Here is a 57,671-nt window from a genome sequence, read left to right as displayed (position 1 = left end):
GTCAGGGGGGCGATCACCTCCATCGAACGCGGTCAGAACGAAGCGGCGCGCTCGCTGGGCATGTCCGGCGTACAGGCGATGTACAAAATCATTCTGCCGCAGGCGCTGGTGCGCATGATCCCGCCGCTGGGCAATGAATTTATCGCGCTGATCAAAAACTCCGCGCTGGTTTCCCTGATCACCATTCAGGATGTGATGCAGGCCGGCACGACGGTTATCAGCAACTCTTACCGCGATCTGGAAACCTATCTGGTGGTGGCCGGCGTGTACTTTGTCCTGACCGGCATTTCCGTTGTGGCGCTGCGTTATTTTGAGAAACGTCATCATATGAAGGGGGTGCAGTAATGACCGACCGTCAATCTATAGAGGCGTCCGCGCTGATCACCATCCGTCGTCTCGGCAAACGTTTTGGCGACAATACGGTGCTGCGCGGCATTGATTTCGACGTGTTCCCCGGCGAAGTCGTGGTGATTATCGGCCCCAGCGGCTCGGGGAAAAGCACGTTCCTGCGCTGCTGCAACGGTCTTGAACACCCGGAAGAGGGCGACGTCACGCTGTGCGGGCGGCCGCTGATCAGCGGAGGAAAGATGCTGGCCGAACCGCAGCTCAACCAACTGCGCAAAGAGGTCGGCATGGTATTCCAGTCCTTCAACCTGTTTCCGCATTTGTCGGTGCTGGAGAACATCTGCGTGGCGCCGCTGATGCTGCGCGATATGAGCAAAGCCGCCGTTCGTCAGCAGGCGATGCAACTGCTGGAGAAAGTCGGTCTGGCCGCCAAGGCGCAGGCGATGCCCGGCAGCCTGTCGGGCGGACAGAAACAGCGGGTGGCGATTGCCCGCGCGCTGGCGATGTCGCCGACGGTGATGCTGTTCGATGAGCCGACCTCGGCGCTCGATCCTGAATTGGTGGGCGAAGTGCTCCAGGTGATGAAATTGCTGGCGCAGGAAGGCATGACCATGATTGTCGTCACCCATGAAATGGGGTTTGCGCGCGAAGTCGCCGATCGGGTGGTGGTGATGGACGGCGGCGGCATTATTGAGTCCGGGACGCCGGCGCAGATTTTCGGCGCGCCGCGCTGCGAGCGCACCCAGCGATTTCTTCAGTCGGTCTTGTCCCAGCACTAAGGCGCCGGACCGAACTCTTTTCTTCACCAGGCAACCAATCATCATGATAACGAATCAACTTTTTGCCCAACACGCGTTGCTGAATGACGGCTGGCAGCGCGACGTATTGATCGCGTGGGACGAGCAGGGCGTGATCAGCCGGGTTGTCCCGGATTGCCGCCGTCCGCCCGACGTTGAACAGGCCGGCTGGCTGCTGCCGGGCATGGTCAACCTGCACTCGCACGCTTTCCAGCGCGCTTTCGGCGGACTGACGGAGTATCGGCGACAGCAACAGGACAGCTTCTGGAGCTGGCGTAATTTGATGTATGACTTTGCGGCGAAGATTTCACCGGAGCAGCTGGAGATCGTCGCCACCTGGTTGTACAGCGAAATGCTGGAGGCGGGCTACACCTCGGTATGCGAGTTTCACTATGTGCATCATCAGCCCGACGGCAGACCCTATGCCGATCCGACGACGCTGTGCCGCAGCCTGATCAACGCGGCGGCGCGCACCGGCATCGGATTGACGCTGCTGCCGGTGTGCTACCAGAACAGCGGTTTCGGCGCTCAGCCGCCGGAGGCGAAGCAGCGGCGTTTTATCAACGACACCGAACAGTTTCTTACGCTATGGCAACAACTGATGCCGCTGACGCGCGACGCTCAGGTGCGGCTGGGCGTCGCGCCGCATTCGCTGCGCGCCATCTCCGCACAGGCGCTGACGCGACTGCTGAGCGGTATCGACCAGATGGATGCGCGCGCGCCGATCCATATCCATGTCGCCGAACAGCGCAAAGAGGTGGATGACTGCGTTGCCTGGAGCGGTCTGCGGCCCGTCGAGTGGTTGCTGGAACACCAGCCGGTCGACCGCCGCTGGTGCTTGATCCATGCCACCCATATGACGGCGCAGGAGTATCGACGCGCCGCCGGCAGCGGCGCGGTGGTCGGACTGTGCCCCACCACCGAAGCCAATCTGGGCGACGGGATGTTTGATTTTCCTCAGTGGCGTCAGCATGACGGCCGCTGGGGCATCGGTTCCGACAGCAATGTCGCCGTCAGCGCCGCGGAAGAGCTGCTGATGCTGGAATATTCTCAACGTTTGCAGTTCCGTCAGCGCAATGTCTGCGCCGACCAACGGCAGAGCGATGTCGCCGCCAGCCTGTATCTGGGCGCGCTGCGCGGCGGCGCGCAGGCCAGCGGGCGCAACGTCGCCGGGCTTGCCGCCGGTCAGCGCGCCGATCTGGTGGAACTGGACGCGCAGCACGCCGCGCTGGCGCTGCTGCCCGCGGACAACATTCTGGCCGGCCATCTGTTCGGCAGTTCGCGCAGCTCGGCGGTACAGCGGGTATGGACCGGCGGTCGGCGGCGGGTGGATCGTCAGCACCTGCTGCATCCGTCGGCGCTGGCTGCGTTCGTCGATGTACGTCGGCAGTTATTGCAACAAATTTGACCGGGAGATTGACACTATGACTAGCGTAGCGCCGTTCATTTTCCATCAGGGCAGCGAACCCTTATTGATCACCATGCCCCATACCGGCGTCTGGCTGCCCGACGAGCTGGCCGGCGACCTGACGCCTGAAGCGCGGGCGGTGCCTGACACCGACTGGCACATCGAGTTGCTTTATGCTTTCGCCAGAGAAATGGGGGCGTCGTGGCTACAGGCCACCTGTTCCCGCTATGTGGTCGATCTCAACCGGCCGCCGGACGGCGCCAGCCTTTATCCGGGGCAGGCCACCACCGGGCTGTGTCCGGAGACGCGGTTCGACGGCGGGCCGGTGTATCTGCCGGGCGCCGCGCCGTCTCCCGAAGAGGTGCAGGCGCGTCGCCGCCGTTACTGGCAGCCCTGGCACGATAAGCTGGAGGAGGAACTGACGCGCCTGAAAGCCCGTTTTCCCCGCGTCGTGCTGTGGGACGCGCATTCCATTCGTTCCGTGTTGCCGCAGTTTTTCGACGGACGCCTGCCCGATTTCAATATCGGCACCAATAAAGGCGCGAGCTGCGCGCCCGCATTGCAGCAGCGTATCGCGGCGGTCGCGCGCGCCGCCTCGCCGTTCACGCAGGTGGAAAACGGACGCTATACCGGCGGCTATATCACCCGCCACTATGGTCAGCCGCATCAGGGCGTACACGCAGTGCAGATGGAGCTGGCGCAGAGCAGCTATATGGATGAAACGCCGCCCTGGCGCTGGCAACCGCAAAAGGCCCGCGCGCTGCAAACCCATCTTCAGACCATGCTACAGTCGGCGCTGGCGTTTGCCCGCGAAGGCCGGTAACGACGCGCTGAGGGACATTCGCCTCGGCCGCTTGGCATAATTATCGGGACGACGGCGTCGTCCCCGCACCCAACAGGGCGGAATCCATGATCGAATTTTATGATACCGAAAGCCTGCCGGTGACGCGCTGGCGTAATGGCGGCGGCGAAACGCGGGAGATCGTCAGCTTTCCGCCCCGCGCGGCGTCATTCGCCTGGCGCGCCAGTATCGCCAGCATCGCCGCCAGCGGCGCTTTCTCTTTTTTTCCGGGGGTCGACCGTGTGATTACCCTATTGCAAGGCGAGGGCGTGGCGCTGGCGTCGCCGGGGGCGTTTGACCAGCCGCTGGCGCTGTACCAGCCTTTCGTCTTTGCCGGCGAAGCGGCGGTGAACGCCCGCTTGTCCGGCCCGGAAAGTCTGGATTTCAACGTTATGACGCGCCGCGGGGTATGTCGGGCGACGGTGATCGCCACCCGACGGCCGCAGCAGGCCGTCGCCGGGGTTTGCTGGGTGATAGCCGGACGCTGGCGCATAGGGGATGCCACCTGCGCGCGCGGACAGGGCGCATGGTGGCACGACTGCGCCGTCGACGTCCGGCCCGACTCCGCGGACGCGCATCTGCTTTTCGCCGCGATTACCTATGAATGAGGCGTTTGCCTTGCAACCTCGCCGGCGCGCGGCGTGAATATCATTATTGCTTACATTTTCCTGCGCGGGGCCGATCGACCGCAGGCTTACGCTTGATAAGGCGCGCCTGCCCGGCGGGGGAAAACGGCGGGTGAACCGATGATAAATATCCGTCCGGCAAAGGGTTATTTTTAATATTTGGCGTAACCTGTAAAGGAGTAACTTTAAATTTCTGTAAGGTTAATGTTATGCAACGTAAAGCCGGGCTATCGCGGATACTGATAACCCTCACCGTTTTGTTCTCCGCCCTGACCGGCCTCTACCTGCTCATCGGCGGTATCTGGTTGGTCAAACTTCATGGTTCATGGTATTACCTGATCGCCGGGCTGATTATGCTGGCGACCGCCTGGCTGTTGCATCGCCGCCGCGTCGTCGCGCTGCTGCTGTATGCGGTTTTCCTGCTTGGCACCACGCTCTGGTCGCTTTGGGAAGTCGGGCCTGATTTCTGGGCGCTGACGCCGCGTCTGGACGTCACCTTCTTTTTCGGCCTGTGGATTGCGCTGCCCTTTATCTACCGCGGCCTGACCGGTCAAGGGCCGCTGGCGCGCGGCGCGCTGGGCGTCTCGTTGGCGATCGCCGTCATTGTGCTGGCGTATGCGATATTCAACGATCCGCAGGAGATTAACGGCTCGCTGAGCGCGGATCAAAGCGCCGCCGCCGACCGCCCGGTCGGCGGGATACCCGACGACGACTGGCCCGCTTACGGCCGCACGCAAGCCGGCACCCGCTATTCGCCGCTGACGCAGATTAACGATAAAAACGTCGGTCAATTGCAGGAAGTCTGGCGGTTTCGCACCGGCGATTTGAAAAGGGTCGGCGATCCGGAAGAAATCACCGATGAAGTTACGCCGATCAAGATCGACGATACCCTTTATCTATGTACGCCGCACCAAAGGCTGTTCGCGCTGGATGCGGTGACCGGCAAAGAAAAATGGCATTTTGATCCGCAACTGGCGACTAATCCCTCATTTCAGCACGTTACCTGCCGCGGCGTGTCTTATCACCAAACGCCGGCGCAGGTCAATGCGACGGACGCCAAACCCGCGCTCTGCTCGCGCCGCATCCTGCTGCCGGTCAACGACGGCAACCTGTACGCGCTGGACGCGCAAAGCGGCGAACTGTGTCCCGACTTTGCGGAGCACGGCAAGCTGAATCTGCAAAGCAATATGCCATATGCCCGCGCCGGCGCCTATGAGCCGACGTCGCCGCCGATTGTGACCGACAGCGTGGTGATTATCGCCGGCGCGGTCACCGATAACTACTCTACGCGCGAACCTTCCGGCGTGATCCGGGGTTTCGATGTGAATAGCGGCAAGCTGCTGTGGGTATTCGATACCGGCAGCAAAGATCCGAACAAGATCCCGCAAGGGGAGCAGGTTTATACGCCGAATTCGCCGAACTCCTGGGCGCCGGCCGCTTATGACGCCGCGCTGGATTTGGTTTATCTGCCGATCGGCGTGGCGACGCCGGATATCTGGGGCGGTCATCGTTCGCCGGAAATGGAGCGTTTCGCCAGCGGCCTGCTGGCGCTGAATGCGACGACCGGCAAACTGGCGTGGTTCTATCAGACGGTTCACCACGATTTGTGGGATATGGACGTACCGGCGCAGCCAAGTCTGGCGGACATTACCGATAAGAACGGTAATACCGTGCCGGTGGTGTATGTTCCGGCCAAGACCGGCAACATTTTCGTGCTGGATCGCCGTACCGGCGCAACCGTGTCGCCCGCGCCGGAAACCCCGGTGCCGCAAGGCCCGGCCAAAGGCGATCGTCTTTCTCCCACCCAGCCTTATTCCGCGCTGACCTTCCGTCCTCAGCAGCCGTTGACCGGCAAGGATATGTGGGGGGCGACCCTTTACGATCAGTTGGTCTGCCGCGTGATGTTCCACCGCTTGCGTTATGAAGGGCCGTTTACGCCGCCATCCGAGCAGGGGACGCTGGTTTTCCCCGGCAATCTGGGCATGTTCGAATGGGGCGGCATTTCGGTTGATACCGACCGTCAGATTGCCGTCGCCAACCCGATGGCGCTGCCGTTCGTTTCTCAACTGATTCCCCGCGGCCCGAATAATCCGGCGCAACCGGGCGTCGGCGAGCAAGGCGGTTCCGGTTCGGAAGCGGGGATTCAGCCGCAGTACGGCGTGCCGTTCGGCGTCAAGCTGAACGCTTTTCTGTCGCCTCTGGGGATCCCCTGCAAACAGCCCTCCTGGGGTTATATCTCGGCCATTGACCTGAAAACCAACGATATCGTGTGGAAAAAGCGCATCGGCACCGTGCGCGACAGCTCGCCATTGCCGCTGCCGTTTAAGGTCGGCATGCCGATGCTGGGCGCGCCGGTCTCGACCGCCGGCAATGTCTTCTTTATCGCGGCGACGGCCGATAACTATCTGCGCGCTTTCAACGTGACGAATGGCGAACAGCTATGGGAAGCGCGTCTGCCGGCCGGCGGCCAGGCCACGCCGATGACCTATGCGGTTAACGGCAAGCAGTATGTGGTCATCGCCGCGGGCGGGCATGGCTCGTTCGGCACCAAACTCGGCGATTATATTATCGCCTATGCGTTGCCTGACGGAAAATAACAGGGCGTCAAGCGATGGCGGTTTACGGTTGCAGAGGCTGATCCCCGCCTACTGCCGCGGGGATGACGTGGGGGACGACGGGATACTTTTTTCGTCATTCTCGCGCAGGCGGGAATCGGTCAATGGCGGTTTACGGTTGCAGAAGCTGATCCCCGCCCACTGCCGCGGGGATGACTCGGGGATGGCTCGGGGTTGACGTGGGGGACGACGGGGTACTTTTTCGTCATTCTCGCGCAGGCGGGAATCAGTCAATGGTCGTTTACGGTTGCAGAAGCTGATCCCCGCCTACTGCTGCGGGGATGACGTTGGGATGACTCGGGGATGAAGCGGGGATGAAGCGGGGACGACGTGGGGGACGACGGGGTACTTTTCTCGTCATTCTCGCGCAGGCGGGAATCGGTCAATGGCGGTTTACGGTTGCAGAAGCTGATCCCCGCCTACTACCGCGGGGATGACTTGGGGATGACTTGGGGATGACGAGGGGATGACGCGGGGATGACGCGGGGACGACGGGATACTTTTCTCGTCATTCTCGCGCAGGCGGGAATCGGTTAATGGCGGTTTACGGTTGCAGAAGCTGCTCCCCGCCTACTGCCGCGGGGATGACATGGGGATGACTCGGGGATGACGCGGGGGACGACGGGATACTGTTCTCGTCATTCTCGCGCAGGCGGGAATCGGTCAATGGCGGTTTACGGTTGCAGAAGCTGATCCCCGCCTACTGCCGCGGGGATGACTTGGGGATGACGGGATACTTTTTTCGTCATTCTCGCGCAGGCGGGAATCGGTCAATAGCGGTTTACGGTTGCAGAGGCTGCTCCCCGCCTACTGCCGCGGGGATGACGTGGGGGATGACGCGGGGGAGGAATGAGGAATCGCGCGTACCCTGCGCCTCCGCAGCCATGTCATAAATGTCCGGCTGTCCATCGGCCGGGCGTACAGGTAGCCCTGTAAATATTTGACGCCGTTCTGCTTCAGGTAGCGGTATTCGTGCCGGGTATTCACCCCTTCCGCCACCATATCCAGATCCAGCCTGCGGCTCAGGCCGATAATCGCGTCGAGCACCGGCGTATCGCTATGGGCCGAGTCGATGGTTCCGACGAAGGCCTTATCGATCTTCAGGTAATCCAGCGGAAACATTTGCAGGTAGGACAAGGAACAGTGACCGGTGCCAAAATCGTCAATGGCGATAATGAACCCCTCCCGCCGCAGTAGCGTCAGCTTTTCCACCACATCCTGCGTATTGGTGATGAGGCTGCGTTCGGTGATTTCCAGCGTGATGCGCATCTTATGCGGCGACAGCATCTCCGCGAGACGGCGAATGTCGTCCACAAAATCCGCATGTTGCATATGCTCGGCCGCGATATTCACGTCCAGATGAAATCCTTCAGGCACTTGCCAGTGTTTTACGTCGGCGGCCAGCAGTCTGAACATATGGTGCGTCAGCGGAATGATTAAGCCCTCGGCCTCGGCGGAAGGAATAAAGACATCCGGACTGATGCTTCTGCCGCCGGGCCGATACCAGCGCATCAGCGCTTCCACGCCGATACAGCTTCGGGTCGTCATATCGTAGATCGGCTGATAATGCACGGCGAACTCGTCGTTGAGCATGCCCTTGCGCAGTTCGTCGCGCAGCGACATTTTGCGTTTCTGCCATGAACGGATAATGGCGGTAAAGATCACAGACAAAATCAGCGCCAGCGGCAGAAAGGCGATAAAGGCGCGCCGCCATGACTTGACCAACTCCGAGGCCGGCAACGCCGCGCTGACCTTAATCGGATAACGGGGTGAGACGGCGGCGGCGGACATTGGCGCGATCAGCGGATTATCATCCACAATGGCGTGTCCTTCCTGAATTTTATAGCCGTCGCCGAAGCGGATGCTCAGCAGATATTGCCGGGTATTGCCCATGGCGTTCATAAAGTCGATCAAATACTGCGAATCAACCAGAGCGAAGGCGCCGAACGAGTCGGAAAGCTGTCGGGCGAAAATCACCGCCGGCCGTTTCTGGACGCGCCTTGTCTCCGGCAGCGAAATATTCCAGCGCTCGGGCATCGGGGTCGGCAGCGGATGCTGGATAATGTTGTTTAACGGGATAAGGCTGTCGCCGGAAACGGAGGAACAGTACATATTCTCTCCCTGCAACAGTCCCACCGAACGAAAGTAGGCGGAGAGCGTACCCTGGTATATCAGTTCGGGAAAAATGCGCTCGCAGGGTTGCCCCTCGTAAACCATCAGGCTATCCACCATGCTCCAGGCCTGCCGACTAATGGCTTCCGCCTGATGCATGATCACCAGATTGGTTATTTTCAGATCCTGTTTTACATCCTGCTTTGCAATGATATAGCTGAAGACCATGCCCAGTAAGATGGGGAGTAACCAGGCGACGATTAACAGATACACGTATCCAGGGGCGGGGCTATGATTGTTTTTTTCCATTACGTCTCTATTCTTTCATTTCCCTGATATTGTCGGATTTGTTTGACTGACAGTACACGAAGAGGGTCTGAAACCATTCCAAGTAGAAACCACACTGATTTTGTAGAAAAGTGTAGCACGCATCAATGTTCCTCGTTCAATAACCAATATGGCGCGGCATCATTAATTTCCCCGCGGTTCAATCAGCGCGCCGGGAGAAGGCCTGATGGGCGAGGAAGCGAAAATGGCCGGATGACGGCGCCGCAGCAGCCGTCATCCGGCCGCGGTTTAACGCGGGGCCTGGAAGGGGCGTCCCATCGGCATTAACCGCAGACCGTCAGGCAGATGCCGCCAGGGCAAGGTCGTCAGATCCACGGGCATGAACCCCGGCGCCGCCGCCACGATAATCTCCGCGGCGATGGCGGAAAAATCCGCGCGGAAATGTACCGCGCTTTTGACCACCAGAATATCCTGTTCGGTGGTTTCAATTCCGGCAAAGCGAAACATGGCTTGATCGGCCATTTGCGCCTTGTGGGTGGAGACCACCACGCGGACGTTGCCGATCTTCAGACAGGCGCTGGGGCCGAGATCCATATCGAAGCCGCCGAAATAGGGGCCGGTGGCCTTGAAGCGGCCGGACATGATTCGTTCGATAAAAAAAGTGGCGCTAAACGGTTCGTCGTCGCTCAGACCGGCGTGTCCGCCCAACGCAAGGGTGACGCTATTGCCTGCGCCGGCGGCCTCGATGTCTTTCATCGCGGCGGGATCCACCATCAGGCCGATGGCGGCGCGGTTCGCCTGATTGCGCACCAGCGCGCGCAGCATTCCCGTGGTATCGGAGTTACTGCCCGCGCCGGGGTTGTCCTGGGCGTCGGCTATCACGATCGGCCGCGTGCCTTGCGCCGCCCGACGCATGGCGTATCGCACCGCTTCATCCGGCGTATAGGTTTTGTCGCTAAAGCGGGATTCGGCGGCGCATACCGCGTGATACAGCGTATCGGCCAGCCGATCGGCCTGCGCCTGATCCGGCGCATAGGCCCAGATCGCCGGCGTGCATTCGGCAAAATCCGCCGCCGGGAATCCCATGGTAAAGGACAGATGCGTCTGCTCTGTTTCCAGCGCCGCCAACTGTTGATAAAGCTCGCTGGCGGGCGCCAGATCGGTACATTGCCAACTGATGGGAATCAGAAACGGGATGCGCCGTACGGCTTTGGCCGGCTTGTCGCCCGTCGCCCGATGCCGCATCAGCAAATTCCAGGCGCGTACCCCGGTATCGGCCATATCCACATGGGGATAGGTGCGGAAGGCCACCAGGTAATCCGCGTTATCCAACATCGCCCGACTGACGTTGGCATGCAGATCCAAACTTGCCACCACCGGAATGGCCGCCCCGACCAGCGCCCGCACGCGTCGCAGCAATTCGCCTTCGCCATCGTCGAGGTGTTCGGCCGCCATCGCGCCGTGCAGATCCAGATAGACTGCGTCAACGGGCAGCGCCGAGCGGATACCCTCAAGGATCAGCGCCGAAATACGCTCGAACGCATCGCGGGTGACCGGGCCGGAAGGGCTGGCCGCCGCCCATACCGTCGGGATCGCCTCATCGCCGTGCGCCAGCGCCTGGGCGACGAAGCCGGCGGCGGGAATATTCTTGCCGCGGATGCTCGGCCATACCGCCTCGCCCTGCGTCATGCCCGGCCAGCCGCCGCCCTGTTCGAACATCCGCCAGTCGGCGGGGCTGGGGGCAAAGGTGTTGGTTTCATGCTCAAAACCGCCATATACGATACGCAATGTCTTCTCCTCGCTGTATTGGGTTCAATACCGGCCTGATGTATCCGGCGCGGTTGCACTGTGCCGGTGCGCAACGGCGAAATCAGGTGAACAAAATTGCACCAGTAACGCGCAAATGATCGGCTTATCTCGGGTTTGCAAGCTGGAACGATAATTGCTTCTGTCTATATCGTCGATTGTCGACAATATCCCGTCAGAGGATAACGCCATTTCCATCAAACGATCCAGGAGCTTTACATGACCAGTTCGAGATTACCGCTACGGCGTTATGCCCGTTACGCGTTAATGGCTGCATCGCTAGGGTTCGCTTCAACCGTCGCTCAGGCGGCCACCGTTAACGCCGTGATGCATGCCAGCCTGCGCGCGTTGGATCCCAACATCACGACGGCCTATATCGTGCGTGACTATGCCTACATGGTTTATGACACGCTGCTGGCGCTTGATGCCGACAATAACATCCAGCCGCAGATGGCGGAAAAATGGGACGTGTCGCCAGACGGCAAAACCTATACTTTCGCGCTGCGCGACGGCCTGAAATGGCATGACGGGCAACCGGTGGTCGCCGCGGACTGCGTGGCATCCATCCAGCGCTGGGCGCAGTTGGATAAGCTGGGGCAGGTGATGAACGGCCTGCTGGAAAATATTCAGGTGATCGATGACAAAAGCTTCTCGATGACGTTCAAACAGCCGACGGCCATCGCGCTACAGGCATTGGCCAAATCCAGCGGCGTGGCGCCGTTTATGCTGCCAAAACGGCTGGCCGATCAGCCGCCGGGCGAACCGATCAAAGAAGCGGTCGGCTCCGGCCCGTTCCGCTTCGTCGCCGGCGAATACCGTCCCGGCGTACAGGCGGTATTTGAGAAATTCGCCGACTATGTGCCGCGTAAAGAGCCGGCCAGCGGGCTGGCGGGCGGCAAGGTGGTGAAGGTCGATCGGGTCAAATGGATCTCCATGCCGGATACCATGACGTCGGTGAATGCGCTGCTTTCCGGCGAGGTGGATTTCATCGAGGATTTACCGATGGATCTGTTGCCGATGCTGGAGAACAACGACGAGGTCACGCTGACCGAATATAAGCTGCAAGGCTCGCAGAATGTGGCCCGGCTCAATTTCCTTCAGCCGCCGTTCGATAACAAGCTGATCCGTCAGGCCGCCCTGGTCGCGATGGATCAGGAGGCGGTATTGCAGGCGCAAAGCGGCAATCCCAAATATTATCACACCTGTCCGGCTTACTTTGGCTGCGACACGCCGTATGCCGGTTCGGTCGGGGCGGACCTTCTGGTGAAAGGCAATCCGGCCAAAGCCGCCGAGCTGCTGAAACAGGCCAACTATGACGGCACGCCGGTCGTTATTCTGCACGCCACGGACGTCCAGTCGCTGGCGGCGATGCCGCCGGTATTCGCCCAGTCGCTGCGTCAGGCCGGTTTTAACGTGCAGTTGCAGGCGATGGACTGGCAGACCGTGACGGTGCGCCGCGCCTCGAAAGAGAAACCCGCCAATGGCGGCTGGAATATCTTCAGCACTTACAACACCATCGCCGATATCTCCGATCCGGTCGGCTCGATCACCGCCGCGGCCAACGGGCCGCAGGCCTGGTTCGGCTGGCCCGATATTCCCGCCGCGGAAGCATTGCGACTGAAAATTGCGTTGAGCACCAGCGACAGCGACAAAAAACAGTACGCCGAAGCATTGCAGAAAACGCTGCTGGAGGAAGTAGCGGCCATTCCGCTGGGCGAGCGCTCGGTGGTGACCGCCCGGCGAGCGAATGTGAAAGATCAGGTGAATACCACCGTCCCGGTGTTCTGGAATATGACCAAAACCGGTAACTAAATCCGCGAAGCCCGGCGTTGCCGCCGGGCGCCTTATTCCCAACACGACAGGTAATCGCTATGCCTCGATTTATTTTACAACGACTGGCGGCCACGCTGCCGGTATTGTGCATCGTCGCGGTCATCGTCTTTCTGCTGTTGCGGCTGACTTCCGGCGATCCGGCGCTGATTCTGGCCGGAGACAGCGCGACGCCGGAGCAGCTGGCGAATATCCGTACCGCCATGGGGTTGGATAAACCGGTGCTGCAACAGTTCCTTATCTGGGTGGGCGGACTATTGCGCGGCGACCTGGGCGTCTCGCTGATTTCCGGCACGCCGGTGTCCGCCATGATCGCCGATCGTTTCGCTCCGTCGCTGGCTCTGTGCCTTTCCACCATCGTGGTGGCCATCGTGGTGGCGATCCCGCTGGGCATTATGGCGGCCTGGCAACAGGGCAAACCGCTGGATCGCCTGATCATGGCCGGTTCGGTTATCGGCTTCTCCGTACCGGTGTTCATCTTCGGTTATACCTTGATTCTGGTGTTTGCGCGCTGGCTGGGCTGGCTGCCGGTGCAGGGTTATCGGCCGCTGAGCGAAGGCATTTGGCCGTTTCTGGAGCGGCTGATCCTGCCGACGCTGGCGCTGAGCACGGCCTATATCGCATTGATTGCCCGCATCGTACGCACCAGCGTGATTGAAGTGATGGGGGAGGATTTTATCCGCACCGCGCGGGCGAAAGGGCTGAATGAGCGCGGGGTGCTGATTCATCACGCGCTGCGCAATGCGGCGGTGCCGATCGTCACCATCATCGGCGTCAGTATCGCCATGCTGATCGGCGGCGTGGTGGTCACCGAGTCGGTATTCAATATTCCGGGACTCGGACGACTGGTGCTGGAGTCGGTGCAGGCGCGCGACTATCCCATCATTCAGGCGCTGATCCTGATCTTCTCCACGCTGTACATCGTCATCAATCTGGTTATCGACCTGCTCTATGCCCTGATTGATCCGCGTATCCGTTATTAAGCCGAACAGGAGAATGGCAATGAGTTCAGAAACCTCGGTGGTTCCGACCGCGTCGACGGGCGGGATATCGGCCCAGCTTCGCGCCGGTTTGCTGACCTGGCCGGTGATGCTGGGCGCCGCCGTGCTGCTGATCGTGGTGGCGCTGGCGCTGCTCGCGCCCTGGATAAGCCACTACAACCCGATTGATATCGATCCGTCGCAACGACTTAAAACGCCGTCTGCGCTGCACTGGCTGGGTACCGACGCGCTGGGCCGCGATATTTTCGCCCGCGTGGTGTTCGGCGCCCGGCAATCATTAGTGGTCGGGCTGGGGGCGGTGTGCATCAGCGTGGTCATCGGATTGGCGATCGGCGTGGTCGCCGGCTATTTCCGGCTGGTCGACGCCATTGTGATGCGCATTATGGATGGGCTGATGGCCATTCCCGGCATTCTGCTGGCCATCGCGCTGGTTTCCCTGTCGGGCGCCAGCCTGTTTACCGTGCTGGTGGCGATTTCCATTCCTGAAATTCCGCGCGTGGTGCGGATGGTGCGCAGCGTCATCATGGGCGTTCGCAACGAATCCTACGTCGAGGCGGCGATTATTCTGGGGACGCCGGTGCCGGTCATTATGTGGCGGCACATGATGCCGTCTACGGTGGCGCCGCTGATCGTTCAGGGAACCTACATTTTCGCCTCCGCGATCCTGACCGAAGCCATCCTGAGCTTCCTCGGCGCGGGCATTCCGCCGGAGATCCCTTCCTGGGGCAACATCATGGCCGACGGCCGGGTCTACTTTATGATGCTGCCGGGCATGATCCTCTATCCGGGGATCCTGGTATCGCTGACGGTATTGAGCGTGAATGTGCTGGGGGACGCGGTGCGCGACGCGCTCGATCCCCGCATGGCGAAACGGTTATAGCAATGCGTTGCTTCCTGGTTTGACGTCCTTTGTTTGTCAAAGCGGGTTGAACGACAAGCCTCACAAGAACAGGAGTATCCATGGAGCCAATTCAATCCTCTGATGCGTCTCAGAGTACAGATCCGGTGCTGGACGTGCAGTCGGTTACCGTAAGAACCGGTAAGGCCGGCGAAGGTCGGGCGGTAGTGGAGAAGGTGTCCTATCAGGTGTTCGCCGGCGAGACGGTCTGCATTGTCGGCGAATCCGGCTCGGGAAAATCGGTGACGTCGCTGGCGATTATGGGGCTGCTGCCGGTCGGGGCGTTGACCGTGACGGCGGGCCGCATTCTGGTGGACGGCGAGGATGTGGTGCAGGCCAGTCCGTCGCGCCTGAGGGCGCTGCGCGCTTCCACTGTCGGCATGGTGTTTCAGGAACCGATGACCGCGCTGAATCCGGTGCAGAAAGTCGGTAAGCAGATCGATGAGGTACTGCGTATTCACACCCCACTGCCCGCCCAGGCGCGCAAACAGCAGATTATGGCGATGTTGGCGGCGGTTCACCTGCCGGATATCGAGCGCATTTACCACAGCTACCCGCATCAACTGTCGGGAGGACAGCGTCAGCGTATCGTGATCGCCATGGCGCTGATCCTCAAACCGCGGGTGCTGATCTGCGATGAGCCGACCACCGCGCTGGATGTGACCACGCAAAAGCAGATCCTGACGTTGATTAAGGAGTTGCAGCACAGCCAGCAAACGGCGGTGGTATTCATTACGCATGATTTCGGCGTGGTATCGGAAATTGCCGATCGCATTGTGGTGATGAATCGCGGAGAGCGGGTGGAAAGCGGCAGCCGTGACGACATTCTTATTCGTCCCGCCCAGGCGTACACCCGGATGTTGGTTTCTTCCGTTCCCAGCCTGTTGCCCCGGCATGCTTCCCGACCGATGACGCCGGACGCCATCGAAGTCATCGGGTTGGACAAGATTTACGAAGAGAAAAAATTCATGGGCGCGACCCGGCGAGTGGTGGCCGCCAACAACGTCAGCTTCCGCATTCGCCGCGGCGAGGTGCTGGGCGTGGTGGGCGAGTCCGGCTCGGGAAAATCGTCGGTGGCGCGTTGTCTGGTGCGGTTACAGGAGCCGAGCGGCGGCAGCATTATGCTGGGGAACACCGATCTGGTGAAAACCCGAGCCGCGGAGATGCGTGGGTTGCGGCGCAAGATACAGTTTATCTTCCAGGACCCTTATCGCTCGCTCAATCCGCGCCGCACGGTGGGCGATTCGCTGATTGAAGGGCTGATCAATTTCGGCACGCCGCGCCGGCAGGCGCTGGATATCGCCGGCAAGGCGTTGGAAATGGTGGGTCTATCGGCAGAGGTGATGTCGCGCTATCCGCATCAATTTTCCGGCGGGCAACGCCAGCGCTTATGCATTGCGCGCGCGGTGGTGATGGAGCCTGACGTGCTGGTGGCGGACGAAGCGGTGTCGGCGCTGGATGTCTCCGTGCAGGCGCAGGTATTGGATCTGCTGGAGGAAATACGCCGACGCACCGGCGTCGCCATCCTGTTCATCACTCACGACCTGCGGGTGGCGGCGCAAATCTGTCATTCCATCGTGGTGATGAAAAAGGGGGAGATCGTGGAAGCCGGCGACGCCGTTACGGTACTGAGCCGACCCAGTCATAGCTATACGCGTTCGCTGATTGAGGCGGCGCCGGGGCGGAATTGGGATTTCCAGAATTTTTGTCCGGCAGGCGCGTAGACCGCCGTCTGCCGATCTTACCGCCTTTATCCGATGCTTTCTCTGATGAAACAAGGAAACCAGCATGAAAACGACATCCGAACTGTGGCAACTCTCGGCCAGCGAAATCGCCAGTCTGATTCAATTGCGCGATATCAGCGCCCGGGAGGTGGCGCTCGCCAGCCTGCAACGGCTGGAGGCGGTGAATCCCGCCATTAATGCGGTGGTGGATTACCGCCCGGAAGATACGCTGGCGCAGGCGCGGGCGGTAGACAAAAAGCTGGCGACCGGCGAACCGGTCGGGCCGCTGGCCGGGGTGCCGGTTACCATCAAGGTGAATGTGGACCAAACGGGCTATGTCAATACCAACGGCTTGAAAGCGCAGAAAAACCTGATCGCCACGCGCGATAGCCCGGTGGTCACCAGCCTGTTGTCGGCCGGGGCGCTGAGCATCGGGCGCACCAATACGCCGGCGTTCAGCTACCGTTGGTTCACCGATAATCAGCTGCACGGCGCCACCCTTAATCCGCGTAATGCCGCGCTGACGCCGGGCGGTTCGTCCGGCGGCGCGGCGGCGTCGGTGGCGGCGGGGATCGCCGCCATCGGTCATGGTACGGATATCGCCGGTTCGATCCGCTATCCGGCCTATGCCTGCGGGGTTCACGGTCTGCGTCCGTCGTTTGGCCGCATCGCCGCTTACAACGCGTCCGGCGCCGAACGCACCATCGGCGGCCAGATTATGGCGGTCTCCGGGCCGATCGCCCGCAGCGTGGCGGATCTGTCGCTGGCGCTGCGGGCGATGTCGGTCGGCAGCGTCGACGATCCCTGGTGGGTGCCTGCGCCGCTGCATGGCCCCGATGCGCCGCGCCGCGCCGCGGTATGTCTGCGCCCCGACGGTATCGACACCGCGCCGGAAATCTGTCGGTCGCTGCTTGAGTCGGCGGACAAGCTGAGAGACGCGGGGTGGATCGTCGATGAGGTGGATGAACTGGTGTCGCTGGAAGAAGCGGTGGCGATCCAGATTACGCTGTGGATGGGCGATGGCTATGCCGGTATGGTTGCCGCGGCGGAGCGGGAAGGCGATCCCGGCGCCATCGCCGCGCTGGCCGGACAGAAAGCGATAGCCGAGAATATCGGCATCACGGAATTTTCACAGGCGTTGTCGCGTCGGCTGGGCATCGCCCGCGAATGGGGCGTTTTTCTGCAACAATACCCGGTTGTGCTGCTGCCGGTCAGCGCTTCGCTGCCGTTTGCCAATAATCTGGATTTGCAGGGCGAGGCCGCCTATCAGCACGTATGGCGTTCGCAGTTGCCGATGATCGGGCTGCCCGTCACCGGCCTGCCCGCGCTAAGCCTGTGTACCGGCTATCTGCCCGATAAGACGCCGTTGGGGATTCAGATCGTGTCGGGGCGTTTTCGCGAAGATCTGTGTCTGGCGGCGGGGGCGGATATCGAAGCACGCAGTCCGCGTTTGCCGCTGGCCGGCATACCTGACTGAGCCGACGCGGCGGGGCGTCAACGGATGGCGGCGTCCTGCCCGTTTTGCTGTTTCAGCCAGTCCGACAGTTTTTTCCCTTCGGTTTCGTTATGCCGCCAGGCTTCCTGCGACGCGCGCGGCCCGTCGCCGGCCAGCAGCGCTTCGACCATCGGCGTGTGTTGAGAAAAGATGTCGGCGGGACCGTCGGAGGTATAGACATTGCTGGTCATAATGTACAAGCGCACCTGCTGCTCCACCAGCGTGTACTGGTGAGCCAGCCGTTGGTGATTGGCGGCGTTGACGATGGTGTGGTGCAAATGCATGTCGCTTTCGCTGATGTCTTTCATATCGCCCGCCGCACAGTCGTCTTCCAGACGCCGGTATGCGCGTTCGATGGCCTGGCGTTGCGCCGGGTCGGTGTGTTCGGCCGCCAGACGCGCCGCCAGTCCTTCCAGACTGCCGCGCAGCGTCCACAGCTCCCACACGTCGTTGATCGACAGCGAGGAGACTTCCCAGCCGGTATAGGGGATCTGCACCAGAATGCCTTCTCCCGACAGGCGCTGAAATGCGCTTCTGACGGTGGCGCGCCCTACGCCGAGCTGTTCGGCCAGCGAGGTTTCGGTAAGGCGATCGCCCGGTTTAACCGAACCGGAAAGGATGTAGCTGCGCAGACTGTCGGTGGTCTGGGTTTCGATGGAGTTTTTCGTCAGCGGTTTTAAGCGGGAACGTTTTATCATAGGCGGACATGGCGCTCAGGAATCAGTGATGTCCGGATTATATAGGCGACGGTTGGCGATTGTCGACGCTATGCTTGCTTTATACGGCACGATTGTCGACAATCGACAATATCGCAATCAATTGGGATAAACAGTATATGGCGATAGATTCAGACGACATTGATATCGCGGCGGACGACAGCGGTCTGACGACCGGATTTATCAGCATGAGCGATGATGAGGCATTACAGCTTGCCCGCGCGCATTTCGGCATCGAGGGGCGGGTCAGGCGTCTGGCCACCGAAAAGGATGATACGTTTCGGCTAACCGATACCCACGGTCGGCAATATATTCTCAAAGTCGCCAATCCCGCCGAGCCGGCGGATGAGATACAGTTGCAAACAGCGCTGCTGAATTTTTTGCGGCAGACGGACGACCGGCTGCCGGTACCCGCGCCGATAGCCGATGTTCAGGACAATATGATGGTGCGGATAACCGATGCCGCGGGTCAGCGGCGCTATGCGCGCTTGCTGACGTATCTGGCCGGGACGCCGCTGGACAGCGTCGAGGCTTCGCCCCGGCAGCGGGAAAAAGTGGGGGAAGCGCTGGCCCGCTTGCGGCTGGCGATGGCCCGGTTCGAGCATCCCGCCGCGCACCGCACGTTGCTGTGGGATGTGAAAAATCTGGCCAATCTGCGACCGCTGCTGGCGTCGGTGGAAAATAAGCAACAACAACAGCTGCTTGAGCGCGGAATGGCACGTTTTCTGCATCTGTCGGAACGTATTCGGTCGCTGCCTTGCCAGGTGCTGCATAATGATTTCAGCCAGTCGAATATTATCGTCGATGCCGGCCGGCCCGATTTCGTTACCGGCATCATTGATTTCGGCGATACGGTATACACCGCCGTCGCCATTGATGTCGCCACCGCGTTGCTGAATCAACTGCCGCGGGACGCCGCCGCCAACCCGCCGGACGACCTGTTCGCCGACGGGCGCGATCTGCTGCGCGGTTATCTGAGACTGGCGCCGCTTAGCCGCGAAGAACTGGCGTTATTGCCTCATCTGGTGATGGGGCGCGCGATCGCCCGGGCGCTGATTACGCAGTGGCGCGCGCGGCGTTTCCCGGATAACGCCCGCTATGTTTTGCGTAATACCGAACCGGGCTGGGGACAACTGGCCTGGCTGCTGGCCCGCTCCAGCGATGAGCTTTCAACAACGTTTATGTCGATGATTCCGTTTTCAGGAGAACACCATGACTGATTCCCATGCCGGCCGCGGTAAAATGGTCAATGCCTTTAATCCCGATAATCTTGACCATCTCGATCCGGCTGACCGCGCCGCCATTGAGCGGCGCACTCGCCTGCTGGGGCCGGCCTACCGCCTTTTCTATCAGCAGCCGGTGGATGTGAGCCGGGGCCGGGGCGTGCGGCTGTATGACCGCAACGGCAATGAATATCTGGACGCCTACAATAACGTGGTTTCGGTCGGACATGCGCATCCCAGGGTCGCCGACGCCGTCAATAACCAGATGCGGACACTCTGCACTCATACCCGCTATATTCAGGACGGGATTCTGGATTACGCCGAACAACTGCTGTCTACGTTCGGCGGACGGATATTGGAGCAGGGTCACATGATGTTTACCTGCACCGGCTCGGAAGCCAACGATCTGGCGCTGCGCATCGCCCGCCATTACACCGGCCGGCAGGGTGTGATCATCACTGCCGAAGCCTACCACGGCAACTCGTTCCTGACGGCCGGTATTTCGCCGTCGCTGGGCGGGCATTCGCCGCTCGGCCAGTGGGTGCGCCGCGTGCCGGCGCCGGATTCCTATCGCCTTTCCCGCGCGGAAATGGGGCGGCGGATGGCGGAAGAGGTGGCTGCGCAGATTGCCGAATTACAGCGGTATGGCGAAGGGTTGGCGGCCTTTATTGCCGACTCGGTGTTTTCGTCCGACGGTATTTATACCGACCCCGCCGATCTGCTGGCGCCGGTCGCGGAAGTGGTGCGCGCGGCGGGCGGGTTGTTTATCGCCGACGAAGTGCAGTCCGGTTTCGCCCGCACCGGCGATAAGCTGTGGGGATTTCAGCGCCACGGTCTCGATCCGGACATCATTACCCTGGGAAAACCGATGGGCAATGGCTATCCGGTGGCGGCGGTGGCCGTCACCCATGAGGCCGTCGAGCGTTTCGGCCGCGACCAGCGTTACTTCAACACCTTTGGCGGCAATTCGGTGGCGATCGCCGCCGCGCAGGCGACGTTTGATGTGATCCGCGACGAGCGGTTGCAGGAAAACGCCAGCCGGGTCGGCACGTTCCTGCGCGCCGGCTTCCGCGAACTTGCCCGACGTTATCCGCAGATTGGCGATGTTCGCGGCGCCGGGCTCTATATCGGCGTGGAAATGGTCGGCGATCCTGAGCGGAAAACCCCGGATGCGCCGTTGGCGGCGGCGATTGTCAACGGGCTGCGCGAGCGGCGGGTGTTGATCTCGGCCACCGGCTACTCGGCCAACATACTGAAAATTCGTCCGCCGCTGGTTTTTTCACAGGCCGACGGCGAGCAACTGCTCGGCGAGACGGAAGCCGTGCTGGCGCAATTGACGTCGCGAGGATAATTCCGCGCCGGCGAACGGTGATGATTTGTCAGCGGGCGATCGCCGATCGCCCCTCCCGGCGCGCTTTTACGGCCGCGTTCGAGCGTAAAATCCCGCTATTTAAGTGATCCACTTCAATCTTTCATTCCCCTTGCCGAAATTTGTTATTTCCTTTGGCGAATTGTTGACAGAATCGATGTCAGGTCAATGAGGAGACGCAATGGCAATGGAACGCTTTCCGCCATGTCCCTCCAGGAGGCCGGTTGCGCCTGATGTTCCTCATTGCCTTCCCGGACGATGCGCGATAAGCCGTTCTCCGTCAGGAATAAGCGGTATTTGGACGGCACGCGGTCGGTGCGACGTCGTCATTGAACGCCGTGACTGAATTCACCTCCGTACTTTTCGCCGTCCACGGTTGGAAGAAACGGCATAACAGCATAATGAAGAGGAAAAGTGAGTATGGAACAGCTAACGACTGAAAAGGTAATGAATATACCGCAAGCCGGCGTGTTCGACTCGCTGGACGATGCGGTATACGCCGCGACGATGGCGCAGAAAATGCTGAACAGCATGGCGCTGCGTCAACGGGTTATCGACGCGATGCGCCACGCGGGCGAACGCTACGCGCAGGTGCTGGCGGAAATGGCCGTCGCCGAAACCGGTATGGGCCGGGTGATTGATAAATATACCAAGAATGTGTCCCAGGCGCGCGGCACGCCGGGTCTGGAATGCCTGGCGGCGGAAGTGTTGACGGGCGACAACGGCCTGACCCTGATTGAGAATGCGCCCTGGGGCGTGGTCGCCTCGGTCACGCCGTCCACCAACCCGGCCGCGACGATCATCAATAACGCGATCAGTATGATTTCAGCCGGCAACAGCGTGGTTTTCGCGCCGCATCCGTCGGCGAAAAAGGTTTCCCTGCATGCCATCAGCCTGCTGAACAAAGCGATCGTGGCGGCGGGCGGGCCGGCCAATCTGCTGGTCAGCGTGGCGAATCCCGACATCGAAACCGCGCAGCGGCTGTTTAAGTACCCCGGCATCGGCCTGCTGGTGGTGACCGGCGGCGAAGCGGTGGTGGAAGCGGCGCGTAAACATACCGACAAGCGACTGATCGCCGCGGGCGCGGGCAATCCGCCGGTGGTGGTGGATGAGACGGCGGATCTCGCCCGGGCGGCGCGTTCTATCGTTCGCGGCGCGTCTTTCGATAACAACATCATCTGCGCCGACGAAAAAGTGCTGATTGTGGTTGAAAGCGTCGCGGATGCGCTGTTGGCGGAATTGCAGCGTTATCAGGCTGTATTGCTGAGCGACGACGAAGTCGGGCAGTTGCTGCCGCAGCTATTGTCGAACATCGGCGAGAATGGCAAAGGGGTGGTCAATCGTGAATGGGTTGGCCGCGACGCGGCGAAAATCGCGGCCGGCATCGGCCTGGAAGTCGGCGAGCAAACGCGTCTGTTGCTGGCGGAAACCGACGCCGCGCATCCGTTTGCCGTCACCGAAATGATGATGCCGGTATTGCCGGTGGTGCGGGCCAGAAACGTGAAAGAAGCGATTGAGCTGGCGGTGAAGCTGGAAGGCGGCTGTCAGCATACCGCCGCGATACATTCCACCAATGTGAATAATATGCACCACATGGCCAGCATCATGAATACCAGCATCTTTGTGAAAAACGGCCCCTGTATCGCCGGTCTGGGACTGGGCGGCGAAGGCTGTACCTCGATGACCATCTCCACGCCGACCGGCGAAGGCGTGACCTCGGCCAGCACCTTTGTCCGCCGGCGTCGCTGTGTGATGGTGGATATGTTCCGCATCGTCTGATGCGGCCGCGTCGCCATCCCGTGGCCGTCATGGCGATAATGAGGCGACGGCCGCGGTGAAAAGGGCGTAATGAAAGAAGAGTGCATCGGGCGAATGTCCGGCGGCGCCGAGGATATCAGGGTATCGTCGACGTCACGGTAATTCGCCCGAACATGACATAAAGTATCGTCATCCGTGCCGGATTGTGGTGGTCGGCGCATGTTGTGGATACCGTTACGGTAATTGTCGAGGAGCGTACAATGACGAACAAACGCCCCAACTTGCATTCTCTGGATGCCATGCGTTATCCCTCAGCGGTGAAACCGGCATCGCAAGCTGAAGATGAATACGTACATCAACATTATACGCAGGATGTCTACGCGCAATCCTGCACCATTACGGCGTGGCAGCAGCTTTACGATCAGCTTCATCCCGGGCATTTTCGCGGCGAACTGACGGAACTGCTGTTCGACGGCGTTCAATTCTGCCACGAATACACCAATCTGGCGTTACGGCAGTCCTGCATGGTGTGGCCGGATGCATTCTGGCTGGGGATCCCGCTCGCCTGCGGCGAGACCGGCGCTATCGGATCGCAGACCATCGACGAAGGCAGCATCGCGCTGAGTCCGGGCGGCAAAGAGTTTGAGCTGAATACGCCGAACGAATACGCGATCCTGGGCGTGGTGATCTCCTATGACGTGCTGTTAAAACACACCGGTATGCTGGCGGAGCAGGCGCAGTTCTTTCAACTGTTGCAAGAACCCTCGGCGCTGAGGGTGGATACTGACAAGAAAAAAGCTTTATGGGCGTACATCCATCAGGCGCTGCGCCACGGCAGCCGGGATCCGCAAGGGATGCAGAGCGTCAGCAAAGTCCTTAACGATAATCTGCTGACGGCGGTGATCGCGCTGTTGGAAAGCGCCTGTCCGCCGCCTGCCAGCACGACCGACCGGCGAACGGGCTACCGGCGTCTGGTTTCCCGCGCGCGTGAATATGCGCTGAGCCGGATGTCGGAACCGGTGACGGTTCCCGATCTGTGCCGGGAACTGTTCGTCAGCCGCCGCACCTTGCAGAACGCCTTTTGCGAAACCCTGGGCGTTGGTCCGAATGCCTGGCTGAAAATGCTGCGGCTCAATGCGGTGCGGCGTGAATTAATCAGTCCCTTTTCGCGCTGCGACACGGTTAAGGACGCGGCGATGCAGTGGGGATTCTGGCACTTAAGTCAGTTCGCCAACGATTATCAGCGCTTATTTAATGAGAAACCGTCGGCGACGCTGCGGGCGCGATTGCGGGATTAGATGCGATTCGCCGGGCGATGAGCTGTATGTCAGCGCTCGGCGGGGCGGGGGACGCCGCTGCCGAGCGGGGGCGCCTCTCGTTCTGGTCGCCGCGATAGGGTCAGCGGGCGGTGGAACCGCGGATCACCAGCGTACCGGGGAAGGTTTTTTCCACGATGGGGTCGTTGTTGCCGCGAATGCGCGACAGCAACTGCTCAAGCGCGGCCCGGCCTATCTGGTAGGTCGGTTGTTTGAGCGTGGTGATGCCTGCGACTTCCGCCCACTCCATGTCATCAAAGCCCAGAAAGCCGATATCATTTCCCCAGTTCAGGCGCAGCCGACGCATTGCGCGCGCAATTTGCAGGGTCAAAGCGCCATTCGCTGAAATCACCGCCTTACGCATTCCGCGGTGGTCGTGACAAAACTCATGCAGGATGGCATCCAGTCGTTCCTGGTCGCTTAGCGCCACGTCGTTGTGGCAAGCCACTAATGACGGGTTATCCCGCATGGTCTGCTGAAAAGCCGTCAAACGCTCCTGGCGGGTGTTGACCAGCCCCAGGGGTTCGCTGAGGAATAAAAACGCTTCAAATCCCTGTTCGATCAAATGGCGGGTGGCTTCGACGGTCGCCGCCGGATTATCCAGCCCGACCATGTCGCATGATAAGCCGGGAATTTTGCGGTCAACCAGTACCATCGGCAATGAAGAGTGCTGTAGTCTGGCAAACGCGTCCTCCCGCATGCCCACCGCGTTTACCACGATGCCTTCCACGCTGTAGCTGCTGAACAATTGCAGATAATGCTGCTCCTGATCCACTTCATTATTGGTGTTGCACATCAGCAGGGTAAAGCCGTGCTTTTGGCAGGCGTCTTCCACGCCGCGCAGCACGTCGACGGAATAAGGATTAGTGATGTCCGCGATGATGATGCCGATCAGGCGGGTTTGTCCTTTTTTGAGGCCGCGCGCCATCTGGCTGGGGCTGTAATTCAGTTGCCGGATCGCGTTCTCGATGCGAAGTTTAAGGGCGTCCGATAACAGGCGCTGCTCGCCGTTCAGGTAGCGCGACACGCTGGTTTTCCCGGTTTGCGCCGCTTTGGCTACGTCGCTGATTGTTGTACGGTTTCCCTTACTTCTCACCACGCTATCCTCTGGATATGACCTTGCCACAGATTATCACAACCGCCCGACGTTTTACCTCGCCGCAGTTGATTGTATTGTCAATTGTCGCTATATTTCATGTACGGAATATTTCCGTACATGAGCTAAGCGTTCAAATTAGGCAGAAGAAGCAGAGGCCTAAAAGAATAAGTGTACATGGCAAGAAGCCATAAAGACCGTGTTGGTCGCCCCTGGAGACCAGGAGTAAGTGGCTACTTAACAACTTGAGTAGCCGAGGAGAGAAACAATGTCCGCACTTAAAAAGCAGCGTATCGACTTAAGATTAACCGATGACGACAAAAGCATGATCGAAGAAGCGGCGGCTCTATCTAACCTGACGATGACCCAGTTCATGGTTAGCAGTGCCGCAGAACGTGCGGCGGAAGTTATACAACAGCATCGTCGATTAGTTCTTAACGAAGAATCGTGGAACTTGGTTATGGATGCCATTGACAATCCGCAAGCACCGAATGACAAGCTGAAACGAGCGGCGAAGCGTCTACAAAACATGGAGTAGAAGCTGTGAGCAAGCTGACGATAGAGATGATCACCGATGATTTTCAATATGATTTTTTGAATTTTGACTGCGGTGAAGCGTCGCTGAATGTATTTTTAAAAGATCATCTCAAGCGGCAGCACGCCGGACAGATTTTAAGAGCCTATGTTCTCAGAGATGAAGGGGCGAAAATCCTGGGATATTACACATTGTCCGGCAGTTGCTTCGAAAGAGGCACGCTGCCGTCAAAGTCACAACAAAAAAAAGTCCCTTATCGCAATACGCCAAGCGTAACCCTGGGTCGTCTGGCTATTGACAAGTCACTGCAAGGACAAGGGTATGGCGTGACTTTGGTTACACACGCCATGAAAATCGTCTGGCAGGCTTCTAAGGCTGTGGGTATCTATGGGCTTTTTGTTGAAGCGCTTAACGACAAGGCCAGGCGTTTTTATGCGGCACTTGGCTTCATCCCTCTTGTCGGTGAGAATGACCATGCGCTGTTTTATCCCACCAAATCTTTTGAACAATTGTTTTCGGATAAAAAATCAAAACGCTACCCGCCGGCGCAGGCATAACGCAGCAGAGTATTCCGCACTCCCCGGAACCGTAGACAGCCATCGGCTGATATCAACATGGTATCTGCGATGCCCGTCATTCCCGCAAACACAACCCGTCATCCCCGCACCTCCCCTCGTCATCCCCGCATCTCCCTCGTCATCCCCGCGGCAGTAGGCGGGGATCAGTCTGCTGAAACCGTAAACCGCTACCGGTATTCCTGAAATATGTCATACCAGAGAATATTCCTGCGTAACAAAGCCGCTATTTCCATTTATAGCCTGCGCCCGATATAGACGCCCAGTCGACTGGGGGATGATTTTATCTATTTGAAATTAAATATAAAAAATAATTTTGCTGTGATTTTGTTCACATTCTGTTCGCGGCGCGATTTTTAATGGAACCGATACCATTTACTATGGCCACAGGAAAACAGAGGGCAATGCATTGGTGCTCACGGGAGTCGAGATGAAAAGAGAAATTGTGGTGGTTACGGCGGCTTATGGCAGCGAGCGGGTAAAACAACTGGGCGGTCAGGCCGCGCTGCTGCCGATTATCGCCGAGTCGGGCGCCGACGGTGTGGAAATACGACGGGAGTTGTTGACGGATAAGGAGTTACAAACCTTGCCCGCGCTGGCTGAGCGTATTGCCCGGCATCAATTATTTACGCTCTATTCCGTGCCTGAGGGGTTGTTCTCCGACAATGGCGATCTGAATCCTGGGTTGGAAACGCGGCTTGCGGAGGCCGGTGCGCTGAAGGCGCGGGCGGTCAAATTCTCGCTGGGCGGTTATCGCGCCGGTTATGACTTGCGCGAACTGAATGCCAGCCTCGGCGGCCGGTCGGTTCAGGTGGTGGTGGAAAACGACCAGACCAAAGCGTACGGCGTTTTGCCGCCGCTACAGGCGTTTTTCACCGACGTCCGGCAGAGCGGTTCGCCGATCCGCATGACTTTTGATATGGCGAACTGGCGCTGGGTGGATGAAGACGCAAATCAGGCCGCCGTCCGCCTGGCCGAATATGTCGGCTATATCCACGTCAAAGCGGCGCAACAGCGGAATCGCCAGTGGCATGCCGTCGATCTGGACAACAGCGACGGTAGCTGGCGTTCATTGCTTGCCCTGTTGCCGCAGCAGGCGATGCGCGGTATTGAGTTTCCTTTAGTCGGTCAGGATTTGACGGCGGTTACCCGGCATTACGTTAATTTACTGAGGGAGAATTAAAGATGAGCACCACTCTTCCACTGGATGTGATTACCTACGGTGAAGCCATGGCGATGTTTGTCGCCAATGAAAGCGGCGAGCTACGGCAGGCCGGCCACTTCACCAAACGTATTGCGGGCGCGGAGCTGAATGTTTCCATCGGTCTGTCGCGGATGGGGCTCAAGGTGGGTTGGGTCAGCCGGGTGGGAAATGACTCTTTCGGTCATTTTACCCTGGATACGCTGGAAAAAGAGGGGATCGATCATCAGTGCGTCACGTTGGACGCGCGTTTTCCTACCGGCTTTCAGCTTAAATCGCGGGCTGAAAATGGAACCGATCCCATCGTGGAGTATTTCCGCCGCGGCTCGGCCGCCAGCCACTTGTCGGTAAGCGATTTTGATCGCGAATATTTTATGCGCGCGCGCCATTTGCATCTCAGCGGCGTCGCGGCGGCCATCTCCGACAGTTCGCTGACGCTGGCCAACCATGCGGCGCGGGAAATGCGCGCCATGGGGAAAACCCTGTCGTTTGATCCCAATCTGCGCCCGGTGTTGTGGCCGAATCAGCGGGTGATGCGTGAAAAGCTGAACGAGCTGGCATGTCTGGCGGATTGGGTGCTGCCCGGCCTGAAAGAGGGGCAGATCCTGACCGGAAAGCAGACGCCGGAAGAGATTGCCGATTTCTATCTGTCCCAGGGGGTGAAGGCCGTCATCATCAAGCTGGGGCCGGACGGCGCCTGGTTTAAAACCCGCGACGGGCAGCGGCAGCATGTCGCCGCCGTGCGCGTGGAGAATGTCGTCGACACCGTGGGGGCCGGAGACGGTTTCGCGGTCGGCGTCATCAGCGCGCTGCTGGAAGAGAAAAGCATGGCGCAAGCCGTGATGCGCGGCAACCGAATCGGCGCGTTGGCGGTACAGGCCATTGGCGATAGCGAAGGGCTGCCGACCCGCGCGCAACTGGCGGAGTAAGTCGCCGGTCAATTCCGTATCAACCTCTATCACTGGAACCCTACACCTGGGTACGGATGCCCGACTGATAAATATTGAGGATGACAATAATGAAAAATCCCGTACTTTCTCAGAAACGCTGGTGGTACCTGATGCCGGTGATTTTTATCACCTACAGCCTGGCTTATCTGGATCGCGCCAATTTCAGTTTCGCTTCCGCCGCCGGCATCAATGATGATCTCGGCATTACCAAAGGCATGGCCTCGCTGCTGGGCGCGCTGTTTTTCCTGGGATACTTCTTTTTCCAGATTCCGGGCGCGATCTACGCCGAACGGCGTAGCGTGCGCAAGCTGATCTTCTGGTGTCTGATCCTGTGGGGCGGCTGCGCTTCGCTGACCGGCATGGTCAGCAATATCCCCGCGCTGGCCGCTATCCGCTTCTCGCTGGGGGTTGTCGAAGCCGCCGTCATGCCGGCCATGCTGATTTATATCAGCAACTGGTTCACCAAAGCGGAGCGTTCCCGCGCCAATACCTTCCTGATTCTGGGCAATCCGGTCACGGTGCTATGGATGTCGGTGGTTTCCGGCTATTTGATCCACGCTTATGGCTGGCGTGAAATGTTCATCATAGAAGGCGTTCCGGCGATTATCTGGGCGTTTTGCTGGTGGGTGTTGGTCAAGGATAAACCCGATGAGGTGAGTTGGCTGAGCAACGAGGAAAAATCGGCGTTGCAGGCGCAATTACTGGCGGAGCAACAGAATATCAAAGTGGTGCGTAACTACGCCGAAGCCTTCCGTTCGCGCAATGTCGTTCTGCTGTGCGCACAGTATTTTGCCTGGAGTATAGGCGTATATGGTTTTGTGCTGTGGTTACCCTCGATTTTACGCCACGGTTCCGATATGGGCATGGTCGAAGCCGGCTGGCTGTCCGCGGTTCCCTATCTGGCGGCGACGATCGCCATGTTGGTGGTTTCCTGGGCTTCCGACAAAATGCAGAACCGCAAGCTGTTCGTCTGGCCGCTGTTGTTGATCGGCGCGTTGGCGTTTGTCGGCTCTTATCTGCTGGGGGCGGATCATTTCTGGTGGTCTTACGCCATGTTGGTGATTGCCGGCGCGGCCATGTATGCGCCGTACGGCCCGTTCTTCGCCATTATCCCGGAAATGTTGCCGCGCAATGTCGCCGGCGGCGCGATGGCGCTAATCAATAGCATGGGGGCGCTGGGCTCGTTTTTTGGCTCCTGGTTCGTGGGCTATCTCAACGGCGCCACCGGATCGCCTGCCGCCTCTTATGTCTTTATGGCCGGCGCGCTGCTCGTTTCGGTTTGGCTTACCATCATTGTTAAACCGTCCGAGGCGCAAAAACAGGTGACGGCGGTAGTTTGACCGCTAGCCGTCAGGAGACGTTATACATGAAACAACCGATTGTATTGTATAAAAAAATCCCGCAAGACTTGCATCAACGACTGACGGAGCGCTTTGACGTGCGCTTTTTTGACGGCATCAATGCCGCCAATCAGTCCGACGTGATTCGCGCGCTAAGCGACGCCAGGGGCATGATTGGCGCCAGCGTGCCGGTGCGCGCCGCGTTACTCGATCATGCGCCGCAGCTTAAGGTCATCAGCACCATTTCCGTGGGCTACGATCAGTTTGACGTCGAGGATCTGACCCGGCGCGGGATAGTGCTGATGCACACGCCGACGGTGTTGACGGAAACAACGGCCGACACCGTATTCACCCTGATCCTGATGACCGCCCGCCGGGCGCAGGAGATGGGGGAACTGGTCAAGGCGGGCCGTTGGCGGCGCAGCATCGGCAGCGAATATTACGGCACCGACGTTCATCACAAAACCATCGGCATTCTGGGAATGGGGCGTATCGGTTCGGCGCTGGCCCGTCGCGCCAGCGCCGGATTCGCCATGCAGGTGTTGTACTGGAACGATCGGCCCAACCTTCAGGTGGAGCAAACGCTGGGCGCCCGACGCTGCGAACTGGATACGCTGCTGGCCGAGTCGGATTTTGTGGCGATCACGCTGCCCTATAGCGAGCAGACGCATCATCTGATCAACGCCGAGCGTTTACGCCGGATGAAGTCGAGCGCCATTTTAATTAACGGCGCGCGCGGACGCATTGTCGATCAGCCCGCGCTGATTGAGGCGTTGAAAAACGGCGTCATTCGCGCAGCCGGGCTGGATGTGTTCGAGGTCGAGCCGCTGCCCGCCGACTCCGAGCTGCTGAGGTTGTCAAACGTGGTGGCGTTGCCGCACATCGGTTCGGCGACGCATGAAACGCGCTATAACATGGCCGCGTGCGCGGTGGATAATCTGATCAAGGCGCTGGACGGCGAGACGGAAGAAAACAGCGTCAATGGCCAGCGGCTCAAATAAGCGAAGGACGCGCGGATAGCGGGTTAACTCGCTATCCGCGCGCCGGGAGCAGATCGGAGAACGCCAATCTACCTTGTTCCCGGCGTCACGTTGCCGAATGCCCCGGACTGATAGTCGCGAATCGCCTGCGAGATCTCTTCCCGGCTATTCATCACAAAAGGACCGTGCGCGACGACCGGTTCGTTCAGCGGGGCGGCGTGTCCGTACAGGATCAGCGCATCCGTGAACGCCGTGATATTGACCGCATCGCCATCATCATTCAATTCAATCAGATGCTGGGGATTGATCGGCACGCCGTCGATGGCCGTATTGCCGCGCACGGTATAGAGAAATACATTGTGTCCCGGCGGCGCCGGCAGCGTTACGGCGCCCTTGGGTTGCATGGCGACGGTCATCAGCGAGATACCGGTCAGCGAGGCGATCGGCCCCGTGGTTCCGGCAAACTCGCCGGACGCCAGTTTGACCTTTACCCGGCCGCCATCAAGCGGAATTTCCGGGATCTGATCTTTCTGTAGGCCGATATAGGCCGGTTTGGTCATTTTCAGTCTGGCCGGCAGATTCACCCACAGTTGAAGGATCTCCAGCAGGCCGCCGCTGCGTTTAAAGGATTCCGGCGACAGCTCCGCGTGTATCAGGCCGGAACCGGCCGTCATCCACTGTACGCCGCCGGCGCCGATGATATTTTCATGACCGCCGCTGTCCAGATGAGACAGTTCGCCGGCCAGAATGAAGGTGACCGTCTCGAAGCCGCGATGCGGATGCGGGCCAAACGGCAGACCCGCATTATTCGGTTGATATACCTGCGGCCCGTGATGGTTCAAAAACAGGAAGGGATCAATTTGCTCGACGTGGGGACCGGGAAGCGGCCGCACCGTCGAGAGATCGGCAATATCGTCTCTGTAGGCGGGGTGCTGAAATTTAATTGTTCTGCTGGTCATCGGGGATCCCCTGATCATGTGGCATGGCTTGGCGATAAACGCATTGATATACAGTGAATGCAACCGGTGATCACATCATAGCAGCCGGCGTGATATGCGGCGCGGATTCGTGTCGCGGTCAGGTCAAAAGCGCGCCGGCTTTGATTACTTTCACAGTTCATGCGCCGCGATTTCGCTATAGTGGCCCCCCGTGGGCCTGGTCACGCGTTAAGTGGAAGTCATTTGCGATGAAAATGCAGCTGTTATACGAATTTATTCTGTTGTCGGAATTGCTTAATTTCAGTCGGGCGGCGCAGAAAATGAATATCACCCAGCCGGTTTTAAGTCGTCATATGAAATCGCTGGAGGAACAATTCGGCGCTGAACTGTTCCGCCGTGATACCCACAGCGTAGAGCTGACCTCGACCGGAAAATTGCTGGCGGTGGAAGCGCGTAAAGTGATTCAGCAATATGAGAGTTCCGTCTCCATTGTCAACGCGTTTACCGGCAAAAGCCGACGCCGGCTGACCATCACCTTTCTGGGCGAAGCGATCCAGAACGTGCTGGTGGAGTTGTTAACCCTATTCCAGCGCAACCACCCGGATATTACCGTCGAGTGTCGTGATAGCGAATTGGATGAAGCTTTGCTGCTGCTGGAAGAACACACCTGCGATCTGGGCTTTTTATTGCGGCCTAACTTTCTGGAAAATAAAAAGTTTAACTCACTCTCCTTTCAAACCGATCCGATATGCGTGGCGGTCAATAAGAATCACCCGCTGGCCGGGCGGGGACGCGTGTCGCTGCGGGAAGTGGGCGAATGGCCGATCATTCGCATCGACCCCCGCGATTTTTTGTTGTCCGAAGCCTACAGTACCCGCTTTTTCGATTGCTATAACATTGATTTTAAACTGGATAAAGAGTATCCCAATCTCAAAACCTGTTGTTTTAATCTGGAGTTCAGGGATCGGGTCGCCTTGCTGATGCCGAAGCATCGCGGCTATCTACTTGGCGCCAACAGCGTATTACTGGATGTGCTGGAGCAGGATTACTGGTTTAACCTGGAACTGGTTTGGGATAATAAAAATACTAATCCCTGTATTTCTCTTTTTTTAAATGAATTTAAATGTTTTTTACATGAAAGGAATACTTTCCCGCTAAATGAATTCGCCGGATAAATCATTTATTAATTTATCCACCCTCAACTTCCCGTCGTCTGAAAATAGCGCCAATAGGTGAAATTTAATCGACATTAATTAAATGTGATTAATGTCTCATTAATACGCTATTGGCACGCTGTTTTTTGTCTGTTTATATTTTCAATTTTTGTTTTAATTTTTGTAATTTCCCTTGTTTTTTAAGGGTAAATTAATTTATTTTCATTTTATATTCAATGGCTATGTTGAAAGTGCATAACCGTAAAAATAAAAAGAATTTCTACCGATATCGGGCCGGTGTTAAGTTTTTATTGTCGGGAAACATCAGAGGTGAAATGTGAATGACATCACTTAAATCGACGTTGTTTCTAATAAATGCCAATAAAGAGAGACAGGAGTAAATAAATCATGGTGATTAAAGCCAATTATGAGTCCGATGCCGGAAAACGTAAAGAAATGTCACACAAGGAGTTAGGCACCATCCCCCATATGCCTTTCGAAGAGTATTCGGAAAAACTCAAACACTGTTTCACCATGAAGCGGCAGAACGGCATCCTGGAAGCCCGCCTGCATACCAATGGCGATAGCCTGCAATGGGGCGCGCCTGCGCATCAGGCGCTGCACTATTTCTTCGACTGGGCCGGCAGAGACCCGGACAACGAAATCATCATCCTCGGCGGCACCGGCAAGGATTTTATGAAAGGCATCGGCCGCTTGGATGAAAACGGCAACTGGCTGCCGGCCACCGAGTTCTCCTCCGCGCCCGATGAAGCGTGGAAAATGTATGAATATCAGTACTATGACGGCACCAATGACATTGAAGGGCAGGTGTTCGACGTTGAGGTGCCGACCATCGGCGTATGGAACGGCGCGGCTTTCCATACCGATCTGGTGCTGTTCAGCGATATCACCCTGTGTACCGAGGATGCATGGACCACGGAAATGCACTTCCGCGTCAATATGGTACCCGGCGACGGTATCCAAATCGCCTGGCGCGAATTGATGGGACGCAAGCGTTATGCCTACGCCGAACTGACCGGCGAAATCATCACCGCGCGCAAGGCGCTTTCCCTCGGGATGGTTAACGAAATTTGTCCCGATACGGAAGCCGCTTATGACCGCGCCTGGGAAATCGCCGAACTGATTATGCGCACCGGCACCCGCGTGACTCGCCGCATCACCACTCAGCAACTGCGCAAAGCCTGGAAGGAAGACATCGCCAACGAACTGCGTAACGCCTTCGCCACCGAAATGTTCGTTACCGCCACGGAACACTCGCCGCACGAAGCCAATTACTGGTTGTGGGCGCATGAAGAGGCGGAGCTGGTCAAGGCCGCTGAGAAAAAAGGCAAGGTCATTCGTCCGCGCATCAACGGCGGTCAGGAAGAAGACGAAATCAAGTAAGCGTCAACCGGCCTTCACAGGCGCTGTATACGTCCTCGCCATTGCATCCACGGTGGCCGTCCCTACGGTCACCCGGCCAGATAGCGCGCGGCGGCGGCCCCGCCGCCGTCAAAATAGCGGACGTAAGTGGTCAACCTTTTGATTTAAAAATATAAAATCCGTGACCGGGGAAAATCCATGAACACAGGCAACGACGTTATCATTTCCGCCGCGCTGACCGGCGCGGTAACGCCAAAAGAGATCAATGAACATATCCCGCTGACGCCGGAAGAAATCGCCGCCGACGCTTATCGCTGCTGGCAACAGGGCGCCGCCATCGTGCATCTGCACATGCGCGACGACCAGGGACAAGGCACCATGGACTGCGACAGGTTCGCCGAAACCCTCCGTTTGCTGCGCGGCTACCAGGACTGCGACGTGATCATCAATTGCACCACCTCCGGCGATCATCGCGCCAGCGACGCGCAACGGATGGAACACGTTTCCCGTCTGCAAGGCATTGAGATGGCCTCCTGGGATGCCGGCTCGTTTAACTGGATGCCCGGCGGCGTGTTCATCAACTCTCCGCAGTTCCTCGGCAAGCTGGGCGAAATCCTCACCGAGCGGGCGATCAAACCGGAAGTGGAAATCTTCGACAGCGGCATGCTCGGCGTGGCGGGTTACTTTGCCGAGCAGGGCAAACTGTCGTCCCCCCTGCATTATCAATTCTGTCTCGGCGTACCGGGCGGTATGCCCGCCACCATCGAGAACCTGAACTATCTGGTCGCGCATATTCCCGCAGACGCCACCTGGTCGGCCTTTGGCGTCGGCAAGCATCATTTGCCGATCCTGTTCGCCGCTCTGGCGCTGGGCGGCCATGTGCGGGTCGGTCTGGAAGACAACGTCTACTTCAGCAAAGGGGTAAAAGCCACCAATCCGCAACTGGTCGAGCGCGCCGCACAGGCCATTCGTCTGTTTGGCAAACAGGTCGCCACGCCGGCCAGCGCCAGAAAAATACTGGGGATCCGTCCTCTGTAGTTATCCATGCGGTTACAGCGGGAAAAGATTATGAAAGAAGCAGTGATTGTTGCGGCGGTTCGTACGCCGATCGGCAGGTGTCGCGGCGCGTTGGCGCCGGTGCCGGCGCATAAGCTGGGCGCGCAGGTGGTGAAAGAGGCGGTGCGCCGGGCCGGTATCGCCCCGGAGAGCATTGATGATGTCATCTTCGCCAACTTAATGAACCACGAAATCAACAACATGGGGCGGATGGCGGCGCTGGAAGCCGGACTGCCCATCACGGTGCCGGGCATTACGCTCGATCGGCAGTGCGCCGCCTCGTTAAACGCGCTGGCCTATGGCGCGATTCAGATCATGGCGGGCTTTGCCGAAACGGTGGTGGTCGGGGGCGTGGAGAGTGATTCCCGACGCACCTGGTCGCTGGAAAAAACGGAAATCGCCTATTCGGTGCAGCCGCCGCGCTTTGTGGATATTCACACCTCGCCGGACCAGTTGGGCAATCCGTCGATGGGCGTCACGGCGGAAAACATCGCCCGGCGCTATGAACTCACCCGCCGGGAACTGGATGAATTTTCGCTGCGCAGCCATCAACTGGCCGCCGCCGCCTGGCGAGAGGGCCGCTTCGACGGGCAGGTGACGCCGGTGGCTATACCGGACAGGAAAGGGCGGGAAATCGTGATTGATCGCGATGAGTCGGTGCGCCCCGACTGCTCGCTGGACGCGCTGTCCGCCCTGCGCCCCTGTTTTTGCGACGAAGGCATCGTGACCGCGGGCAACAGCTCGCCGATGAGCGACGGCGCCGGCGCGCTGGTGGTGATGGAACGTTCGCTGGCGCAGGCGCAGGGACTGCCGGTTCTGGCGGTATTCCGCGGCTATGCCGCCGCCGGGGTCGATCCCAATGTTATGGGGCTGGGGCCGGTGCCGGCCACCGCCAAACTGCTGAAACAAACCGGTCTGGCGGTGAAGGACATCGATCTGTGGGAACTGAATGAAGCCTTTGCCGCGCAGTCGCTGGCCTGTATCCGCGATATCGGCATGGATCCGGCGCGGGTTAACCCGAACGGCGGGGCGATTGCGCTCGGCCATCCGCTGGCCGGTAGCGGCGCCATTCTGGCCGCCAAAGCCGTTTACGACATGCAGCGCCGTCAACTGAACAACGCCGTCATTACTTTCTGCGTCGGCGGCGGTCAGGGCGTTGCGGTTCTGCTGACGAGGGAATAACGATGCTGGGAAAATTCGCTTCAATAGATGAGATCACCGGCCTGTTTCAGGATGGACAAACGCTCATGTGCGGCGGCTTCGCTAATCACGGCGTGCCGAACCGCCTGATTCAGTGCGTGATCGACAGCGGCGCGCGGCATTTCACCCTGATATCCAACGATTCCGGCGACGCGGATCTTACCGTGGGCCGCCTGATTCATCACGGTCTGGTGGACAAACTGATCGCGTCGCATATCGGGCGCAACACCGAAACGGTGGCGCTGGTCGCCGCCGGAAAAATCGAACTGGAACTGGTGCCGCAGGGCAGCCTGGCCGAACGGATGCGCTGCGGCGGATCGGGGCTGGGCGGGGTGCTGACCAAAACCGGCATCGGCACGATGGTGGAGGAGGGCAAGCAGTCCGTGCTGGCGGACGGCGAACGCTATCTGCTGGAAACGGCGCTACAGGCGGATATCGGCCTGGTGCGCGCCCGCACCGCCGATCCGCTGGGCAACCTGACCTATCGCGGCACTATGCGCAACTTCAATCCGCTGGTCGCCAAAGCCGCCCGCCTGACGCTGGTGGACACCGACATGCTGGTGGATGTCGATGAACTCGACATCGATCGCATCATCACCCCCGGCGCCTATGTGGACAAGATTCTGACAATGCAAGGAGAACGGCCATGAACGCGCGTGACAGGATAGCCCGGCGCGCCGCGCAATATTTTTCGGACGGCGACGTCATCAATCTCGGTATCGGTATTCCCAGCCTGTGCAGCGACTATGCGCCGCCCGGCGTGATGTTCCACACCGAAAACGGATTGGTCGGCATGGGGCCGCTGGTCGACGGGCTGCTGGCGGTGGAAGGTTTCTCCAACGCCACCGCGCTGCGCTTTGTGCCGGTGCCTGGCGCCTGCGCATTCGACAGCGCCGAATCCTTCGCGCTGGTGCGCTCCGGCAAACTGGCGGCGACGGTATTGGGCGGATTGCAGGTGGCGGAGAACGGCGATCTGGCCAACTGGGCGCAGCCCGGCCGGGTATTCGGCATGGGCGGCGCGATGGATCTGGTGAACGGCGCCCGCAAAGTGATTATCACCATGGAGCTGTGTACCAGGGACGGCAAACCAAAGATCGTGAATTCGTGCAGTTATCCGCTGACCGGCAAAGGTTGTGTGAACCATATCGTCACCGAACAGTGCGTGATTGACGTCACGCGCGATGGATTGATGCTGGTCGAATTGCTGGAAGGAATGACGCCCGAAGCGATCCAACAACAGGTCGAACCCCGGCTGATCGTCGCCGAGCGGTTGACGATTATGCCGGCCTAATAACGGCGCCAGCGCGCATTATCCTGTTCGCGCCGTGGGAGCACACTTTATGACAGGGCAAAAAAACAATATTGCGTTAACTAAAATGACTGCATGTTCCATCAACAACGATACGCAATCTTCAGCCGCCGATCGCAATGGTTTTGGTTCTCGCGGTTGGATCATCATCATCTTACAGGCGCTAATGTTCTGGATTGCCGCCGGGGCGGTGACTCACGGCCTGAATGTGATGTTGCCTGCGCTATCGCAGACTTACGATCTGGACTACAGCACATTGCTGGCGCTGGCGACGCCGGCTTCCTGGGCATCGATTCCCGCCGGACCGATATGCGCCTGGCTGTGCGAAAAAAAAGGGGCCAAATTCAACGTCATCTTCTGCCTGCTTGCCTGCGGACTCTGTTTCGGTCTGCTGGGATCGAGCGGATCGCTGGTGGGGTTCACGCTGCTGTTCGCCGGGGTCTGTTTCTTCGGCACCGGATTCGCCTATGTCGGCGGCACGGCCATTATAACCAATTGGTTCGTGCGTAAGGCGGGGCTGGCGCTGGGATGGTGTACGGTGGGGCAGACCTTTTCCAGCGCGTTTTTCGTCCCGACGCTGGCGGCGCTATTCGTCTGGCTGGGGATCCGGCATGGCTTCTGGGGCATCTCGGCGATGATGTTCATCATGGCGATACTGGTGGCGTTGTTGGTCGCCAATAAGCCTGAGGATATCGGCCTGGCGCCGGATAATGAACGGCTTTCCGCCGCCGAGTTGGGCGCGCGGGTACGCGAGCACGACAGCTATGTCTGCCCGCTCAGCATCCGGCAATTGCTGGGCATGCGCGACGTGTGGTTTATGGGTATCGCCACCGGCGCCATCTATATCATGCTGGTGGGCGTGGTGAGTCAGATCGTTCCCCGGTTGATGGAGATGGGCTATGAGTTAAACACCGCCATTTTCTATATGTCCGCGTCGGCGCTGTTCGGCACGCTGGGCGCATACGGCTGGGGCTGGCTCAACCACCGGATCGGGGTTAAACGGGCGCTGCTGGTGTACACCCTCTGGTGGATGGCGGCGGTGGTGATCAACCTGTTCGCTCACCATACCGTGATGCTGTGGATCTCCCTGCTGATGATCGGCTTCAGCCTGCCGGGCGCCACCAACCTGAGCACCGCGCTGATCGCCAGCAAGTTTCCTCGCCGTCTCTATGTGCGCGCCATCGGCATCGTCCATCCGATTCAATCGGTGGTGCGCTGTTTCGCGTTCTCCATTCTGGCATTCGGACTGGCCTACCTGGGCGGTTATACCGGCGCTTATCTGCTGCTGGTGGGGGTCGGCGCCGTCGCATTGGTGCTGATTTGGCTGATCGATGTGAATCCGGTCGATATCAGTGCGGCCGCAGAACGCGTCGGGGGTGAATGATGAACCTGATTACAAAGCATAGCATGCGCGCGCTGGCGCTTTGTTTCTCCGCGCTGGCCGGTCACGCCATCGCGGCTGAAGGCATCAGCCCGCTGCAACCCGGCGCGACGACGGGAAATGCCGCCGGCGCATTGCCGCCGCCGGGGTTGTATCTGATGACGGATGTCGCTTATGAAAAGGGGAAACTGAAGAATGAACGCGGCGAGACGGCCAGAACGCCGACCGGACAGCGCATCAAGGCATCGAACGTCAGTTCCGTGGCGGCGTTGGTTTGGGTTCCCGGTTGGGAAGTGCTGGGCGCGCGCTACGCGGCCGCCGTCGCGCAACCGTATAAATGGGCGCGCACGCGGATCGGCGATGAATACGGCAGTAACGTCGTGAGCAGCAGCGGTCTGGTCAACACGTCGATTACGCCGGCGATCCTGTCATGGGATTTAGGCGGCGGGTATCATCTGGGAACCGGACTGACGGTCTATGCCGATAACGGAAAATTCCGCTACGCCTACGATGCGCCGGCCGGACGTCATGTGAAATCCTCCACCGCCATCGGTAATGATTACTGGACGCTGGAACCGAACCTGGCGTTAACCTATCTGGCCGATGGCTGGAATATTACGGTGAATAATCTGCTGGATATTAATACCACCAATAAGACTACTCAATATCGTTCAGGCATGACTTATTATCTGGATATGACCGTCGCCAAACGTATCAATAATTATACGCTGGGATTTATTGGAAATTATACCAAGCAAATTACCGACGATAAGATTGATGGAAAAAAGGTCTCTGCGGTGCCGGGGTTTTATGGCGAAGGAAATAAAGCGGAGCATGTGCTGGCCGGGCCGCTGCTCGCCTATGATTTCGGCGCGTTCTCGATAAATGCCCGGATGTTATTTTCGCTGCGGGCAAAGAATGACGCGGACGTATCGTTCTTTCACCTGGGATTCAGCATGCCGTTAATGCAGTTTCACTGAATATCGGCATTTTTAATATTAATGGCGAAGGGTGTTTCCCAGGAAAAGATAAATAAGGCCATGTGTTTTGTTATTCGGTAATTAATCGGGTTTTATGTCGAATCAATTTTAATGTGAAGAGTCTCTCTTATTAAATAAATATAACGAGGCATGATATGACATCACTTGTTATTGCCAGTGCGGTACGTACGGCAATCGGCAAATTCGGCGGCAGTCTGAGCGCCTTTAGCGCGCCGCAACTGGGCGCATTGGTGATGGACGCGGCGGTTCGCCGGGCGGGGCTGGAGCCGTCGGCGGTCGACGAAGTGATTTTCGGCAATGTGCTTCAGGCGGGGCTGGGACAAAACCCCGCGCGCCAGGCGCTGCTGCAAGCCGGCCTGCCGGACAGCGTTCCGGCCACCAGCATCAATATGGTCTGCGGCTCCGGGCTGCAAAGCGTGATCCTCGCCGCGCAAAGCATTGCCGCCGGTAATGCGGACGTGGTGCTGGCCGGCGGCATGGAAAATATGTCGGCGGCGCCTTATCTGCTGAATCAGGCGCGCTGGGGATACCGTATGGGCGACCAGACGGTAACCGACAGTATGGTCAACGACGGACTGTTCTGCGCCATCAACCGTTATCACATGGGGGTGACGGCGGAAAACGTCGCCAGGCGGTTCCATATCAGCCGTCAGGAGCAGGATGACGCGGCGTTGCTTTCCCAGCGGCGGGCGGCGGCGGCCATTGAGCGCGGCGCATTTCAGCAGGAGATTGTGCCGGTGACGCTGAAAAGCAAAAAGGGCGACACGCTGTTTGCGGTCGATGAACATTTGCGAACGACGACCTCGGCGGAAAGCCTGGCAAAACTGTCGCCGGCCTTTGATCCCGCCGGCAGCGTGACGGCGGGCAATGCGTCGGGTATTAACGACGGCGGCGCCGCGCTGGTGGTGATGAGCGAGTCATGGGCGAAGCAGCATGGCATTCAACCGTTGGCGCGCATCCGCAGCTATGCCGTCAGCGGCGTCGATCCCGCGGTGATGGGGATCGGTCCGGTGCCTGCGACCCGGCAGGCGCTGAGCCGGGCCGGGTTGACGGTCGCCGATCTCGATCTGGTGGAAGCCAACGAGGCTTTCGCCGCCCAGTTTGTCGCCGTCGGCCATGAACTGAATCTGGACATGGATAAAACCAATGTTAATGGCGGCGCGATCGCGCTGGGCCATCCGATCGGCGCGTCCGGCGCCCGGATTCTGGTGACCTTGTTACATGCGCTGGCCGCCCGGGATAAAACGCTGGGGCTGGCGACGCTCTGCGTGGGGGGCGGGCAGGGGGTGGCGGTGATTGTGGAACGCCTGTAGCAGGACTACCCCACTCGTTAGCGCCTCCCCCCTTGTCCTGTCTCTTATACACAAATACGGGAGTGTTGACGGGGTTGGTTGTTACGCGGCGTAAAAAATTATGCAGCGGTGGACTTGGCCGCCGAGTGAGCCGCATGGATGCGGCGAAAGCCAGTGCCGCGTCGGGAACGCGTCACTGGCGGCTCGAATAGCGGTCAAGAACACCGATGGCACCGCGCAGCGGCATAATTTAGCCGCAAGCCCAGGTTCATAGGGGGCTGGCGCTTGAGCCCCCTATGTCGGGCGCGTGCTACGACGTAGCATGGAAATGGCGGCATTGTGGCGCACGAAACTGCCTCTGAGTCCGCATAAAAATGTGACTAAGAGACAGCCCCTTCGCAGGGGGAGGGAGTTTGGAATGGCAAAGCGCATAACTTTGTCGGCAGTCTGAAGCTATCTCTATAAAGGTGAAATTATGATAACGAAAAGCAAGGGAAGCACCTATAAACGGCGACTTACCGCGATATTACTGGCGTGCGGCATGTTGGGATCGGCGCAGGCCGCGATTACCGCCGGTCAATACAGCGCCGCGCAGAAAGGCAACGAGGGGATAGTCGGCGTGACGGTCACCGTCGATGCGCAGGGCGTCATCAAGGATATCGCGGTGGATGCCAGTAAGGAAACGCCGGAGTTGGGCGGCAAGGCCGGCCCGGAAGTGGGTAAGGCGATTGTCGAACACCAGAGTCTGAATGTGGACGGCGTGACCGGCGCGACCATGACCAGCAACGCGGTGAAGAAAGCGGTCGCCGACGCGCTGGTTAAGGCGGGGGCGGACGTCGCGCGCTATCAGCAAAAAGTAGCGAAACAAGGGCAGGATGAGGAAACCCGCGTTGACGTGGTGGTGGTGGGCGGCGGCGTATCCGGCACGGCCGCCGCGCTGGCCGCGGCGGAAAAGGGCGCCTCGGTGCTGGTGATTGAAAAGATGCCGGTGCTGGGCGGCGCGGGCCGGATGGCCAGCGGTTTTACCGCGGTGGAGTCTTCGCTGCAAAAAGCGAAAGGCATGAAATATACCGCCGCCGAGCTGACGCAGCGGCTATTGGAATATAACCAGTATCTGTCCAACGGCCCGTTGACGAAGCGGATTGTCGATAAATCGGCATCGACGGTCGACTGGATGATCAAGCACGGCGTGGAGTTGGAGATCGTGGAGACCACGCGCGACGCCAAGCTGAGTTCGGTACAGCAGGCGCACCTGGAGGATCCGATTAAATCGGACGTGTATCACCGCATCAAAAACGGCGGCGAAGCGGCTTATAAAACGCTGTACGACGAGTTCGCCAAACTGGGCGGCAAAGTGCTGACCAAGACCGTCGGCAAATCGCTGATTCAGGATGATCAAGGCAAAGTGGTCGGGCTTATCGCGGAAAAAGCGGACGGCGGCAAATTAACCGTACACGCCAAGGCGGTGATTCTGGCCAGCGGCGGTTTCGGCGCCAATAAAAAGATGCTGGACGAAGCGATGCTGACGGCGAATATTTTCCCGCTGGCATGGCCCAATATGGGGGAAGGGCTGCAAATGGCCTGGCAGGCCGGCGGCGCGAAATGGGATATGCAATCCGCCTTGATCCACGCCGCTCAACTGGTCGACATCGAGCCTTCGGAAGGGGCGCATCACGGCGGCGGCGCCGCGGCGGCGTTGGACAGCCCGCTGATCTGGCTGCTGAAATCGCCGCTACTGTGGGTGGATGTGGTTGGCGAACGCTTCGCCGACGAGGGCCATATCTACGATACCGCGTTCTGGGCCAACGTCGCCTATTCCGTCGGCGGCCATTATTACATCGTCGTCGATACCCCGACGCTGCAATCCTTCACCAAAAACGCCATGCCGTTCCCGCTGTCGGGAGCCGGGCCGGCCAACCCGCCCAAACCCGGCGACTTTGTCGCGCTGGCGGAGGCAGGCACCAGAGGCGGAACCAGCAAATCGATCCTCAAGGGCAAGGACATTGCCGAACTGGCGGCGCATATGGGCATCGCGCCTGAACGTCTGCAAGCCACCGTCGAGCGTTATAACGGCCATGTGAAGGGCAAACAGGATAAGGACTTCGGCAAGAAGGCGGAATATCTGGCCTACGGCGTCGAAAAAGGGCCTTTCTATGCCTTTAAGGCGGTAGTGGTCAGCCTCAGTTCCCTGGGCGGCGTGCGGGTGAACGCCGATTTACAGGTCACCAATGCGGATCTTCAGCCTATCGAGGGGCTGTATGCGGTCGGCAACAATGCGGCCGGTTTCTACAGCGTACCGGGTTACCCGCCTTATCAGGGGTTGGCGAATGGTTTTGCGCTCAACTCCGGGCGTATCGCCGGCGAGCACGCGGCGCAACTCGCCGTGAAAAAATAAGCAATATCGCTAATCAGCCATGCGGCGCAGATTGCGCCGCATTCATAAAAACCAGAGGCGGAAACAACGCGGTAAAAAATAATTAACGCTGGCTGCCAGCGGAATAATTACCGTGCGCCGTCTCATTGCTTTCAATGAGATAACATAATGAAAATAACACATCATAATATGTGGATGAGAATGCTGTCCGTCGTCGTCGTCGTGTCCGGCATGATGCTGACGAACGGCGCGGCGGTTGCCGCCGATGACGCGGAGCAGTCGGGCCGTCCGCTGTCCGACGCGGGGGCCTGGCTGGCGGATCGCGGCATTACGCCGCATCTGTTCGCGTCCCAGCTCTGGTTGGGCAACCCCAGCGCCGGAACCACCACGGACGAGCATCAAACTTATACGATGTTTTTCGCCGGCGCGGATTTCAATCTGGATCAGATGGGACTTATTCCCGGCGGCAATATTCACTTCCTGCAACTGTGGGTACCTTTCTCCCACAATCTGGAATATGGCAACAAAGTCGGCGGGATGCTGGCCGGCGACCCGCCGCCCTATATTCCCAAGACGGCGCACCTGATGCGTTTCACCTACGAACAGAAGCTGTTGGACGACCGGCTGTCGATCGAACTGGGTAAAAGCAACCCCGGCCAGTTCTTCGGTTTCACCAACTGTAATATCCAGTCGTCCTGTGTGAACACCATCCTGAATAAAACGGCGGTGTTCGGGCCGGCGCCTTATGCCGGTTGGGGCGCGCGCATCGGCTACCACTATACGCCGGCGCTGGAATCCAATGTCGGCGTCTGGCGCACCTATCAGGCGTTCCCGTTCACCAACGGCTGGGAAAGGTGGGACGATGACTATAAGTCGGGCAACACCTTGCTGGTCGCCAATGTGGCGCGGCGCGTCAACTGGCGGCAGGAACCCTATCCATTCAACTGGGAAGCGATGGCGTTTCATAACTTCCTGGAATACGACGACATTTACTATACGGTGAACGGGACGTCCAAAGTGTACGACGGCAGCGCCGCGGCGCGTCGCCGCGATGGCGTTTCCGGCGTTTACCTTACCGCCAAGAAAGCCCTGTGGCGGCGCGACGGCGGCGCCGATGCGCAAGATCCGTCGCCCAGCGCCATCAGCCTGCACGGCAGCGTCACGCAGACCCTGCAATCGAATGCCTACACCGGGGCGTCCACGCTGGCGGATGTCGGGCTGATCTGGTCCGGGCCGTGGCAGAGTCGTCCGCACGACAGTTACGGGCTGACTTTCCGCTGGGGCCGGCTGACGGAAGGGGGACAACGCTACTCACAGGATATGTTCAACGCCCTGGGCGGAACGGGGTGGCAGGCGCCGCGCAACGAGTATCAACTGAGCATCGACGCCTCCGTTATGCTGACGCCGGAGATTAATTTGCAGATGACCGGCTCCCGCGTCTGGAATAACAGCAATTGGCAATACGTCTATTCCAACGTCAAGCCGGAGGACGGCTATACCTTCTGGCTGCAACTGAACGTGATGCTGGACAAGCTGCTCGGGCTGTAACGTCGTCGCAGGCGCGGGGGAGTCTGCTCTCTCGCGCCCGTCGCCCTGCTCTCAACGGCGTTATTCCGTAACCAGATTGAGTTTGATATCCAGCGCCGCCATCTTGTCGCGATATTCCTGCGGCAGCAGGGTATCGGTGATCACCCGGCTGACCTGATGGTCGTTGGATAACGGATAGGGTTGTATCAGGCCGAATTTGCTTGAGTCGGTCAGCACGATCGTCTCGACGTCCTTACTCAGCACCGCATCAATGACGTCGCAGCGCATCATGTTGCGGCCGGTAAAGCCCGTCTCGGGATGGTAGCCGTCAATACCGATAAACGCTTTATGGAAGTGTACCTGCTGGATGCCGCTGCGGGTTAACGGCCCGACCACCGACTGGCTGTTTTTCTGATACAGGCCGCCGAGGGCGATGACGTCGCAGTCGGTATCTTTAAGCAGATGGGCGATATAGTGGCTGACGGTAATGATGGTGACCTCTTTGGTCTCGGCGACATTGCGCGCCAATAGCGCGTTGGTGCTGCCGCCTTCAATAAACACGCAGTCGCCGTCGTTAATCAGGGTGGCGGCGTAATCGGCCAGCGATTTTTTCAATTGAAAGTTGGTTTGCATGCGGGCATCGACGTCATCGCTTTCTATCGCAACCGCATAACCGTGCGCCCGCCTGAGGTAGCTACTGCGCTCCAGCGCGTTGAGATCCTGACGAATAGTGACTTCCGATACCCCGGATATCTGCGCCAGCTCGCTGACGCTGACGCTCTTGCGTTCATTCACCAACTGAATAATATTTTGTTGCCGAGTGTTCATAGCCGCCAAATAGCAAAAAGTGAAAGAAATAAAAGCAACTATACCGCGTTTGCCGGCAAAGTTCGAAACCTTGCCGTTAGTGATTCCCGCCCGATCTTCCCTTTCGCATGGGAGGGCGTCAGCTACTCCCCCTGACAATTGTCTCTTAGTCACAAATATTACTGATAACGGTATATGTAGGCTCAGTGTTATTTCGTGCGCGAAAAGAAAGGTATTTTTATGGCACGTCGATGCACGCGCCCGACTCAGGGCGCTCAGACGCCGCAGCCCTGAGGACCCTGGCTTCCGGCTGAAATTATGCCGCTGGCGCGGTACCCTCGGCGCCCATGACCGCTATTCGAGCCGCCAGTGACGGAATACTCGTCTCATCCCTGAGACTCGCCCTACCGGGCCAGCGCAAGCGCTGTTCAAAAACGCTCCCGACGTTTTTGTCCGACGCGGCACTGGTTTTCGCAGCATCCCTGCTGCTCACTCGGCGGTCAAGTCCACCTCAGCATAATTTCTCACGCCGAGTTAAAGGGAAAATCCGTTATGACTCCCTGCATTTGTGTATAAGAGACAGCCTTCGCAGGGGAGGGAACCGCTTAGCTCCTCCCCCTGCGAAGGGGGAGGTCGGGTGGGGGTAGCGGCAGGCATCGCAATAGTAGTGATTGACTCCGCGCCAACCCTTGCGAAGAGGGGGCGCGGGAACCACAACGGCCTATAAAAGAGTGGTATTGAACGCCTGCTTCCAGTCGTGCTCGAATTTTTCCACCGCGGCCTTGACCGCCGGGGCGGAGATAAACTGTTCCGCCACGTCAACCGGCAGCGTGACCGCTTCGCAACCCGCCAGCAGACATTCAAGCACCTGACGCGAGGTTTTAAAACTGGCCGCCAGCAATTTGGCGTGCGGCGCGTGCAGCGACAGCAGCTTTTGCAGATCGGTGACGGTCTGAATGCCGTCGCCGCCCTGAACATCCATGCGATTGACATAAGGCGCGACATACTCCGCTCCCGCCAGCGCCGACAACAGCCCCTGACCCGCGCCGTACACCGCCGTGCCTAATGTTGGGATCCCCTCGGTTTTCAGGATCTTGATAGCGGCCAGACCTTCCGCGGTCACCGGGACTTTCACTACCACATTGCCGGCGACGGCATGCAGCTTTTTGGCGTCTTCCACCATGCCTTTCGCCGTCTGCGCCATTACCTGGGCGAACAGGCGGCCCTCGCCGCCCAGTAATTCATGCAGCGCCAATAGCACCTCCGCGACGGGTTTGCCGCCGCTGGCGATGATGCTCGGATTGGTGGTCACCCCGGCGAGCGGGAAGATGCGCGCCAGACGTTCTACGGCGTCAAGGTCGGCAGTGTCGAGATAGAGTTCCATCGATTTATCCTCAGAAAATGTGAGTTATCGCTAATTTTGCTCAGTATAAAATCAAAAACGCGAATAACTTTTGATAAAAATCAAAATACATTTCTTTCGAAATCTATTTAATCTTCATATGAAGAAAATATAGCGGATCGATATGATGATTTTCAACATACAGCGCTACTCGACACATGACGGCCCGGGGATCAGAACCGTGGTATTTCTCAAAGGCTGCTCGTTGGGCTGTCGCTGGTGCCAGAATCCGGAAAGTCGTTCCAGAAAAAGAGATCTGTTATTTGACGCCCGTCTCTGTATGGCCGATTGCGATCTCTGCAGACGCGCGGCGCCGGAGGTGATTGAAAATACCGCGCAAGGGTTGGTTATTTTTCGGGAACGGCTGACGGAGGCGGATGTTGACCGCCTGCAAAACTGCTGCCCGACGCAGGCGCTGACGGTGTGCGGCGAGGCGATCGAACTGGATGACATTATGGCTGTCGTGCGGCGCGATATGCCGTTTTACCAGCGCAGCGGCGGCGGTCTGACGCTGTCCGGCGGCGAGCCGTTTATGCAGCCCGAGGTCGCCGGCGCGCTGTTGCGGCGCTGCCGCGCTGAGGGCATTGATACCGCGGTGGAAACCTGCCTGCATGTGCCCTGGTCCTATATCGAACCCTCATTGCCCTATACCGATCTCTTTCTGGCCGATCTCAAACATGTGGATGAGCGGGTGTTCCGCGCCTGGACGGACGGTTCGGCGCGGCGGGTGATGGCAAATCTGAAGAAAGTCGCGCGCGCCGGCAAACAGCTCGTCATTCGCGTGCCGCTGATCCCGAATTTCAATGCCGATGAAGCGGCGATCAGGGCGATTACCGACTTTGCCGCCGACGAATTAAAGGTCGCCGATATTCATTTTCTGCCCTACCACACGCTGGGCATGAACAAGTATGTGTTGTTAAACCAGCCTTATCTCGCGGCGGACAAGCCGTTGAACGATCCCGAATTACTGGCTTTTGCGCAGCATTACGCGCAGGCAAAAGGGCTGAAAGTCACCTTGAGAGGATAGCACTATGACCACCCTGAATTTGACCATGTTGAGCGAGCGCATTAAAGCGCATAAAAACGCGTTGATTCATATTGTGAAACCGCCGGTGTGTACGGAGCGCGCTCAGCATTATACCCGCGTCTATCAGGAAAATATGGACAAGCCGCTGCCGGTGCGCCGGGCGATGGCGCTAGCCGACCACCTGGACAAGCGCACAATCTGGATTAAGCACGATGAACTGATCATCGGCAATCAGGCCGGCGAAGTGCGCGCCGCGCCGATTTTCCCGGAGTACACCGTCAGTTGGATTGAAAAGGAAATCGACGAGTTGGCCGACCGCCCCGGCGCGGGGTTCTCGGTCAGCGAAGAGAACAAGCGCGTGCTGCATCAGATTTGCCCGTGGTGGCGGGGGCAGACCGTGCAGGATCGTTGCTACGGCATGTTTACCGACGAGCAAAAAGCGCTGCTGGCGAGCGGCATCATCAAAGCGGAAGGCAATATGACCTCCGGCGACGCGCATCTGGCGGTAAATTTCCCGCTGCTGCTGGAAAAAGGGCTGGACGGATTGCGCGAGAAAGTCGCCGAGCGTCGTGCGCGCATCAACCTGACGGTACTGGACGATTTGCACGGCGAACAGTTTCTGAAAGCGATCGACATCACGTTGGAGGCATTGAGCCGGCACATTCACCGCTATGCCGGGCTGGCGCGAAAAATGGCTGCGGCGGAGACGCGCGAGACCCGCCGCCAGGAGCTGTTTCTGATTGCGGAAAACTGCGATCGGATTGCGCATCGGCCGCCGCAAACCTTCTATCAGGCGCTACAGCTGTGCTATTTCATTCAACTGGCGTTGCAGATTGAATCCAACGGCCACTCGGTTTCCTTCGGCCGCATGGATCAGTATCTGTATCCGTATTATCGCCGCGATGTGGAATTGCAACAGACGCTGACGCGCGAGAGCGCCATCGAAATGTTGCAGAGCTGCTGGCTGAAGCTGCTTGAGGTCAACAAGATCCGTTCCGGCTCGCATTCGAAAGCCTCCGCCGGCAGCCCGCTTTATCAGAACGTCACCATCGGCGGACAAAACCTGATTGACGGTCGGCCGACGGACGCCGTTAATCCGCTTTCCTACGCCATTCTGGAGTCCTGCGGCCGCCTGCGCTCGACCCAGCCGAACCTGAGCGTGCGCTACCATGCCGGCATCAGCGACGATTTTCTCGACGCCTGCGTGCAGGTGATCCGCTGCGGTTTCGGCATGCCGGCCTTCAATAATGATGAAATCGTCATTCCCGAGTTCATCCATCTGGGCGTTGCCGTGGAAGACGCCTATCAATACGCCGCGATTGGTTGTATTGAAACTGCGGTGGGCGGCAAGTGGGGCTATCGCTGCACCGGTATGAGCTTTATCAACTTCGCCCGCGTGATGCTGGCGGCGCTCGAAGGCGGACGCGACGCCACCAGCGGCAATCTGTTCCTGCCGCAGACGCGCCGGCTGTCGCAGGGCGGCTTCGAGAACTTTGAGCAGGTCATGCAGGCGTGGGACGCGCAGATCCGGTATTACACGCGCAAATCGATTGAAATCGAGTATGTGGTCGATACCGTGCTCGAAGAGAACGCGCACGATATTCTGTGCTCGGCGCTGGTGGATGACTGCATCGAACGTGCGAAAAGCATCAAGCAGGGCGGGGCGAAATATGACTGGGTTTCCGGCTTGCAGGTGGGCATCGCCAACCTGGGGAACAGTCTGGCCGCGGTGAAAAAACTGGTCTTTGAACAAGGGATTGTCAGTCAGCAACAGCTGGCGCAGGCGCTTGACAGCGACTTCGCCGGCACGGCCAATGAGCAATTGCGTCAGCGTCTGATGAATCAGGCGCCGAAATACGGCAATGATGACGACAGCGTCGATGAACTGCTGGTGCGCGCCTATCAAACCTATATTAATGAGCTGCGGCATTACCATAACCCGCGTTACGGCCGCGGGCCGATCGGCGGCGACTATTATGCCGGCACCTCGTCCATTTCCGCCAACGTGCCGTTCGGCGCCGCGACCATGGCGACGCCGGACGGGCGCAAGGCGCATGCGCCGCTGGCCGAAGGCGCCAGCCCGGCGTCCGGCACCGACCATCTGGGGCCGACGGCGGTCATCAGTTCTATCGGCAAATTGCCGACCGGCTCAATCCTCGGCGGCGTGCTGCTGAACCAAAAGCTGAACCCGGCAACGCTGGATAACGACAACGATCGCCATAAGCTGATGGCGCTGTTGCGCACCTTCTTCGAAGCGCATAAGGGCTGGCATATTCAGTACAATATCGTTTCGCGCGACACGCTGATAGCCGCGAAAAAACACCCGGACCAATACCGCGACCTGGTGGTGCGCGTGGCGGGATACTCGGCGTTTTTCACCGCGCTGTCGCCCGATACGCAGGACGATATTATCGCCCGTACCGAACATACGCTGTAACCCGCCGCTCAGAGGGCTTTTCACTGACTCGTCACGCCTGCGAAAGCGGGCGTCAGGCTGTTGATAAAGCCTGTAATACGCCATTGTCATCCTCCGCTACGCTTAGTCATTCCCGCAGTAGTAGGCGGGAATCGCCTACTGAACCGTAAACCGCCATTGGCTGACTCCCGGTTACTCGCCCCATCCCTGGGGCTCGCCCTTCGGGCCGCCGCAAGCGGCGTTCAAAAACATTCCCGATGTTTTTGTGCGCGGGAATGAGGTATAGGAAGGTGGCGACGTATTCAGATGTAATGCAAGGTGATTTCTTAAAAACCTTATTTTAAATAATAACTCTGCTCATCGTTTTATTTTCAATAATTTGATTTTTAAGGAATATTTATAGATTTTTTATCAAAATTTACTTGTCTTGTCGTCTGTTTTTTCGGCATAATCAGCTCCTGAAATTTCTTAATGGATATGGCAAGGAACAGCATGGAACGCATCACCTCCACCCGCCCGCCGACTTCACGCTACCGGTTACCCATTAATGGCGATGCCGCGCCGCATGCGAGGATGAAAGCTTGTTTGCAAGGGGACATGGAATAATGTTAGACCCGTCGAAAATCATCAAAATCTATCCGACGTTTGATAACGGCGGCAACGCCATTTATGACCTGTACAGCTATCCGAAGGGCTGCAATTTTACGCAGCAATGCCAGGTTTATCCGACGCGGGTGATCCCGGTATTTTTTATTCCCGGGGTGATGGGCAGTAATTTGAAAACGTCTGGTAAAGAAGGAACCCCAGTGTGGCGCTTGGATAGCGCGGCAGAGATCGCGCTAACATGGTTCGGCGCCAGCGCGGAAAAAAGAAAAAAGCGCTTAAATCCGGGAAAAACGGTGGTGGATGATGGCGGAAAGGTCGACGAATCCGATAATGAACGGTTTTTATTGCGCAGCCGGCGCCAGCGCGGCTGGGGCAGCGTGGCTTATACCAGCTATGCGCCGTTTCTGGCCTGGTTGCAGGCGGCGCTGAATGACTTTTCCGCCTATGGCATGGGCGAGCGTCATCAACTGGTGGGCCGGGATCTGGCGGCGGAAATCGGCGAGCTGGCGCTGCAAGAAGAGGAAGTGAAGCAGAGCTATAACTATCTGTTTCCCGTTTTTGCCGTCGGCTATAACTGGCTGGAATCCAATAAAAATTCAGCGGAATATCTGAATAAGAAAGTTACTGAGATCATCAATTTTTATAACAGTAAAGGGAAGCGCTGCGAAAAGGCGATCCTGGTCACTCACTCGATGGGCGGGCTGGTGGCGCGCCACTATAGCGAATGCCTGGGCGGAAGAGACTGCGTGCTGGGAATGGTGCATGGGGTGATGCCGGCCCGCGGTGCGGCGGCCACCTACCGGCGGATGAAGGCGGGTACGGAATATGCGGAGGGGAATTATCTGTCATGGGCGGCGGCGCAGGTGCTGGGCGACGATGGGGAGAAAATGACAGCGGTGCTGTCGCAGGCGCCGGGGCCGCTGCAACTGCTGCCCGGACGGGATTACGGCATGCGCTGGCTAAAAATTTTGGACGGCGAAAATGTCAGTTTTTACCCGAAAGAAGATCCCTATTCTGAAATCTATCTGGTGAGAGATAAATGGTGGGGGTTGTGCGATGAGCAGCTGATTAATCCAGGGGGAAAACGTTCGCAACGAGATTGGGATATGTTCTCTTCCATGATAAAGGATCACATAAGATCCTTTATCGAAAATCTGTCAGGCAAATATCACCCCAATACCTATGCGTTTTACAGCGCCGCCAGCGCGCATCCGGCCTACGGCGACGTATGCTGGCGCGCGGAAACGCCGGCGATAGAAAGCTGGATGAACCAGGGGCGGATGCGTCACGCGCCTGATGCCCGGGTGGTGGGGGAGAGGCAAGCAGGCGTGACTCGCAAGGTCGCCACGCCGTTGGGCGGGGAAGGCTGGGCCAGCGGCATGCGGCAAACCTACCGGCTGCTGCCGCCCACTGAAGCCGGCGACGGCACGGTGCCGCTGCGCTCGGGGCGGATACCCTCCGGTTATTTGCGTTCGCGCTGTCAGGTGGCGGTCGAGCATGAACCCGCCTATCAGGATGAGAAAGCGCGCTTATTTACGCTACGGGCGATCGTCAGGATCGCGCAGGCAATCAAACACACGACGCAGGGCGGCCAATGAAACGCACAACGGTTATGGCGGCGCTGCTGGTGCTGGCGGTGGGCTATGGCATCTACCGGTGGATGACGCCCTATCCGCCGCAACAGGATTTGACGCAACAGGAGGAAGCGGTGGTGGAGACCTTTTTAACGGCGATGCAAACACGCTGCGTGGGACGCTATCTGATTGATATACCGGCGGTGTTTGCGGTGGAAAGCAGCCATCTGGCGGAAGATGACAATATGATGGTATTTATCAACGACCACCCGGTAAGAACCCAGCGTATATACCCGCCGGCGTTTGAGCAGAAAATCCGCCGTCGCGAAGCGCAGCTAAATGGCGAGAAAACCTATGACCCGCTGGATATGCCGTTTTTAAAACGCAAGATTCCTCTGCCCGCGGGTATGGACGGGGTGATTTTTGAACGCAATGAAGATACAGGCGTACCGGATGCCGCGCGAATACTGGAAGCGCATCTTTATACCAACGGGGTGGCGGTTGAAGTGACGGTAAAAACCAGAAATGGTCTCTCATCACGTTATGATGAAGATAGAAAAGATACCCCTCGTATTTATAATGATAACGTTCCGCAAGATCTGATGGCATTAACGGAATTGCTAAAACGGATTAAAGGCCGTAATGAAACGGATATTCCTGATCGGCCGGGTTTTTGTCTGCGCGATGCGTTTATTGCCGATGGGAATTATCAGCAGCGGGAAGAGATTACATTGCATTACACTGCGCCTGAGTATTCCAACATTATTCTCAGTTTTGATACCGATAATTTCAATCGGGAAAAAGATTCGCTGCTGGAGCGGGGCGCGGAAATAAATCAGATTATCGCGGCGGCGGAAGGGAACACGCTGCAAAAAGGCGCACGCAATATCAACGGACTGTATGGCGAGGAGTGGCTGGTGGAAGGCAACGGCGTTAATTACCCGATACAGCGCGTTCATCGTTTTGCTTTAAACGTCAATGAAAAAACCGGCGGCGCAAAGGCTCCCGCACTGAGTATGTTATTCAGGCAGGAGCCACTGCCGGATGAACAGTTGCCGCCCAGGGAGGCCGTTGCGGCCTGGGAGCGCATCACCTCGACGTTACGGCTGCGGCCGGGGGCGTTTAAGTAAGCGCCGATATGCACAGGGAAAGTAACGTGGCGATAAAACGCAAGATTACCGTTTGTCTGTTGCTGATAGCGGCGAGCTACGGGGTTTATCTATGGATGACGCCCTATCCGCCGCAACAGGATTTGACGCAACAGGAGGAAGCGGTGGTGGAAACCTTTTTAACGACGATGCAAACGCGCTGCGTGGGGCGCTATCTGATTGATATACCGGCGTCGTTTACATTAAGGAATAAAGTGCTGAGAGCATTTATCAACGACCATCCGATAAGAACCCAGCGTATATACCCGCCGGCGTTTGAGCAGAAAATCCGCCGCCGCGAAGCGCAGCTAAGTGGCGAGAAAACCGTTGATCCGCTGGATATGCCGTTTTTAAAACGTAAGTTCCCTCTGCCCGCGGGTATGGTCGGGGTAATTTTTGAACGCAATGAAGATAAATCAGTGCCGGATGCCGCGCGAATACTGGAAGCGCATCTGTATACCAACGGGGTGGCGGTAGAAGTGGAGGTGGAGGCCGAAAATGGCACCGCATCCCGCTACGATAAAGACCGGCAGCAACTTCCCGAGGTTTATCGAAATTCGGTTCCTCAGAAAATGATTGAGTTGGTGGAGTTGCTAAAACGGATTAAAGGCCGCAATGAAACGGATATTCCTGACCGGCCGGGTTTTTGCGGGCCAAATATGTTTATTACCGATGGGGATTATTACCAACAGGAGGAGGTAACCCTGAGTTATACATCGCCAGAGTACCCTAATATTGTGATTAACCTTGATACCGATAATTTTAACCGGGAAAAGGATTCGCTGCTGGAACGGGGCGCGGAAATAAATCAGATTATCGCGGCGGCGGAAGGGAACACGCTGCAAAAAGGCGCACGCAATATCAACGGACTGTATGGCGAGGAGTGGCTGGTGGAAGGCAACGGCGTTAATTACCCGATACAGCGCGTTCATCGTTTTGCTTTAAACGTCAATGAAAAAACCGACAGCGCAAAGGCCCCCGCACTGAGTATGATCTTCAGGCAGGAGCCACTGCCGGATGAACAGTTGCCGCCCAGGGAGGCCGTTGCGGCCTGGGAGCGCATCACCTCGACGTTACGGCTGCGGCCGGGGGCGTTTAACAACCTAGCGCGATAGATGCCGTTATATTAATGACGATAATCGTTATTTTTTCTCTTCTTACTGTTGGTTCACTTAATTGTTTTTACAATTGAGATGTTTTTTAAATTCTAATTTTTACATGTTGGAGCGATGGATAAATTCAAGACTCCGACAACTTGCCAGATAAAATATAAATAAGGAGGACGTATGCGTGGTATTGTTTGTCTGGGTGATTCAACCGATCATGGCGGAAAAGTGATTACGGCGTCGTCAACGCTTTATTATGAAGGAATACCGGCTGCATTGGCGGGCGATTTGGTCGCCTGTCCACTGCCGGGTCATGGCGTTAATCCTATTATTGAGGGGTGTAATACCATGCAGGATAATGGGAAGGCGGTTGCAGTAAACAATTGTTTGTGTCAATGCGGCTGTCGCGTATTGACGTCCATGTCCCATAACAGCGTTGAGGCATAATCATGGGATGGCCGATTCCTGATACCCGACAATATCAATATTCTCTTCCTCGCAAGCGTACCTGGATTTTGCTTTATCTTTCGGTGGCGATAGAGGTTATTCTCTGTGTCGTTGATTATTTCTCTAAAGAAAATATCCTGGAGGTGTATGAGTATATCAGTGACTTATTCTTTATTCTCATGTCGTTTAGCGTTTTTTTAGTGTTTTATTGTTATTATAAGGTAGTAAAAAAATCGGTATGGGATGACGAACTGAAAAACGCGCATATCGCATGGGAACAATGGAGCAGAGAACAGTTAGTGATTTGCGGTAACGTAATATCTTCCCCGGAAGAACATAATGCGTCGGTTATGTTGCAAGATACTCAAAATATTCCCGCTTATCCCCATAAAGGCCGGCCACTGTTCGGTAAAAGCATGACGCTTAAACAACGTTTGGCTGAAATAGACGACATGTTGGAACGTCAATGTCCTGACTATAGGTATTTTCTGCATACCATTTATCTGGCTGGCATTTCGGTTGACGCCGTGAATACAGACGCGGAAGACGTTTTTGAACAGTGGCATTTATACCCCGAGCATTTGTCGTCGCTTTCAGAGCTAAAATCATGGTATGACGAAAAAGCGCATAAAGGCATAGCGTTAATTATCGGCATACAACTTTGGCCTTCGCAACCCCAGAGTTATAGCGAGTTTATTAGCGCGCAATTGATAACGACTCCTGCTTTTGCCAAAGAAAAAAAACTTCCCGTTTTAGCCGGATTAGGCAGGGTGATGCCCTCGGCGTCAGATACGCTATCGCAAGATCTTGACATGCTGTTTGAATATACCGGTATTGATAGAGAGAAAATAAAAAACATCTGGCTATCGAAGTTAGACAAAAAAGCAATGGCGGATGTATCTATCTATGCTTGTAATAAAAACATTCCTCTTCCATTGGAAAGCCCTTATCATCTTATCGATCATACTTTTGGCCCCCCCGGTCCGGTAGCGGATTTTATCGCGCTGGCATTATTGGCAGATAGTATGCCGTATCATCAGGATCTTCAATTGTTAGTGAAAGGATCTGGAGATAAAGAAATTTTTCTTTGTCTGATGACGCGGAAAATTATCGATAGTTAAATGGCTTGATATTTTTATCTGTGAATAGGTGCGCGATATTTTATTTTTTATCATGAAGTTTTTCTGATGGAAATATTTCCCTTTATAAAAATAAATCTTTTTTAATTCGTTAGCCCCGCAGATAAAAATAATGAGGCTTTATGTTATTTCCAAATTATCGGCAATAAAACCGATCTCCAATGAAATAAGAGGTGTGATCATGCTGTCCGTATCCGAACTCGCCACCCGTCTTACCGGCTCGCAGAACCGCTATTCCCTGGCCATCAGGGGAGAGGCGGATAGCTCGCTGGACGTGGAGTCCTTCAGCGCCAGCGAGGGGCTGAGCCAGACCTACTGCTACCAGATAACCTTTACCAGCGGCCGCGATATCGCCCCCGGCGAGATGCTGTTGCAGGACGCCAGCTTTACCTTCAATCCGCCGGGCAGGCAACTGGGCGGCATCACGCTGCCTGACGCCACGCCGCCGCGTGCGGTTCACGGGGTGGTAACGCAGTTTCAGCGGCTGTCGGCCTCGGCGGACGAGGTGCGTTACCGGCTGACGCTGGAGCCGCATCTGG

The 57,671-nt window shown here is 58.0% G+C and carries 47 protein-coding genes (1 of these 47 running past the window's edge); 40 read left to right on the top strand and 7 right to left on the bottom strand.

Going from position 1 to position 57,671, the window contains the following annotated elements:
- From ABRZ28_RS20095 to ABRZ28_RS20070, 6 genes are all read left to right on the top strand, one after another.
- On the top strand, positions 1 to 345 hold the 3' portion of the coding sequence (locus ABRZ28_RS20095) for an amino acid ABC transporter permease (RefSeq protein WP_319603952.1). Its footprint begins 327 nt before the window's first position; 345 of the gene's 672 nt are visible here — the last part of the coding sequence; the start codon falls outside the window, past its left edge; the stop codon is at positions 343 to 345.
- 32 nt (positions 346 to 377) lie between these two features.
- Positions 378 to 1,124 (top strand): amino acid ABC transporter ATP-binding protein, encoded by a 747-nt coding sequence (locus tag ABRZ28_RS20090; protein ID WP_330521321.1) that lies wholly within the window; start codon positions 378 to 380, stop codon positions 1,122 to 1,124.
- A gap of 43 nt (positions 1,125 to 1,167) precedes the next feature.
- Positions 1,168 to 2,550 (top strand): formimidoylglutamate deiminase, encoded by a 1,383-nt coding sequence (locus tag ABRZ28_RS20085; RefSeq protein WP_330521299.1) that lies wholly within the window; start codon positions 1,168 to 1,170, stop codon positions 2,548 to 2,550.
- Between the two features lie 16 nt (positions 2,551 to 2,566).
- On the top strand, positions 2,567 to 3,373 hold the full coding sequence (hutG, locus tag ABRZ28_RS20080; protein WP_330521298.1) for an N-formylglutamate deformylase: 807 nt from the start codon (positions 2,567 to 2,569) through the stop codon (positions 3,371 to 3,373).
- Positions 3,374 to 3,459: 86 nt separating this feature from the next.
- The gene (locus ABRZ28_RS20075) at positions 3,460 to 3,999 is read left to right on the top strand and encodes a HutD/Ves family protein (protein ID WP_330521296.1); all 540 of its coding nucleotides are present in this window, start codon (positions 3,460 to 3,462) and stop codon (positions 3,997 to 3,999) included.
- A 227-nt stretch (positions 4,000 to 4,226) separates the two neighbouring features.
- Entirely contained in the window at positions 4,227 to 6,614 is a 2,388-nt protein-coding gene (locus ABRZ28_RS20070) for a glucose/quinate/shikimate family membrane-bound PQQ-dependent dehydrogenase (RefSeq protein WP_330521294.1), read from the top strand.
- Between the two features lie 825 nt (positions 6,615 to 7,439).
- Here the strand turns inward: ABRZ28_RS20070 and ABRZ28_RS20065 are convergent.
- Together ABRZ28_RS20065 and ABRZ28_RS20060 are read right to left on the bottom strand one after the other, a co-directional pair.
- Positions 7,440 to 9,053 (bottom strand): EAL domain-containing protein, encoded by a 1,614-nt coding sequence (locus ABRZ28_RS20065; RefSeq protein ID WP_330521293.1) that lies wholly within the window; start codon positions 9,051 to 9,053, stop codon positions 7,440 to 7,442.
- 267 nt (positions 9,054 to 9,320) lie between these two features.
- A complete protein-coding gene (locus tag ABRZ28_RS20060) occupies positions 9,321 to 10,820 on the bottom strand; it encodes a M81 family metallopeptidase (protein ID WP_330521292.1) in 1,500 nt (499 codons plus the stop codon).
- A 237-nt stretch (positions 10,821 to 11,057) separates the two neighbouring features.
- Between ABRZ28_RS20060 and ABRZ28_RS20055 the strand changes: the two genes are divergently transcribed.
- The 5 genes from ABRZ28_RS20055 (at position 11,058) to ABRZ28_RS20035 (ending at position 17,768) form a co-directional block, all read left to right on the top strand.
- On the top strand, positions 11,058 to 12,650 hold the full coding sequence (locus ABRZ28_RS20055) for an ABC transporter substrate-binding protein (protein WP_330521291.1): 1,593 nt from the start codon (positions 11,058 to 11,060) through the stop codon (positions 12,648 to 12,650).
- A gap of 59 nt (positions 12,651 to 12,709) precedes the next feature.
- The gene (locus tag ABRZ28_RS20050; RefSeq protein ID WP_330521290.1) at positions 12,710 to 13,651 is read left to right on the top strand and encodes an ABC transporter permease; all 942 of its coding nucleotides are present in this window, start codon (positions 12,710 to 12,712) and stop codon (positions 13,649 to 13,651) included.
- A 19-nt stretch (positions 13,652 to 13,670) separates the two neighbouring features.
- Positions 13,671 to 14,549: an ABC transporter permease gene (locus tag ABRZ28_RS20045; protein ID WP_330521288.1), complete on the top strand. Its 879-nt coding sequence runs from the start codon at positions 13,671 to 13,673 to the stop codon at positions 14,547 to 14,549.
- An 80-nt stretch (positions 14,550 to 14,629) separates the two neighbouring features.
- A complete protein-coding gene (locus ABRZ28_RS20040; RefSeq protein ID WP_319603962.1) occupies positions 14,630 to 16,291 on the top strand; it encodes a dipeptide ABC transporter ATP-binding protein in 1,662 nt (553 codons plus the stop codon).
- A 64-nt stretch (positions 16,292 to 16,355) separates the two neighbouring features.
- Complete coding sequence (locus ABRZ28_RS20035) at positions 16,356 to 17,768, top strand: amidase family protein (RefSeq protein ID WP_319603963.1); 1,413 nt, start codon at positions 16,356 to 16,358, stop codon at positions 17,766 to 17,768.
- Positions 17,769 to 17,785: 17 nt separating this feature from the next.
- Here ABRZ28_RS20035 and ABRZ28_RS20030 read toward each other — a convergent pair whose 3' ends face one another.
- Complete coding sequence (locus tag ABRZ28_RS20030) at positions 17,786 to 18,484, bottom strand: GntR family transcriptional regulator (protein ID WP_319603964.1); 699 nt, start codon at positions 18,482 to 18,484, stop codon at positions 17,786 to 17,788.
- A 137-nt stretch (positions 18,485 to 18,621) separates the two neighbouring features.
- Here ABRZ28_RS20030 and ABRZ28_RS20025 point away from each other — a divergent pair, with 137 nt between their 5' ends.
- The 4 genes from ABRZ28_RS20025 (at position 18,622) to eutR (ending at position 24,150) form a co-directional block, all read left to right on the top strand.
- Positions 18,622 to 19,722 (top strand): phosphotransferase, encoded by a 1,101-nt coding sequence (locus ABRZ28_RS20025; RefSeq protein WP_330521287.1) that lies wholly within the window; start codon positions 18,622 to 18,624, stop codon positions 19,720 to 19,722.
- Positions 19,715 to 21,076, top strand: coding sequence for an aspartate aminotransferase family protein (locus tag ABRZ28_RS20020; protein ID WP_330521286.1), 1,362 nt, complete (start codon positions 19,715 to 19,717; stop codon positions 21,074 to 21,076). The genes ABRZ28_RS20025 and ABRZ28_RS20020 overlap by 8 nt, the downstream gene beginning before the upstream one ends.
- Positions 21,077 to 21,514: 438 nt before the next feature.
- Entirely contained in the window at positions 21,515 to 22,873 is a 1,359-nt protein-coding gene (locus tag ABRZ28_RS20015; protein ID WP_319603967.1) for an aldehyde dehydrogenase family protein, read from the top strand.
- A gap of 239 nt (positions 22,874 to 23,112) precedes the next feature.
- Positions 23,113 to 24,150, top strand: coding sequence for an HTH-type transcriptional regulator EutR (gene eutR / locus ABRZ28_RS20010; protein WP_330521285.1), 1,038 nt, complete (start codon positions 23,113 to 23,115; stop codon positions 24,148 to 24,150).
- Positions 24,151 to 24,250: 100 nt separating this feature from the next.
- Here the strand turns inward: eutR and ABRZ28_RS20005 are convergent, their stop codons facing one another.
- Entirely contained in the window at positions 24,251 to 25,264 is a 1,014-nt protein-coding gene (locus tag ABRZ28_RS20005) for a LacI family DNA-binding transcriptional regulator (protein WP_330521284.1), read from the bottom strand.
- A gap of 268 nt (positions 25,265 to 25,532) precedes the next feature.
- Between ABRZ28_RS20005 and ABRZ28_RS20000 the strand changes: the two genes are divergently transcribed.
- From ABRZ28_RS20000 to ABRZ28_RS19975, 6 genes are all read left to right on the top strand, one after another.
- Positions 25,533 to 25,802, top strand: a complete 270-nt coding sequence (locus ABRZ28_RS20000) for a type II toxin-antitoxin system TacA family antitoxin (RefSeq protein WP_330521283.1) — start codon at positions 25,533 to 25,535, stop codon at positions 25,800 to 25,802.
- A 26-nt stretch (positions 25,803 to 25,828) separates the two neighbouring features.
- Positions 25,829 to 26,356, top strand: a complete 528-nt coding sequence (locus ABRZ28_RS19995) for a GNAT family N-acetyltransferase (RefSeq protein WP_330521320.1) — start codon at positions 25,829 to 25,831, stop codon at positions 26,354 to 26,356.
- Between the two features lie 448 nt (positions 26,357 to 26,804).
- Positions 26,805 to 27,557 (top strand): sugar phosphate isomerase/epimerase family protein, encoded by a 753-nt coding sequence (locus ABRZ28_RS19990; RefSeq protein ID WP_319603971.1) that lies wholly within the window; start codon positions 26,805 to 26,807, stop codon positions 27,555 to 27,557.
- Between the two features lie 2 nt (positions 27,558 to 27,559).
- A complete protein-coding gene (locus tag ABRZ28_RS19985) occupies positions 27,560 to 28,504 on the top strand; it encodes a sugar kinase (protein WP_330521282.1) in 945 nt (314 codons plus the stop codon).
- An 89-nt stretch (positions 28,505 to 28,593) separates the two neighbouring features.
- Complete coding sequence (locus tag ABRZ28_RS19980) at positions 28,594 to 29,865, top strand: MFS transporter (protein WP_330521280.1); 1,272 nt, start codon at positions 28,594 to 28,596, stop codon at positions 29,863 to 29,865.
- A gap of 26 nt (positions 29,866 to 29,891) precedes the next feature.
- Positions 29,892 to 30,866, top strand: coding sequence for an NAD(P)-dependent oxidoreductase (locus tag ABRZ28_RS19975; RefSeq protein ID WP_319603974.1), 975 nt, complete (start codon positions 29,892 to 29,894; stop codon positions 30,864 to 30,866).
- A gap of 68 nt (positions 30,867 to 30,934) precedes the next feature.
- Here ABRZ28_RS19975 and ABRZ28_RS19970 read toward each other — a convergent pair whose 3' ends face one another.
- On the bottom strand, positions 30,935 to 31,804 hold the full coding sequence (locus tag ABRZ28_RS19970; protein ID WP_319603975.1) for a pirin family protein: 870 nt from the start codon (positions 31,802 to 31,804) through the stop codon (positions 30,935 to 30,937).
- 227 nt (positions 31,805 to 32,031) lie between these two features.
- Between ABRZ28_RS19970 and ABRZ28_RS19965 the strand changes: the two genes are divergently transcribed.
- The 11 genes from ABRZ28_RS19965 to ABRZ28_RS19915 all read left to right on the top strand — a co-directional run bounded on the left by ABRZ28_RS19965 (position 32,032) and on the right by ABRZ28_RS19915 (position 45,481).
- The gene (locus ABRZ28_RS19965; protein ID WP_330521279.1) at positions 32,032 to 32,958 is read left to right on the top strand and encodes a LysR family transcriptional regulator; all 927 of its coding nucleotides are present in this window, start codon (positions 32,032 to 32,034) and stop codon (positions 32,956 to 32,958) included.
- Between the two features lie 387 nt (positions 32,959 to 33,345).
- The gene (locus ABRZ28_RS19960) at positions 33,346 to 34,341 is read left to right on the top strand and encodes an enoyl-CoA hydratase/isomerase family protein (RefSeq protein WP_319603977.1); all 996 of its coding nucleotides are present in this window, start codon (positions 33,346 to 33,348) and stop codon (positions 34,339 to 34,341) included.
- A gap of 177 nt (positions 34,342 to 34,518) precedes the next feature.
- Complete coding sequence (locus ABRZ28_RS19955) at positions 34,519 to 35,358, top strand: beta-keto acid cleavage family enzyme (protein ID WP_319603978.1); 840 nt, start codon at positions 34,519 to 34,521, stop codon at positions 35,356 to 35,358.
- A 30-nt stretch (positions 35,359 to 35,388) separates the two neighbouring features.
- Positions 35,389 to 36,558, top strand: a complete 1,170-nt coding sequence (locus ABRZ28_RS19950; RefSeq protein ID WP_330521278.1) for a thiolase family protein — start codon at positions 35,389 to 35,391, stop codon at positions 36,556 to 36,558.
- A gap of 2 nt (positions 36,559 to 36,560) precedes the next feature.
- Entirely contained in the window at positions 36,561 to 37,226 is a 666-nt protein-coding gene (locus ABRZ28_RS19945; protein ID WP_330521277.1) for a CoA transferase subunit A, read from the top strand.
- The gene (locus tag ABRZ28_RS19940; protein ID WP_319603981.1) at positions 37,223 to 37,867 is read left to right on the top strand and encodes a CoA-transferase; all 645 of its coding nucleotides are present in this window, start codon (positions 37,223 to 37,225) and stop codon (positions 37,865 to 37,867) included. The genes ABRZ28_RS19945 and ABRZ28_RS19940 overlap by 4 nt, the downstream gene beginning before the upstream one ends.
- Positions 37,868 to 37,916: 49 nt before the next feature.
- Positions 37,917 to 39,269, top strand: a complete 1,353-nt coding sequence (locus ABRZ28_RS19935; RefSeq protein ID WP_319603982.1) for an MFS transporter — start codon at positions 37,917 to 37,919, stop codon at positions 39,267 to 39,269.
- A complete protein-coding gene (locus ABRZ28_RS19930) occupies positions 39,269 to 40,246 on the top strand; it encodes a SphA family protein (protein ID WP_330521276.1) in 978 nt (325 codons plus the stop codon). The genes ABRZ28_RS19935 and ABRZ28_RS19930 overlap by 1 nt, the downstream gene beginning before the upstream one ends.
- A gap of 155 nt (positions 40,247 to 40,401) precedes the next feature.
- The gene (locus tag ABRZ28_RS19925; protein ID WP_319603984.1) at positions 40,402 to 41,580 is read left to right on the top strand and encodes an acetyl-CoA C-acetyltransferase; all 1,179 of its coding nucleotides are present in this window, start codon (positions 40,402 to 40,404) and stop codon (positions 41,578 to 41,580) included.
- 454 nt (positions 41,581 to 42,034) lie between these two features.
- Positions 42,035 to 43,954, top strand: coding sequence for an FAD-dependent oxidoreductase (locus tag ABRZ28_RS19920; protein ID WP_330521275.1), 1,920 nt, complete (start codon positions 42,035 to 42,037; stop codon positions 43,952 to 43,954).
- 147 nt (positions 43,955 to 44,101) lie between these two features.
- Positions 44,102 to 45,481: a carbohydrate porin gene (locus ABRZ28_RS19915; RefSeq protein ID WP_330521274.1), complete on the top strand. Its 1,380-nt coding sequence runs from the start codon at positions 44,102 to 44,104 to the stop codon at positions 45,479 to 45,481.
- Between the two features lie 60 nt (positions 45,482 to 45,541).
- On the opposite strand, the gene ABRZ28_RS19910 is transcribed toward ABRZ28_RS19915, so the two are convergent.
- Together ABRZ28_RS19910 and fsa are read right to left on the bottom strand one after the other, a co-directional pair.
- Positions 45,542 to 46,288: a DeoR family transcriptional regulator gene (locus tag ABRZ28_RS19910; RefSeq protein WP_330521273.1), complete on the bottom strand. Its 747-nt coding sequence runs from the start codon at positions 46,286 to 46,288 to the stop codon at positions 45,542 to 45,544.
- Positions 46,289 to 46,988: 700 nt separating this feature from the next.
- Positions 46,989 to 47,651, bottom strand: a complete 663-nt coding sequence (gene fsa, locus ABRZ28_RS19905; protein ID WP_330521272.1) for a fructose-6-phosphate aldolase — start codon at positions 47,649 to 47,651, stop codon at positions 46,989 to 46,991.
- A gap of 145 nt (positions 47,652 to 47,796) precedes the next feature.
- On the opposite strand from fsa, the gene ABRZ28_RS19900 reads away from it, so the two are divergent.
- The 8 genes from ABRZ28_RS19900 to ABRZ28_RS19865 all read left to right on the top strand — a co-directional run.
- Positions 47,797 to 48,696: a glycyl-radical enzyme activating protein gene (locus ABRZ28_RS19900; RefSeq protein WP_319604007.1), complete on the top strand. Its 900-nt coding sequence runs from the start codon at positions 47,797 to 47,799 to the stop codon at positions 48,694 to 48,696.
- Between the two features lie 4 nt (positions 48,697 to 48,700).
- Positions 48,701 to 51,133 (top strand): formate C-acetyltransferase/glycerol dehydratase family glycyl radical enzyme, encoded by a 2,433-nt coding sequence (locus ABRZ28_RS19895; RefSeq protein WP_330521271.1) that lies wholly within the window; start codon positions 48,701 to 48,703, stop codon positions 51,131 to 51,133.
- A gap of 584 nt (positions 51,134 to 51,717) precedes the next feature.
- A complete protein-coding gene (locus tag ABRZ28_RS19890) occupies positions 51,718 to 53,316 on the top strand; it encodes an esterase/lipase family protein (protein ID WP_330521270.1) in 1,599 nt (532 codons plus the stop codon).
- The gene (locus tag ABRZ28_RS19885; RefSeq protein WP_330521269.1) at positions 53,313 to 54,422 is read left to right on the top strand and encodes a T6SS immunity protein Tli4 family protein; all 1,110 of its coding nucleotides are present in this window, start codon (positions 53,313 to 53,315) and stop codon (positions 54,420 to 54,422) included. Before ABRZ28_RS19890 ends, ABRZ28_RS19885 begins: the two co-directional genes overlap by 4 nt.
- A 26-nt stretch (positions 54,423 to 54,448) precedes the next feature.
- Complete coding sequence (locus ABRZ28_RS19880; protein ID WP_330521268.1) at positions 54,449 to 55,555, top strand: Tli4 family immunity protein; 1,107 nt, start codon at positions 54,449 to 54,451, stop codon at positions 55,553 to 55,555.
- 171 nt (positions 55,556 to 55,726) lie between these two features.
- Positions 55,727 to 55,993, top strand: a complete 267-nt coding sequence (locus ABRZ28_RS19875; protein ID WP_319606699.1) for a PAAR domain-containing protein — start codon at positions 55,727 to 55,729, stop codon at positions 55,991 to 55,993.
- Positions 55,994 to 55,995: 2 nt separating this feature from the next.
- Positions 55,996 to 57,114 (top strand): KPHS_23130 family T6SS system protein, encoded by a 1,119-nt coding sequence (locus tag ABRZ28_RS19870; protein WP_330521267.1) that lies wholly within the window; start codon positions 55,996 to 55,998, stop codon positions 57,112 to 57,114.
- 199 nt (positions 57,115 to 57,313) lie between these two features.
- A partial coding sequence (locus ABRZ28_RS19865; RefSeq protein WP_330521266.1) for a contractile injection system protein, VgrG/Pvc8 family occupies positions 57,314 to 57,671 on the top strand: 358 nt, incomplete at its 3' end.

Origin of the sequence: Brenneria sp. g21c3, assembly GCF_040240345.1 — a bacterium.
Lineage (GTDB): Bacteria > Pseudomonadota > Gammaproteobacteria > Enterobacterales > Enterobacteriaceae > Brenneria.
Note: the sequence above shows the minus strand (reverse complement) of the source record. Positions and strands in the feature narration are given on the sequence as shown.

What these genes read in the sequence shown, in the direction of transcription:
- ABRZ28_RS20085 (WP_330521299.1), top strand. Translation starts at nt 1,168, where the DNA reads ATGATAACGAATCAACTTTTTGCCCAACACGCGTTGCTGAATGACGGC.
- hutG (WP_330521298.1), top strand. Translation starts at nt 2,567, where the DNA reads ATGACTAGCGTAGCGCCGTTCATTTTCCATCAGGGCAGCGAACCCTTA.
- ABRZ28_RS20075 (WP_330521296.1), top strand. Translation starts at nt 3,460, where the DNA reads ATGATCGAATTTTATGATACCGAAAGCCTGCCGGTGACGCGCTGGCGT.
- ABRZ28_RS20070 (WP_330521294.1), top strand. Translation starts at nt 4,227, where the DNA reads ATGCAACGTAAAGCCGGGCTATCGCGGATACTGATAACCCTCACCGTT.
- ABRZ28_RS20065 (WP_330521293.1), bottom strand. Translation starts at nt 9,053, where the DNA reads ATGGAAAAAAACAATCATAGCCCCGCCCCTGGATACGTGTATCTGTTA.
- ABRZ28_RS20055 (WP_330521291.1), top strand. Translation starts at nt 11,058, where the DNA reads ATGACCAGTTCGAGATTACCGCTACGGCGTTATGCCCGTTACGCGTTA.
- ABRZ28_RS20050 (WP_330521290.1), top strand. Translation starts at nt 12,710, where the DNA reads ATGCCTCGATTTATTTTACAACGACTGGCGGCCACGCTGCCGGTATTG.
- ABRZ28_RS20045 (WP_330521288.1), top strand. Translation starts at nt 13,671, where the DNA reads ATGAGTTCAGAAACCTCGGTGGTTCCGACCGCGTCGACGGGCGGGATA.
- ABRZ28_RS20040 (WP_319603962.1), top strand. Translation starts at nt 14,630, where the DNA reads ATGGAGCCAATTCAATCCTCTGATGCGTCTCAGAGTACAGATCCGGTG.
- ABRZ28_RS20035 (WP_319603963.1), top strand. Translation starts at nt 16,356, where the DNA reads ATGAAAACGACATCCGAACTGTGGCAACTCTCGGCCAGCGAAATCGCC.
- ABRZ28_RS20030 (WP_319603964.1), bottom strand. Translation starts at nt 18,484, where the DNA reads ATGATAAAACGTTCCCGCTTAAAACCGCTGACGAAAAACTCCATCGAA.
- ABRZ28_RS20025 (WP_330521287.1), top strand. Translation starts at nt 18,622, where the DNA reads ATGGCGATAGATTCAGACGACATTGATATCGCGGCGGACGACAGCGGT.
- ABRZ28_RS20020 (WP_330521286.1), top strand. Translation starts at nt 19,715, where the DNA reads ATGACTGATTCCCATGCCGGCCGCGGTAAAATGGTCAATGCCTTTAAT.
- ABRZ28_RS20015 (WP_319603967.1), top strand. Translation starts at nt 21,515, where the DNA reads ATGGAACAGCTAACGACTGAAAAGGTAATGAATATACCGCAAGCCGGC.
- eutR (WP_330521285.1), top strand. Translation starts at nt 23,113, where the DNA reads ATGACGAACAAACGCCCCAACTTGCATTCTCTGGATGCCATGCGTTAT.
- ABRZ28_RS20000 (WP_330521283.1), top strand. Translation starts at nt 25,533, where the DNA reads ATGTCCGCACTTAAAAAGCAGCGTATCGACTTAAGATTAACCGATGAC.
- ABRZ28_RS19995 (WP_330521320.1), top strand. Translation starts at nt 25,829, where the DNA reads ATGATCACCGATGATTTTCAATATGATTTTTTGAATTTTGACTGCGGT.
- ABRZ28_RS19990 (WP_319603971.1), top strand. Translation starts at nt 26,805, where the DNA reads ATGAAAAGAGAAATTGTGGTGGTTACGGCGGCTTATGGCAGCGAGCGG.
- ABRZ28_RS19985 (WP_330521282.1), top strand. Translation starts at nt 27,560, where the DNA reads ATGAGCACCACTCTTCCACTGGATGTGATTACCTACGGTGAAGCCATG.
- ABRZ28_RS19980 (WP_330521280.1), top strand. Translation starts at nt 28,594, where the DNA reads ATGAAAAATCCCGTACTTTCTCAGAAACGCTGGTGGTACCTGATGCCG.
- ABRZ28_RS19975 (WP_319603974.1), top strand. Translation starts at nt 29,892, where the DNA reads ATGAAACAACCGATTGTATTGTATAAAAAAATCCCGCAAGACTTGCAT.
- ABRZ28_RS19970 (WP_319603975.1), bottom strand. Translation starts at nt 31,804, where the DNA reads ATGACCAGCAGAACAATTAAATTTCAGCACCCCGCCTACAGAGACGAT.
- ABRZ28_RS19965 (WP_330521279.1), top strand. Translation starts at nt 32,032, where the DNA reads ATGAAAATGCAGCTGTTATACGAATTTATTCTGTTGTCGGAATTGCTT.
- ABRZ28_RS19960 (WP_319603977.1), top strand. Translation starts at nt 33,346, where the DNA reads ATGGTGATTAAAGCCAATTATGAGTCCGATGCCGGAAAACGTAAAGAA.
- ABRZ28_RS19955 (WP_319603978.1), top strand. Translation starts at nt 34,519, where the DNA reads ATGAACACAGGCAACGACGTTATCATTTCCGCCGCGCTGACCGGCGCG.
- ABRZ28_RS19950 (WP_330521278.1), top strand. Translation starts at nt 35,389, where the DNA reads ATGAAAGAAGCAGTGATTGTTGCGGCGGTTCGTACGCCGATCGGCAGG.
- ABRZ28_RS19945 (WP_330521277.1), top strand. Translation starts at nt 36,561, where the DNA reads ATGCTGGGAAAATTCGCTTCAATAGATGAGATCACCGGCCTGTTTCAG.
- ABRZ28_RS19940 (WP_319603981.1), top strand. Translation starts at nt 37,223, where the DNA reads ATGAACGCGCGTGACAGGATAGCCCGGCGCGCCGCGCAATATTTTTCG.
- ABRZ28_RS19935 (WP_319603982.1), top strand. Translation starts at nt 37,917, where the DNA reads ATGACAGGGCAAAAAAACAATATTGCGTTAACTAAAATGACTGCATGT.
- ABRZ28_RS19930 (WP_330521276.1), top strand. Translation starts at nt 39,269, where the DNA reads ATGAACCTGATTACAAAGCATAGCATGCGCGCGCTGGCGCTTTGTTTC.
- ABRZ28_RS19925 (WP_319603984.1), top strand. Translation starts at nt 40,402, where the DNA reads ATGACATCACTTGTTATTGCCAGTGCGGTACGTACGGCAATCGGCAAA.
- ABRZ28_RS19920 (WP_330521275.1), top strand. Translation starts at nt 42,035, where the DNA reads ATGATAACGAAAAGCAAGGGAAGCACCTATAAACGGCGACTTACCGCG.
- ABRZ28_RS19915 (WP_330521274.1), top strand. Translation starts at nt 44,102, where the DNA reads ATGAAAATAACACATCATAATATGTGGATGAGAATGCTGTCCGTCGTC.
- ABRZ28_RS19910 (WP_330521273.1), bottom strand. Translation starts at nt 46,288, where the DNA reads ATGAACACTCGGCAACAAAATATTATTCAGTTGGTGAATGAACGCAAG.
- fsa (WP_330521272.1), bottom strand. Translation starts at nt 47,651, where the DNA reads ATGGAACTCTATCTCGACACTGCCGACCTTGACGCCGTAGAACGTCTG.
- ABRZ28_RS19900 (WP_319604007.1), top strand. Translation starts at nt 47,797, where the DNA reads ATGATTTTCAACATACAGCGCTACTCGACACATGACGGCCCGGGGATC.
- ABRZ28_RS19895 (WP_330521271.1), top strand. Translation starts at nt 48,701, where the DNA reads ATGACCACCCTGAATTTGACCATGTTGAGCGAGCGCATTAAAGCGCAT.
- ABRZ28_RS19890 (WP_330521270.1), top strand. Translation starts at nt 51,718, where the DNA reads ATGTTAGACCCGTCGAAAATCATCAAAATCTATCCGACGTTTGATAAC.
- ABRZ28_RS19885 (WP_330521269.1), top strand. Translation starts at nt 53,313, where the DNA reads ATGAAACGCACAACGGTTATGGCGGCGCTGCTGGTGCTGGCGGTGGGC.
- ABRZ28_RS19875 (WP_319606699.1), top strand. Translation starts at nt 55,727, where the DNA reads ATGCGTGGTATTGTTTGTCTGGGTGATTCAACCGATCATGGCGGAAAA.
- ABRZ28_RS19870 (WP_330521267.1), top strand. Translation starts at nt 55,996, where the DNA reads ATGGGATGGCCGATTCCTGATACCCGACAATATCAATATTCTCTTCCT.